Source organism: Tenacibaculum sp. (genome assembly GCF_050290165.1).
GTDB lineage: Bacteria > Bacteroidota > Bacteroidia > Flavobacteriales > Flavobacteriaceae > Polaribacter.
Window position 1 is genome coordinate 1 of the sequence record NZ_JBNKHD010000006.1, and the last position, 57671, is coordinate 57671.

General features: G+C 32.5%; 59 protein-coding genes and 1 tRNA gene (1 of these 60 running past the window's edge). 32 read left to right on the forward strand and 28 right to left on the reverse strand.

Annotated elements, in window-relative coordinates:
- The 3 genes from tssD to ACQY6M_RS06825 form a co-directional block, all read right to left on the reverse strand.
- A partial coding sequence (gene tssD, locus ACQY6M_RS06815; RefSeq protein WP_428742642.1) for a type VI secretion system tube protein TssD occupies nucleotides 1-104 on the reverse strand: 104 nt, incomplete at its 3' end.
- A 292-nt stretch (nucleotides 105-396) separates the two neighbouring features.
- Complete coding sequence (locus ACQY6M_RS06820) at nucleotides 397-942, reverse strand: hypothetical protein (RefSeq protein ID WP_428742548.1); 546 nt, start codon at nucleotides 940-942, stop codon at nucleotides 397-399.
- Between the two features lie 108 nt (nucleotides 943-1050).
- Nucleotides 1051-1123: transfer RNA gene (locus ACQY6M_RS06825), tRNA-Met, on the reverse strand.
- A 141-nt stretch (nucleotides 1124-1264) separates the two neighbouring features.
- Between ACQY6M_RS06825 and era the strand changes: the two genes are divergently transcribed.
- Entirely contained in the window at nucleotides 1265-2146 is an 882-nt protein-coding gene (gene era / locus ACQY6M_RS06830) for a GTPase Era (RefSeq protein ID WP_428742549.1), read from the forward strand.
- On the opposite strand, the gene ACQY6M_RS06835 is transcribed toward era, so the two are convergent.
- Nucleotides 2143-2655: a GTP-binding protein gene (locus tag ACQY6M_RS06835; RefSeq protein WP_428742550.1), complete on the reverse strand. Its 513-nt coding sequence runs from the start codon at nucleotides 2653-2655 to the stop codon at nucleotides 2143-2145. The genes era and ACQY6M_RS06835 overlap by 4 nt on opposite strands.
- Before the next feature lie 106 nt (nucleotides 2656-2761).
- On the opposite strand from ACQY6M_RS06835, the gene der reads away from it, so the two are divergent.
- Both der and ACQY6M_RS06845 read left to right on the forward strand, forming a co-directional pair.
- Nucleotides 2762-4069 carry a ribosome biogenesis GTPase Der gene (der, locus tag ACQY6M_RS06840; RefSeq protein ID WP_428742551.1) on the forward strand — a complete coding sequence of 436 codons (1308 nt, stop codon included), beginning with the start codon at nucleotides 2762-2764 and terminating at the stop codon, nucleotides 4067-4069.
- A gap of 132 nt (nucleotides 4070-4201) precedes the next feature.
- A complete protein-coding gene (locus ACQY6M_RS06845) occupies nucleotides 4202-6586 on the forward strand; it encodes a GAF domain-containing protein (protein WP_428742552.1) in 2385 nt (794 codons plus the stop codon).
- Between the two features lie 4 nt (nucleotides 6587-6590).
- On the opposite strand, the gene ACQY6M_RS06850 is transcribed toward ACQY6M_RS06845, so the two are convergent.
- The gene (locus tag ACQY6M_RS06850; RefSeq protein ID WP_428742553.1) at nucleotides 6591-7820 is read right to left on the reverse strand and encodes a Pycsar system effector family protein; all 1230 of its coding nucleotides are present in this window, start codon (nucleotides 7818-7820) and stop codon (nucleotides 6591-6593) included.
- Between the two features lie 98 nt (nucleotides 7821-7918).
- Here ACQY6M_RS06850 and ACQY6M_RS06855 point away from each other — a divergent pair, with 98 nt between their 5' ends.
- The 4 genes from ACQY6M_RS06855 to ACQY6M_RS06870 are packed head-to-tail and all read left to right on the forward strand — an operon-like array spanning nucleotide 7919 to nucleotide 13613.
- Complete coding sequence (locus ACQY6M_RS06855) at nucleotides 7919-8938, forward strand: XdhC family protein (protein ID WP_428742554.1); 1020 nt, start codon at nucleotides 7919-7921, stop codon at nucleotides 8936-8938.
- A 4-nt stretch (nucleotides 8939-8942) separates the two neighbouring features.
- Nucleotides 8943-9527 (forward strand): nucleotidyltransferase family protein, encoded by a 585-nt coding sequence (locus ACQY6M_RS06860; RefSeq protein ID WP_428742555.1) that lies wholly within the window; start codon nucleotides 8943-8945, stop codon nucleotides 9525-9527.
- 46 nt (nucleotides 9528-9573) lie between these two features.
- Nucleotides 9574-13233: a ShlB/FhaC/HecB family hemolysin secretion/activation protein gene (locus tag ACQY6M_RS06865; protein ID WP_428742556.1), complete on the forward strand. Its 3660-nt coding sequence runs from the start codon at nucleotides 9574-9576 to the stop codon at nucleotides 13231-13233.
- A gap of 11 nt (nucleotides 13234-13244) precedes the next feature.
- On the forward strand, nucleotides 13245-13613 hold the full coding sequence (locus ACQY6M_RS06870) for a DUF423 domain-containing protein (protein WP_428742557.1): 369 nt from the start codon (nucleotides 13245-13247) through the stop codon (nucleotides 13611-13613).
- 3 nt (nucleotides 13614-13616) lie between these two features.
- On the opposite strand, the gene ACQY6M_RS06875 is transcribed toward ACQY6M_RS06870, so the two are convergent.
- From ACQY6M_RS06875 to ACQY6M_RS06905, 7 genes are all read right to left on the reverse strand, one after another.
- A complete protein-coding gene (locus ACQY6M_RS06875) occupies nucleotides 13617-14468 on the reverse strand; it encodes a hypothetical protein (RefSeq protein WP_428742558.1) in 852 nt (283 codons plus the stop codon).
- Between the two features lie 102 nt (nucleotides 14469-14570).
- Nucleotides 14571-16274, reverse strand: coding sequence for an alkaline phosphatase D family protein (locus ACQY6M_RS06880; RefSeq protein WP_428742559.1), 1704 nt, complete (start codon nucleotides 16272-16274; stop codon nucleotides 14571-14573).
- 86 nt (nucleotides 16275-16360) lie between these two features.
- On the reverse strand, nucleotides 16361-17155 hold the full coding sequence (locus ACQY6M_RS06885) for a TPM domain-containing protein (protein ID WP_428744935.1): 795 nt from the start codon (nucleotides 17153-17155) through the stop codon (nucleotides 16361-16363).
- Nucleotide 17156: 1 nt separating this feature from the next.
- A complete protein-coding gene (locus ACQY6M_RS06890) occupies nucleotides 17157-17594 on the reverse strand; it encodes a TPM domain-containing protein (protein ID WP_428742561.1) in 438 nt (145 codons plus the stop codon).
- A gap of 6 nt (nucleotides 17595-17600) precedes the next feature.
- The gene (locus ACQY6M_RS06895; protein WP_428742562.1) at nucleotides 17601-18203 is read right to left on the reverse strand and encodes a LemA family protein; all 603 of its coding nucleotides are present in this window, start codon (nucleotides 18201-18203) and stop codon (nucleotides 17601-17603) included.
- Between the two features lie 18 nt (nucleotides 18204-18221).
- Nucleotides 18222-18551: a MerR family transcriptional regulator gene (locus ACQY6M_RS06900; RefSeq protein WP_428742563.1), complete on the reverse strand. Its 330-nt coding sequence runs from the start codon at nucleotides 18549-18551 to the stop codon at nucleotides 18222-18224.
- A 21-nt stretch (nucleotides 18552-18572) separates the two neighbouring features.
- Nucleotides 18573-19541 carry a M23 family metallopeptidase gene (locus tag ACQY6M_RS06905; RefSeq protein WP_428742564.1) on the reverse strand — a complete coding sequence of 323 codons (969 nt, stop codon included), beginning with the start codon at nucleotides 19539-19541 and terminating at the stop codon, nucleotides 18573-18575.
- 155 nt (nucleotides 19542-19696) lie between these two features.
- Here ACQY6M_RS06905 and alaS point away from each other — a divergent pair, with 155 nt between their 5' ends.
- Complete coding sequence (gene alaS / locus ACQY6M_RS06910) at nucleotides 19697-22312, forward strand: alanine--tRNA ligase (RefSeq protein WP_428742565.1); 2616 nt, start codon at nucleotides 19697-19699, stop codon at nucleotides 22310-22312.
- A gap of 37 nt (nucleotides 22313-22349) precedes the next feature.
- Here alaS and ACQY6M_RS06915 read toward each other — a convergent pair whose 3' ends face one another.
- The 13 genes from ACQY6M_RS06915 to ACQY6M_RS06975 all read right to left on the reverse strand — a co-directional run bounded on the left by ACQY6M_RS06915 (nucleotide 22350) and on the right by ACQY6M_RS06975 (nucleotide 33435).
- Nucleotides 22350-23633, reverse strand: coding sequence for a cryptochrome/photolyase family protein (locus ACQY6M_RS06915; protein ID WP_428742566.1), 1284 nt, complete (start codon nucleotides 23631-23633; stop codon nucleotides 22350-22352).
- On the reverse strand, nucleotides 23626-24111 hold the full coding sequence (locus ACQY6M_RS06920) for an SRPBCC family protein (protein WP_428742567.1): 486 nt from the start codon (nucleotides 24109-24111) through the stop codon (nucleotides 23626-23628). The genes ACQY6M_RS06915 and ACQY6M_RS06920 overlap by 8 nt, the downstream gene beginning before the upstream one ends.
- 5 nt (nucleotides 24112-24116) lie before the next feature.
- Entirely contained in the window at nucleotides 24117-24632 is a 516-nt protein-coding gene (locus tag ACQY6M_RS06925; protein ID WP_428742568.1) for a glutathione peroxidase, read from the reverse strand.
- A gap of 159 nt (nucleotides 24633-24791) precedes the next feature.
- Nucleotides 24792-25469 (reverse strand): SDR family NAD(P)-dependent oxidoreductase, encoded by a 678-nt coding sequence (locus ACQY6M_RS06930; RefSeq protein WP_428742569.1) that lies wholly within the window; start codon nucleotides 25467-25469, stop codon nucleotides 24792-24794.
- Nucleotides 25470-25471: 2 nt separating this feature from the next.
- On the reverse strand, nucleotides 25472-26890 hold the full coding sequence (locus ACQY6M_RS06935) for an SDR family oxidoreductase (protein ID WP_428742570.1): 1419 nt from the start codon (nucleotides 26888-26890) through the stop codon (nucleotides 25472-25474).
- A 42-nt stretch (nucleotides 26891-26932) separates the two neighbouring features.
- Nucleotides 26933-27406, reverse strand: coding sequence for a TspO/MBR family protein (locus ACQY6M_RS06940; protein WP_428742571.1), 474 nt, complete (start codon nucleotides 27404-27406; stop codon nucleotides 26933-26935).
- Nucleotides 27393-28094, reverse strand: coding sequence for a lycopene cyclase domain-containing protein (locus tag ACQY6M_RS06945; protein ID WP_428742572.1), 702 nt, complete (start codon nucleotides 28092-28094; stop codon nucleotides 27393-27395). Before ACQY6M_RS06945 ends, ACQY6M_RS06940 begins: the two co-directional genes overlap by 14 nt.
- A complete protein-coding gene (locus ACQY6M_RS06950) occupies nucleotides 28091-28546 on the reverse strand; it encodes a beta-carotene hydroxylase (RefSeq protein WP_428742573.1) in 456 nt (151 codons plus the stop codon). Before ACQY6M_RS06950 ends, ACQY6M_RS06945 begins: the two co-directional genes overlap by 4 nt.
- Nucleotides 28543-28983 (reverse strand): hypothetical protein, encoded by a 441-nt coding sequence (locus ACQY6M_RS06955; RefSeq protein ID WP_428742574.1) that lies wholly within the window; start codon nucleotides 28981-28983, stop codon nucleotides 28543-28545. The genes ACQY6M_RS06950 and ACQY6M_RS06955 overlap by 4 nt, the downstream gene beginning before the upstream one ends.
- The gene (locus ACQY6M_RS06960) at nucleotides 28983-29825 is read right to left on the reverse strand and encodes a phytoene/squalene synthase family protein (protein WP_428742575.1); all 843 of its coding nucleotides are present in this window, start codon (nucleotides 29823-29825) and stop codon (nucleotides 28983-28985) included. Before ACQY6M_RS06960 ends, ACQY6M_RS06955 begins: the two co-directional genes overlap by 1 nt.
- Nucleotides 29809-31290 carry a phytoene desaturase family protein gene (locus tag ACQY6M_RS06965; protein ID WP_428742576.1) on the reverse strand — a complete coding sequence of 494 codons (1482 nt, stop codon included), beginning with the start codon at nucleotides 31288-31290 and terminating at the stop codon, nucleotides 29809-29811. The genes ACQY6M_RS06960 and ACQY6M_RS06965 overlap by 17 nt, the downstream gene beginning before the upstream one ends.
- 78 nt (nucleotides 31291-31368) lie before the next feature.
- Entirely contained in the window at nucleotides 31369-32328 is a 960-nt protein-coding gene (locus tag ACQY6M_RS06970; protein WP_428742577.1) for a fasciclin domain-containing protein, read from the reverse strand.
- Between the two features lie 213 nt (nucleotides 32329-32541).
- Entirely contained in the window at nucleotides 32542-33435 is an 894-nt protein-coding gene (locus ACQY6M_RS06975; RefSeq protein WP_428742578.1) for a MerR family transcriptional regulator, read from the reverse strand.
- 113 nt (nucleotides 33436-33548) lie between these two features.
- Between ACQY6M_RS06975 and ACQY6M_RS06980 the strand changes: the two genes are divergently transcribed.
- The gene (locus tag ACQY6M_RS06980) at nucleotides 33549-34499 is read left to right on the forward strand and encodes a GSCFA domain-containing protein (RefSeq protein WP_428742579.1); all 951 of its coding nucleotides are present in this window, start codon (nucleotides 33549-33551) and stop codon (nucleotides 34497-34499) included.
- A gap of 9 nt (nucleotides 34500-34508) precedes the next feature.
- Here ACQY6M_RS06980 and ACQY6M_RS06985 read toward each other — a convergent pair whose 3' ends face one another.
- The gene (locus ACQY6M_RS06985) at nucleotides 34509-34790 is read right to left on the reverse strand and encodes a rhodanese-like domain-containing protein (RefSeq protein ID WP_133537952.1); all 282 of its coding nucleotides are present in this window, start codon (nucleotides 34788-34790) and stop codon (nucleotides 34509-34511) included.
- A 34-nt stretch (nucleotides 34791-34824) separates the two neighbouring features.
- Nucleotides 34825-36579 carry an aromatic amino acid hydroxylase gene (locus ACQY6M_RS06990; protein ID WP_428742580.1) on the reverse strand — a complete coding sequence of 585 codons (1755 nt, stop codon included), beginning with the start codon at nucleotides 36577-36579 and terminating at the stop codon, nucleotides 34825-34827.
- A 112-nt stretch (nucleotides 36580-36691) separates the two neighbouring features.
- Here ACQY6M_RS06990 and ACQY6M_RS06995 point away from each other — a divergent pair, with 112 nt between their 5' ends.
- The 17 genes from ACQY6M_RS06995 to ACQY6M_RS07075 all read left to right on the forward strand — a co-directional run bounded on the left by ACQY6M_RS06995 (nucleotide 36692) and on the right by ACQY6M_RS07075 (nucleotide 52109).
- Nucleotides 36692-37459 (forward strand): M48 family metalloprotease, encoded by a 768-nt coding sequence (locus ACQY6M_RS06995; protein WP_428742581.1) that lies wholly within the window; start codon nucleotides 36692-36694, stop codon nucleotides 37457-37459.
- Between the two features lie 67 nt (nucleotides 37460-37526).
- The gene (locus ACQY6M_RS07000) at nucleotides 37527-37796 is read left to right on the forward strand and encodes a hypothetical protein (RefSeq protein ID WP_428742582.1); all 270 of its coding nucleotides are present in this window, start codon (nucleotides 37527-37529) and stop codon (nucleotides 37794-37796) included.
- Between the two features lie 48 nt (nucleotides 37797-37844).
- Nucleotides 37845-39362: a 2,3-bisphosphoglycerate-independent phosphoglycerate mutase gene (gene gpmI / locus ACQY6M_RS07005; protein ID WP_428742583.1), complete on the forward strand. Its 1518-nt coding sequence runs from the start codon at nucleotides 37845-37847 to the stop codon at nucleotides 39360-39362.
- A 100-nt stretch (nucleotides 39363-39462) separates the two neighbouring features.
- Nucleotides 39463-39993, forward strand: a complete 531-nt coding sequence (locus ACQY6M_RS07010) for a thioredoxin family protein (protein ID WP_428742584.1) — start codon at nucleotides 39463-39465, stop codon at nucleotides 39991-39993.
- A 29-nt stretch (nucleotides 39994-40022) separates the two neighbouring features.
- Nucleotides 40023-40826, forward strand: coding sequence for a type I methionyl aminopeptidase (gene map / locus ACQY6M_RS07015; protein ID WP_428742585.1), 804 nt, complete (start codon nucleotides 40023-40025; stop codon nucleotides 40824-40826).
- A 41-nt stretch (nucleotides 40827-40867) separates the two neighbouring features.
- Entirely contained in the window at nucleotides 40868-42139 is a 1272-nt protein-coding gene (locus tag ACQY6M_RS07020; protein WP_428742586.1) for an AAA family ATPase, read from the forward strand.
- A complete protein-coding gene (locus tag ACQY6M_RS07025) occupies nucleotides 42129-42611 on the forward strand; it encodes a hypothetical protein (RefSeq protein ID WP_428742587.1) in 483 nt (160 codons plus the stop codon). The genes ACQY6M_RS07020 and ACQY6M_RS07025 overlap by 11 nt, the downstream gene beginning before the upstream one ends.
- A complete protein-coding gene (locus ACQY6M_RS07030; protein ID WP_428742588.1) occupies nucleotides 42608-43384 on the forward strand; it encodes a class I SAM-dependent methyltransferase in 777 nt (258 codons plus the stop codon). Before ACQY6M_RS07025 ends, ACQY6M_RS07030 begins: the two co-directional genes overlap by 4 nt.
- A 211-nt stretch (nucleotides 43385-43595) precedes the next feature.
- Nucleotides 43596-45206, forward strand: coding sequence for a phospholipase D-like domain-containing protein (locus ACQY6M_RS07035; RefSeq protein ID WP_428742589.1), 1611 nt, complete (start codon nucleotides 43596-43598; stop codon nucleotides 45204-45206).
- A gap of 39 nt (nucleotides 45207-45245) precedes the next feature.
- Entirely contained in the window at nucleotides 45246-45770 is a 525-nt protein-coding gene (locus tag ACQY6M_RS07040) for a hypothetical protein (protein WP_428742590.1), read from the forward strand.
- 5 nt (nucleotides 45771-45775) lie between these two features.
- Entirely contained in the window at nucleotides 45776-47416 is a 1641-nt protein-coding gene (locus ACQY6M_RS07045; protein WP_428742591.1) for a GMC oxidoreductase, read from the forward strand.
- Nucleotides 47391-48527 carry a ferritin-like domain-containing protein gene (locus ACQY6M_RS07050; protein WP_428742592.1) on the forward strand — a complete coding sequence of 379 codons (1137 nt, stop codon included), beginning with the start codon at nucleotides 47391-47393 and terminating at the stop codon, nucleotides 48525-48527. The genes ACQY6M_RS07045 and ACQY6M_RS07050 overlap by 26 nt, the downstream gene beginning before the upstream one ends.
- A 35-nt stretch (nucleotides 48528-48562) precedes the next feature.
- Nucleotides 48563-48964, forward strand: coding sequence for a hypothetical protein (locus ACQY6M_RS07055; protein WP_428742593.1), 402 nt, complete (start codon nucleotides 48563-48565; stop codon nucleotides 48962-48964).
- Between the two features lie 4 nt (nucleotides 48965-48968).
- Nucleotides 48969-50474, forward strand: a complete 1506-nt coding sequence (locus tag ACQY6M_RS07060) for a Dyp-type peroxidase (protein WP_428742594.1) — start codon at nucleotides 48969-48971, stop codon at nucleotides 50472-50474.
- On the forward strand, nucleotides 50471-50929 hold the full coding sequence (locus tag ACQY6M_RS07065; RefSeq protein ID WP_428742595.1) for an SRPBCC family protein: 459 nt from the start codon (nucleotides 50471-50473) through the stop codon (nucleotides 50927-50929). Before ACQY6M_RS07060 ends, ACQY6M_RS07065 begins: the two co-directional genes overlap by 4 nt.
- Nucleotides 50930-50940: 11 nt before the next feature.
- On the forward strand, nucleotides 50941-51387 hold the full coding sequence (locus ACQY6M_RS07070; protein WP_133537966.1) for a cupin domain-containing protein: 447 nt from the start codon (nucleotides 50941-50943) through the stop codon (nucleotides 51385-51387).
- A gap of 137 nt (nucleotides 51388-51524) precedes the next feature.
- Nucleotides 51525-52109, forward strand: coding sequence for a TMEM175 family protein (locus ACQY6M_RS07075; protein ID WP_428742596.1), 585 nt, complete (start codon nucleotides 51525-51527; stop codon nucleotides 52107-52109).
- Nucleotides 52110-52158: 49 nt separating this feature from the next.
- Here ACQY6M_RS07075 and ACQY6M_RS07080 read toward each other — a convergent pair whose 3' ends face one another.
- On the reverse strand, nucleotides 52159-53130 hold the full coding sequence (locus tag ACQY6M_RS07080) for an FAD:protein FMN transferase (protein WP_428742597.1): 972 nt from the start codon (nucleotides 53128-53130) through the stop codon (nucleotides 52159-52161).
- Nucleotides 53131-53256: 126 nt separating this feature from the next.
- On the opposite strand from ACQY6M_RS07080, the gene ACQY6M_RS07085 reads away from it, so the two are divergent.
- The 6 genes from ACQY6M_RS07085 to pyrH all read left to right on the forward strand — a co-directional run.
- Nucleotides 53257-54105 (forward strand): OmpA/MotB family protein, encoded by an 849-nt coding sequence (locus ACQY6M_RS07085; protein ID WP_428742598.1) that lies wholly within the window; start codon nucleotides 53257-53259, stop codon nucleotides 54103-54105.
- A 190-nt stretch (nucleotides 54106-54295) separates the two neighbouring features.
- Nucleotides 54296-54751 (forward strand): 50S ribosomal protein L13, encoded by a 456-nt coding sequence (gene rplM, locus ACQY6M_RS07090; protein ID WP_428742599.1) that lies wholly within the window; start codon nucleotides 54296-54298, stop codon nucleotides 54749-54751.
- A gap of 2 nt (nucleotides 54752-54753) precedes the next feature.
- Nucleotides 54754-55140, forward strand: coding sequence for a 30S ribosomal protein S9 (rpsI, locus tag ACQY6M_RS07095; RefSeq protein WP_047790000.1), 387 nt, complete (start codon nucleotides 54754-54756; stop codon nucleotides 55138-55140).
- Nucleotides 55141-55255: 115 nt separating this feature from the next.
- Nucleotides 55256-55999 (forward strand): 30S ribosomal protein S2, encoded by a 744-nt coding sequence (gene rpsB, locus ACQY6M_RS07100; RefSeq protein ID WP_428742600.1) that lies wholly within the window; start codon nucleotides 55256-55258, stop codon nucleotides 55997-55999.
- Between the two features lie 89 nt (nucleotides 56000-56088).
- Nucleotides 56089-57057 (forward strand): translation elongation factor Ts, encoded by a 969-nt coding sequence (tsf, locus tag ACQY6M_RS07105; protein ID WP_428742601.1) that lies wholly within the window; start codon nucleotides 56089-56091, stop codon nucleotides 57055-57057.
- Nucleotides 57058-57168: 111 nt separating this feature from the next.
- Nucleotides 57169-57671, forward strand: the 5' portion of a protein-coding gene (gene pyrH, locus ACQY6M_RS07110) for a UMP kinase (protein ID WP_428742602.1). 208 nt of this gene lie beyond the right edge of the window; only the first 503 of its 711 coding nucleotides appear in the window; the start codon lies at nucleotides 57169-57171; its stop codon lies off the right edge, out of view.

The following is a 57671-nucleotide window of genomic DNA, read 5'->3' on the forward strand; positions in this document are numbered from 1 at the left end:
GAAGGCTTTCCTTTTGCATCAGTGTTTCTGTTTAAAATGTACTCTGTGTGTAATACGTCGAATTCTTTTCCTGCGAATTCAAAACTAGCTCTAAAAGATCCCATAACTTTCTTTTTTTTGGGTTAAATAATTAATTAAAAATACTTTTTTGAGCTTTCTCAATAAAAAAAGAGAAAGCTTTAAACAACATAAAACCTTCTCTTTTTTTATTTTTTGGCGCCATTCTATAATAAGAAAAAAGAAAACAAATATTGCCTATGTTACCGCGAATGTATAATTTATTTTATTTTCAAAAAAAACTTTTAGATGTTTTTTTTGAAAACAACTACCAACTTAACCACTCCAATTCCTCCTACAACTCTTGAAAACATTAGTGGTTTCTGTTGTGAAAAAAAATTATTTTTTTTCTGTATTATTCCTATTGTCTGAAAAATATTTAATCACAAAACCCATACTTTCATATAAAGAAAGTAATTCTTCTTTTGTTTTACAATATTCAATATCCTTCATTTTCCATGCAATCTTTTCTTTTGAAGTCTCATCTACAAACTCAAATAAATGCTTCATTGCTATCTCTAAAAAGCCATTACCTTCTTCTTTATGCTTGTCTTGTACAAAAACTTCTTTCTTCCTAGTTTTTGGCCAAAGTTTAGCCCATAAACCAGACTCTATATTAGACAACTCAACTGCACTTTTATCAATATCAAACACATTCACCTCACATTCATTTTCGTTTACAAGCACTAACACATTGCCTCCAATACTTGTTTTTTCTATCACACATTTTGTGCCCGAGGAGCTTTTAGTATCCAGTAAATACTTAACTATACCTAGTCGTTGTTGTTCTATTTTCAACCTCTTATCAAGTTCTTCCTTTTCACGCACCAACTCCTTATCTACTATTCTTCTTATTTTTTTCTTAAAAAACATCTTAAAAATCATAACATCTATTTTTTTTATGAAAGTAGTGTTTTATACTCAAAAACTAATCCCTTTTAAAAATCATGAATATAAAAAAAAGAGCAACCATTTCTGATTGCTCTTGCTTAGTAGCGGGAGCAGGACTCGAACCTGCGACCTTCGGGTTATGAGCCCGACGAGCTGCCTACTGCTCTATCCCGCGATTTGCGGTTGCAAAGATACGCCCTTTTCTTTGTTTTATCCAAATAAAAAAGCATTTATTTTTAATTTATTTTTTAACCCACTCAATAACAGACTTATAAAAATAAACATTTCTTACCTAAAAACAGCTTATCTTTGCCCTATGACACATAAAGCAGGATTTGTAAATATTATAGGGAACCCAAATGTGGGAAAATCAACATTGATGAATGCATTGGTGGGTGAAAAGTTATCTATTATTACTTCTAAAGCACAAACAACCAGACATCGTATTTTAGGTATTGTAAATAATGAGGATTATCAAATTGTTTTTTCTGATACTCCTGGAATTATAAAACCCGCTTATGAGTTACAAGAATCTATGATGGATTTTGTAAAATCGGCTTTTGAAGATGCTGATGTACTTATTTACATGGTAGAAGTTGGTGAAAAGGAATTGAAAAACGAAGCTTTCTTCAACAAAATCATTAACAGTAAAATCCCTGTGATTTTATTGTTGAATAAAGTTGATAAATCTACTCAAGAAGAGGTTGAAACTAAAATTGAATACTGGAAAAAGAAAGTTCCTAATTCTTTTGTATATGTAATTTCTGCTCTTGAAAACTTTAATGTGGATAGCGTATTTTACAAAATTATTGAGCTTTTACCTGAATCTCCACCTTTTTACCCAAAAGATCAATTAACCGATAAACCTGAGCGCTTTTTTGTAAATGAAAAAATCCGTGAAAAGATTCTTCAACATTATAAAAAAGAAATACCATATTCGGTAGAAGTAGAAACTGAAAGCTTTGTAGAAGAAGATAATATCATAAAAATCCGTTCTGTTATCATGGTAGAACGTGAAACTCAAAAAGGAATCATCATTGGACACAAAGGAAGTGCTATTAAACGTGTAGGAACTGAAGCACGCAAAGATCTTCAGCAGTTTTTTGACAAGAAAGTATTTTTAGATTTACATGTTAAAATCAATAAAAACTGGCGTTCTAATGAACGTCAACTAAAACGATTTGGATACAAAGATTAAATACTTTTAATCTCTTGTAACATTTTTTTGGTGTACTCTTTTAATTCATCCATTTGCCCTTTTCCTGTTGCCTTTCCTAAACGGCCAACAAGATAAAGTAGTCCCCATACAATAGGTATAACAATCAACATTGTTACAGGAAAGAACATGCTTTTATGTAACGCCCAGTTACTATAAGCAATACCAACAAAAGTTAAAAAAATGGTTATGACAATAAAATGAGAAATTATAAAAAAAGTCCAAACCTGAGGTTTTGGTCCAAACAATCCTTTTATAAGCGATAAGTTTTCAGAAATCTCTTCTATTTCAAGATGTAATTGAGGCGACCACAAATGTGATTCTTTCTCAGGCACATCAAGAACAACATGATTATCTACAACCTTCATTTTATACTTAGAAACATCGCTCAACCGTTTTTTAATTTCTTCTAACAAAACCTCAGAATTCATTTCATATTCTAATCGAAATCGCGGTTTTAAAAAAATCTGATTGTATAATTTATCATCCATTATATTAAAATATTAAACCCCAACAATATAACAAAAACTACATACTCTTTAAAATTCATCATAAATCATACAGTATATTGTATCTTTGCACAAATTTTTTTACAAAATGAGTATTATTGCGATTGTTGGGAGACCAAACGTAGGTAAATCTACCTTATTTAATCGACTTGTAAAACGTCGTGAAGCTATTGTTGATTCTGTTAGTGGAGTAACAAGAGACCGACATTATGGAAAATCTGAATGGAACGGAAAAGAATTTTCTGTAATTGACACTGGTGGATATGTAATTGGTTCTGATGATATTTTTGAAGGAGAAATACGTAAACAAGTTCAGCTAGCTATAGATGAAGCTGATATTATTGTTTTTGTAGTTGATGTTGAGCAAGGAATTACTCCTATGGATGATGAAGTTGCTAAAATTTTACGTCAAGTAGAAAAACCTTTATTTATGGCTGTAAATAAGGTTGACAATGCCATGCGTGATGCTGATGCAGTAGAGTTTTACAATCTTGGTTTGGGTGAATACTACACCATTTCTTCAATTAACGGAAGTGGAACTGGTGAATTACTAGACGCCATTGTTGAAGAAATTCCTGAACCTCTTGATGATGAGTTAAAAGAAGATGAGCTACCTCGTTTTGCAGTAGTAGGACGTCCTAATGCTGGAAAATCTTCATTTATCAATGCTTTAATTGGTGAAGACAGAAATATTGTAACCAATATTGCAGGAACTACTCGTGATTCTATTGACACTAAATACAACCGTTTTGGGTTTGAATTCAACCTAGTTGATACGGCTGGAATCAGAAAGAAATCAAAAGTAAAAGAAGATTTAGAATTCTATTCGGTAATGCGTGCAGTACGTGCAGTTGAACACTGTGATGTAGCTATATTGGTTATTGATGCAACTAGAGGATTTGAAGGACAAGATGAAAAGATATTTTGGTTAGCAGAGAAAAACCGAAAAGGAATTGTAATTCTGGTTAACAAATGGGATTTAGTAGAAAAAGAAACCAATACCATGCGTGATTTTGAAGCTAAAATCCGCCAAACTATTGCTCCTTTTACTGATGTGCCTATTATTTTTATTTCTGCATTAACTAAACAACGTATTTTCAAAGCTATTGAAACTGCTGTTGATGTTTTTGAAAATAGAAAACGTCGCGTTCAAACTAGTAAATTGAACGAAACGATGTTGGAGATTATGGAACACAACCCACCTCCAGCTACTAAAGGTAAATTCATCAAAATAAAATACTGTATGCAACTACCTACACATACACCACAATTTGCATTTTTTGCCAATTTACCTCAATATATTAAAGATCCTTATAAGCGTTATGTTGAAAACCAATTACGCGAACACTATAATTTCAATGGTGTACCTATAAGTATCTATTTTAGACAGAAATAAGTTTAACAACAATATAAAAAAGCCACTAGTAATTACTAGTGGCTTTTTTAATTCTCTTTTTTGAAAGCTGAAGCTACAAAAATCGACTACCTGTTTACAATTTTGTAAATTTGTATTTATAGATAGAGAACTATGAAAATTAGACAAACGAAAGATATTCATACTATTGAGCTTCCCTTCAAACTCAAAATAAGTTTTGAAAAGATTTTCAATCTGCTTCAAAAATATGCTGATGAAGAATACAAAGAGCATCCTTATCATGAACCATCAAAAAAAATGATTGAGGAAGTAAAAAGTATTCCTGAATTAATTGATGGGTTTTCTGACGAGTCTCTCTTAGAAAAACATAAAGAAACTATCGAGCTACTATTAGACCCTTTATTTCCTGAATTACTTTTAGAAAATGAAATTAAAGCGGTTAGTATCCCTTTTTCTTTCACTACTTTTAAATTTACTTCTCGATTTGAAAAAATTTTACAAAATGCTGGAGAAGATTACGAATTAAAAGTTCGAAATTTTGAAAGTGATGTAATGTATATTTATGCGTGTAGTCTAATTTTAGAAAGCGTTTATAACTACCCTATAGATATAAAACGTCCTTTCTTCTTTGACATTCCAGATAAAACAACAAATAGTACAAAAAAATATCGGGCTGCTTTTAATGCTGATTTTATGGATATTTTCCCTTCAGAAACAGCTCCAAAACTTACCGATGATGATATAAAATTACTACTTGATAATTTTGACAACATTGATGTTTGGAAAGAAAAATTCCCTCCTAAATCTTATATTTTTAAGGGGTTTGGAATAATGAATTTATTCGACGTAACTACTGATGAAATTATCTCAGAAATAAGAACTAACCTTCTAAAAAGGGATGAAAATCTAGTTAACACTTTACAAACAAGTTTTCGTAAGTTTTTTGGAATAAATGACTTAAAGTTAGGTTTTTCTGTTTTTGAAATTGACGCTAACAACTTAGCCTACTCTCGTATTAAAAAAGAAGAAAGTTTAGTTTTAAATTACGTAAAAGACATTTCTTGCGATGGAGTTTTTTGTAACTATGTATTAGAAAAGCTTTTCTTAAACAAAGAAACACTCGCAATTTCTGATGTAGAAAAATACGGAGAACAAACCAATGAAAACAATTTCTATCAGAGATTAAAAAGCATGAACATTGGTAGTATTATTTTAGTTCCTATACAAGCCTCAGTAAAAGGAGACTTATCTATTATAGAAATAGCTTCTCCAAGACCTTTCGAACTGAATTCTATCAATCAAAATAAATTACAAGACTTAATTCCTTTATTTAAAATCGCTGTCGATCGTTTTTCAGAAGAACATCAAAACGTATTAGAGGCTACTATTCAAGAAAACTACACCTCTATTCACCCTACAGTAAAATGGCGTTTTTATGAAGCTGCTGAAAAATTCCACAGGGAAAATTTTGAAAAAAAGGAAAAAACTAAAGTAGAAGACATTATTTTTTCTGATGTATATCCTTTATATGGTCAATCAGACATTAAAGGTTCCTCTATTGCTAGAAATCAAGCCATCAAAGAGGATTTAACAACTCAATTATCTTTGGCTATTTCTGTGTTATTAGAAGCTTGTAAATCAGAAAGGCTTCCAATCTATAAAGAATTACGATTTAGAGTTGATGAATACCTTTCTGAGGTAAAAAAAGGTTTAAAAGCAGGAGATGAAATAGGTATTTTAGATTTTCTAAAACGCGAAATTTATCCTGTTTTTAATCATATCAAAGAAATTAACAACGAACTAAAAGATTTAGTTGACACTTATATTAATCGCTTAGACCCTAATTTACATGTAGTATACGAAAAACGTAAAGCGTATGAAGACAGTGTTACTCTAATAAACGATCAGTTAGCATCATTTATCGATACAAAACAAGAAGAAGCACAGCAAATGTTTCCTCATTATTTTGAGCGTTATAAAACAGACGGTGTTGAATATAACATGTACATAGGGCAATCGTTAACTAGAGATAAGAAATTTGACAATCTCTATTTATACAACCTTCGGTTATGGCAACTGCAAATTATGTGCGAAATGGAAAATGTTGCGTTAAAAGCGACAGAAAAAATGGACCAAAAACTTCGTGTAGCATCTTTAATCCTAGTTCATAGTAATCCTTTAGCTATAAAGTTTAGAATGGACGAGAAACAGTTTGATGTTGACGGTGCCTATAATATTCGTTATGAAATTATCAAAAAACGCATAGATAAAGCCCATATAAAAGATACCGAAGAACGATTAACAGTACCTGGCAAAATTGCCATAGTATATTCTCAAGATAAAGACGCTCAAGAATATTACAAATACATAAAATACTTACAATCTAAAAACTTATTAGGTAAAGTTGAAAAACTAGAAATTGAAGATTTACAAGGAGTTTCTGGATTAAAAGCATTGCGCGTAGAAGTTGTATATCAAAAAGATTTTGACATACAAAAAACCATAACTATTGACGAGTTAATTCAAGAGTTTAAATAATCACTTACAAAAGCATTGAAACCGCTTCACCTACTTTTGAAGCGTTTTCTTGCATTTGAAATGCAATAGAAAAAACAATTACACTTACCAAAATACCTATCATAAATACTGTATAGGTAATTCTTAGTAATTTATATTTTCTATTTAAAACCAGTCCTAAGAAGTATAAATCTTTAGTTAACGAACCGTATAAATAATCACGGTCTTTCATCATTTCATTCATTGCCCATTCAAAATCTGGCAACTTCATTTTATGAAAATTTCCAAAAAACAATAAGTTAACCTTTTTATTTGCAACATCTTCTTTGGTGAATTTTCCTTCGGTAACATTAGGACGAGTAGCCATCACCGATAAAACTATAGATACCACAGTAAAAAGCACAAAAACAATTGTTGGTATGATTAAATAGTGGTTTGACGGATTATCAAGCTTTGGTATTAACGTCGATAATGTCATTGAAATAATAATAGCATTTACCGATAACAAAATATTTGCTTTGGTGTCAGCAATATCACTCAAGGTAATATGATTACGAAGTGCTACACGAAACATTGTTTCTATACCTCTTTCAGGCAGCTCTATTTTGGTCTTTTTTAATTTTAATTCTTCCTTCTTCTGTCTCTTTTTGAAATTTTCTTCCGAAAGCTTTTTTTGCCTTTTTAAAAGCTGAGCAACATTTTTACTTTTTTGTTTTTCCCATAACCTTGCTGCTCCATTTGAATAAAAACGATGCTTAGTTAAAAAATCTAAATTAGTGCTATCCCATTCAATATCGCTATAGGTTTCATTTTTAACGAGTTCCCATTCTCTACGCAATAATTCGTTAAAATCAGAGTAATTTTTACTTCCTACATGCGAACAATCGGCATCTTTTAATAACTTTTCCAGAATGTTCGTAGGTTTTTCTCCCATTTTGGTTGAAATAATCAATGAAGTAACCTCTTCAATTACATCCTTTTCTACTTTTTGTTTAATTAAGAAGTCTGTTGCTATTCTTACACTCTCCTCTTCATGGTTATCAGCATTCACAGTATACCCTGTATCATGAAACCATGCCGCCAAAGTTAATGTTTGTTGTTCCTTTTCTGAAAGATTTTCTTGTGCAGACAACTCAAGTACTTTTTCAAGAACTCGTTGTGTATGCGCTATGTTATGGTACACAAAATTTGTGTCTAAATTTTCATTTAATAAATCAATTACATATTTCTCTACTTCTCGTAATAAACTTTCCATAAAAAAGGTTTTTGCTAAAATAATAAATTATTCCCCAGCATTATTTTTAATAGCATGAGAAAAAAAACGTACTTTTAAAAGAGTTTTTTCAGCATAAAATGACACACGAGTTTACAAAAATTATACAACAAACAATTTTAAACCAACAAAAAGGAATACAAAATGTATTGGCAACAGTAGTACATTTAGACGGTTCTTCTTACAGAAAACCAGGTGTACGAATGTTACTATCTTCGGATGAAAAAATAGTTGGTGCCATTAGTGGTGGATGTGTTGAAAAAGAAATACAACGAAGAGCTCAATCTGTTTTTAACGACAATAAACCTAAAGTAATAACTTACGACGGACGTTATCGCTTAGGTTGTGAAGGAATATTATACGTTTTATTAGAACCTTTTTCTATTTCCTTAGAATTTATAAACGCTTTTACTAATAACAACACATTAAGAAGTTCATATACCATTACTTCTTTCTTCGAAAAAGAAGATGAAATATATGGTAACTTTGGATCTGTAATTCAATTTGAGAATCAACAAAAATTTTCTTTTAACAGAGAATTTATTTATGAAAAGATCAATGACTTGGCTGTTTTTAAACAAATCTTGCAACCCTTATTTCGTTTATTAATTATTGGAGGAGAACACGACGCTGTTAAGCTTTGCTCACAAGCAACTCAATTAGGATGGGAAGTTGATGTAATTACCTCTGTAAAAGACCCAAAAGAATTATCTGACTTTCCTAATGCAAAATCAGTAATTGCACAGACACCTGAAATGATTGAACTTTCGGGTATTAATAAAAATACAGCTGTTGTAATTATGAATCATAATTTCACATACGATTTACGCTGGTTGATTAAACTGCAAGAGCAAAATCCAGTATATATCGGAATCTTAGGAGCCGCTAAGCGTCGTGAAAAATTATTTAATGAGCTGTTTGAGTTTGCCCCAGAAGTTTCAGATGAGTTTTTAGAAAAAATTCACACCCCCGCTGGATTAAATATTGGTGCTGAAACACCTGAAGAAATTGCCTTATCTATTTTAGCTGAAATACTTTCTGTAATTCGTAATAAAGAAGTTTTTTCTCTGAAGAAAATCACTGGAAGAATACACAATTAACCTAATGAAAAAAACAGCGATTCTTATATTGGCTGCTGGCAGTTCTTCTCGAATGGGAACTATAAAACAATTGCTTCCTTATAAGAATACTACTTTATTAGAGTGGGCAATTGAACAGGCTCAAAAATCAAATACAAAAAATGTGTTTTGTGTGTTAGGAGCTAACAGAGAAATTATAGAAAAACACATTTCAAAAAAAACTACAGAGCTCATTTACAACCCCGATTATCAAGAAGGATTAAGCACCAGTATTGTAAATGGAATTAAATATTTGCAAACAAAAGAATTTGAATCTGTCTTAATTATGTTGGCAGACCAACCTCATCTAACTTTTGAATACCTAAACAGTTTAATTAAAATTTCAGAAGAAAACCCTTCAAAAATCATAGCTTCAAATTACCAAGATAAAATAGGTGTTCCTGCTATTTTCTCTGAGAAATACTTTAGTGAGTTATTGAGTTTAAAAGGTGACAAAGGAGCTAAAGCTTTTTTACAAAACCATCGTGATATTATCATAGAAGCAAATACTCCCCAAAATCTAATTGATATAGATACCCCTGATGACTATCAGCACTTGCTTAAGCAATAATTTCTAGTTTAAAACCCTTATTTTTACATAACCAAAATTCAACCTAATGAACTTTAGCAAGTTTTGCACGTATCTAACTATTATTGTAATAGTTAGCAGTTGCGCATCCTATAAAGCCAAATACACAGATAAAGGTTTTGCAAAAGCAATTCAAACAGAAAAAGAGTTGATCCACTCTTTTTATTTAATTGGAGATGCGGGTAATGCCAAAATGGGAAAAACAATTCCTTCTTTAACTTACTTTCAAAAAGAATTAGCAAATGCTCCTAAAAACTCAACAACTATTTTCTTAGGAGACAACATATATCCTTACGGAATGCCGGGTAAAGAAGGTTCAGAAAGAGCTTTAGCTGAGCATCGTCTACAAACTCAAATTGACGCTGTAAAAGACTTTAAGGGGAAAACTATTTTTATTCCAGGAAATCATGATTGGTACAATGGTGTTAAAGGTTTAAAGCGTCAAGAAAAAATGGTTGAAAAAGCTTTGGGAGGTGATTCTTTTTTACCAGAAAATGGTTGTGGTTTAAAAAAAGTAGACATTAATGATGATATCACTTTAATTATTATTGATAGCCGTTGGTTTATTGCCGATTGGGACAAACACCCTACTATTAATGAAGATTGTGACATCAAAACTCGTGAGCATTTTATTGAAGAGGTTTCTAGTTTGTTCAAAAAAAACAGATACAAAAATGTTGTGGTCGCTGTTCATCATCCATTGTATAGCAATGGTCCTCATGGAGGTAGCTTCTCGGTAAAAGACCACATGAAACCACTGCCTGTTTTAGGAACTTTTAAAAACGCCTTGCGTTCACATGCAGGAATTCAAACTGATATCTTTAACAAAAACTATTCTGACTTTGTATCAAGAATACAAACCATTGCAGATGATTTTAGCAATAATATTGTTTTCGTTTCAGGACATGAACACAACTTACAGTATATAGAAGAAAATGGATTTAAGCAAGTTATTAGTGGATCAGGATCAAAAGAATCTGCCGCTTTAATAGGTTATGGAGCACAGTTTACTTACGGAAATCATGGATACGCAAAACTAAACTACTACAATGATGGTTCGGCTATTATTGAATATTATTCAGCAAACACAAAAGATGGAAACAAGTTATTGTTTAACAAACAAATTATAGCTCCAAGAGCAGCTAAAAATTTTACTAATTTCCCTGAATACGATGAGCATAAAGAATTTGTAGAAACTTCCATTTATCCTCCAGAAGCTACCAAAGTTGGTGGTTTCTATAAGTTTATGTGGGGAGATTTGCATAGAGAAAAATATGGTAAAACGATAAAAGTCCCAGTTTTAGAACTCGAAAAGGTTTTTGGCGGTTTACAACCTATTAGACGTGGTGGTGGAAACCAAACCAACTCATTACGATTAGAAAATTCTGAAGGAAAACAATTTGTGTTACGCTCGATGGTTAAAGACGGTAGTCGTATTATGGGAGGTATTTTAAAAGGTACCTTTTTAATTGATGTGGTACAAGATATTTTCACCATGTCGCACCCTTATGCTGCTTTTGTTATTCCTGATATGGCAGAAGCCGTAAATATTTACCATACCAACCCAAGATTGTATTACCTCCCTAAACAGCCTGCATTAGGGCAATACAATGATATTTTTGGAGGTGGTTTGTATTTATTGGAAGAGCGTCCTGCTGGTGATAGAAGTGAGTTAGACAATTTTGGAAACTCTGAAGACATTATCAGCACCTTTGATGTACTTGAAAAAATCAGAAAAAACGGGAAACACAGTGTAGATCAAGAATGGGCTATACGTTCGCGCTTGTTTGATATGGTGATTGGTGATTGGGATCGTCACGAAGACCAATGGCGTTGGGCCTCTTTTAAAACAGAAGATGGAAAAACATATTACAGACCAATTCCAAGAGACAGAGATCAGCCTTTTTCAAAATTCGATGGGGTAATGATTCCTTTATTTCAACAATTTGCTCCTCTCGTAAAAAATATGCAAACTTTTGATTATGACATCAAAAACATGAAATGGTATAATAACTACCCTCGTTTTTTTGATGCTGAATTTTTAAACGAACTCACTTTAGAGGATTGGTATACACAAGCTGAATATATTCAACAACATTTAACCGATGAGGTAATTGAAAAGTCTATTCAGCAATTACCAAAAGCCATTTATGATATTGATGGAAAAGAAACCATTGCTAAAATAAAAGCACGAAGAGACAAACTAAAAGACATTGCTAAACGCTACTATACAAAGCAAGCAAAAACAGTACAAGTTATTGGTACTGACAAAGACGATCAGTTTATCATTAAAAGATTGGATGACGATGAAACCAATGTAACGGTTTATAGAAAAGATGGTGAAATTTACAATCGTACTTTTAAAACAAAAGAAACAAAAGAAATTCAACTTTACGGATTAAACGGAGATGATGAGTTTTTAATTTCTGGGGATGTAAACGATGGAATTTTACTAAGGATTATTGGAGGGCAAGACCATGATGTTTATACTGATAAATCATCCGTTTCTGGCTGGAGCAAAAAGACCAAAATTTACGATTACAAATCCAAAAAGAACACTGTAAACAAAAGTAAAGAAACTGCCGATTTACGCTCTGATAGTTATTTTAAAAACACCTACAACCATAGAGACATTAACAATAATACTACGGTAGTTTTTCCTAGCCTAGGAAGCAACCCAGATGATGGCTTTTTCTTTGGTGCTTCTCTCACTTACACACAACAAGGCTTTAAAAAAACTCCGTTTGCAAATCAACATACAATTACTGCAAATTACTACTCATCAACAAGTGGTTATGACATAGAATACAATGGTGAATTTACAGAACTTATTGGTTCATGGAGTTTACACTTACATGCCAAAGCTACAAGTGATAATTACTCTTTTAACTTCTTTGGATGGGGTAACGAAAGTGTTTATGATCAAGATTTCGATTTAGATTATTACCGTGTTAAAAAAGAAGAACGTAGTTTTTCTCCTTCTTTATTAAAAAGGTTACGAGGCGGTAGCATTTTTAAAATTTCTGGAATTATTGAATCTATCGAAATTGAAGATACTCCTAATCGATTTATCAATAATTTTGACAATCAGCCAACAGCTATTTTTGACATCAACTATTTTTGGGGTGGTGAGCTAAACTTTAACCATAAACGAGTAGATAATGTAAGTTTCCCAACTAAAGGAATGAACTTTGATTTAGCTGTAGGGGCTAAAGCAAATGCTGATGATTTCGACCGTCGATTTGGTTATATTAAAAGCTCTTTAGCCATGTATCAAAATTTAGTATACAACCGTTCATTGGTATTTGCTTCAGAAATAGGTACACAAGTAAACATAGGAAATCGTTTTGAAATTTACCAAGCTGCAACCATAGGTGGTGATCGTAATTTACGTGGATTTAATAGAGAGCGCTTTTCAGGAACCGAAAGCTTTTACCATAGCAATGACCTACGTTTACGTTTCGGACGCATTAAAACTGGTGTTATCCCTATGAAAATAGGCGTTACCGGTGGTTTTGATTACGGGCGCGTTTGGTCTCCTTATTCGCCAGATTCAAAAAAATGGCATACCAGTTACGGAGGTTCTGTATGGTTAAGTGGTGTTGATTTATTTACTGCAAACGTTTCTTATTTTAAAGGAAACTCATCAGAAGACAGAGTTGCCTTTACTATTGGTTTTTCATTTTAATTACAACAATAATGGCACAACAAATTATATTAGTTTTTGGGGCCGCTTTTGGATTACTAGCGGTAGTTTTTGGTGCTTTTGGTGCACATGCTTTAAAGAAAGTATTAACCGAAGAGCAATTAAAATCATTTGAAACGGGTGTAAAATACCAAATGTACCACGCACTCATCTTATTGTTTACAGGAAGTTATTTTAGCTCCTCAGCTCCATTAATAGGTTGGTGCTTTATTATTGGAGTTATTTTATTCTCTTTTAGCATTTACGGTCTGGTATTATCGGATGCTAGAGGTAAAAAAATGAAATTCTTAGGACCTGTTACCCCTTTAGGTGGTTTATTCTTAATTATTGGATGGGCTATGTTATTGATTGAGTTTTTATAATCCTTATTTCTTTAATGAGAATTCATACAATCTAGCACTCATCATTTTTGAAGCTTCATCGGTAATGTATAAAGTTGAATTGTCTTTAAAAGTGATTCCTTCTTTTTGAGAAATATGGTCAAAAGAATAATTTTCCATATCTCCACTAAGGAAATCATCTTCTTGAAAATTGGTAAACACTAATACAGATTGGTGTGTTAACAAGGCTATTTTTTTTCTATCAGGAGAAATCGTTGCATCTGTTATTGAACAATTCACATCACTACAGTGTTCCATTTCGGATATATATTCAGCAGTATAATTACCTTTTGAAGAAGGTATTCTATACAATACTGTTTTTCCATAGTTATTATGTACTCTGCTTTTGGTAAAAACATATAAAAATCCGTCTTTATAAAGCAAAGACTCTGCATCAAAAAATCGCTCTTTTTTTTTAGGCGGATATTTAGTTTGGTTAGGATATGAAAACTTTATTTTCTCTACTTCAATTGCATCTTCCTCCAATAATTCTTGCTTCTTTATTTTAAGAATCACTAAGTTTTTACGCTTGTTATTATTATTTCCGAAATCAGCTATATATAAATTTCCTTCTTCATCAGAAGTTACAGCCTCCCAATCGTGATTTTTAGCTTGTACAGCTAGTATATTTTGAATCTCTCCTTTTAAAGACACCTCATATAACTCAGGTTCATTTCCACTATCGTTTATCATCCACAGCCCATTCGAATCTGGGATTACTTGTACTCCTGAAACCTCTCTTAAGTTATTAGGTAAATAAGACAGTAACTTTAACTTGCCATAATGAGTACAATTAAGAAAGCCTCCTATTAGTAGTAATAAAAATAGTTTTCGCATAAAGAATAATTTTCTGTGCTATGTAAAAATAGTGAATTATGATAACGAAAAAAGCTACCGAATATTCAGTAGCTTTTTATTTTTACTCAATAGAAATTACTTTTATAAGGTAACTGTTTTTCCTATGTTATTTATATACTCTTTACTTGTTACCGTATCTACAAAATTCCAATCTGTTTTTATTGAATCTGAGGTAACTGTCAATTCCATAAATCCTCTTTGAGAAAGGTTTCCATATTGCAAATCATCTATTAACAACTTTAGTGCTTCTTCTAATTCTACTGCTGAAGCCCCTAAGTATTTTTCTAAACCAGGAGAAGACACTGAACTTGTAGCTACTTCTACTCCAACCTTTTCACCAGAGTTATTCGTTAAATTACTATACCATGCATTATGAGTATCGCCAGCCAATACTACTACATTTTTATTTTTAAAACTTTCTAAAACCCGCTCTCTTTCCATAAAATATCCGTCCCAAGCATCTAAATTATAAGGTAAAACTGTTTTTACTCTAGTTAGTTCTTCTTCAGTTAAAGTCGGATCATTTTGCAGCATTCTTGCCTTAATTGTTACTAATTCTGTTATAGAAGTTTTAAATAAAAGATACGTTTCTTCACTTGCAGACCCTGTACTTGACACTTCTGCTAATAGTTTTGCTAAAAGTGTTAATAGTTCAGCAGGTATTAACATTTTCCCCATTAAAACTTGCTGCCCTATAATTTGCCATTTACCGTTACTTGCAGCCAACTCACTTTCTAACCATCCTAACTGTGTAGCTCCTAAAAGTGTACGTTGTGGATTTAACCATGCTTGTTGAAAAGCTTCTGAATCAAACTCCCCTCTTGTATTATAAAACTCTGAATACTCTAATTGTTTGTCTCTTCCTATAATACGAGTATCTAACATAATTAAGTCTGCTAAATTCCCAATTTTTAAATTTCTATAGATAATAGAATTATCAACAAGATTGGTCATATTAGGTAAATACTCGCTATATGCTTTTAATGCACCTTGCTTTCTAGCAGTAAAACTTCCTTCACCCTCTTGATGGTTTTCAGCACCATCTTTATAGGTGTCATTTGCAACTTCATGATCGTCCCAAACACTAATAAAAGGTTTAGTTCTGTGCAACTCCTTTAATTGTTCATCTGAACGGTATTGACGATAACGGGTACGATAATCTTCTAATGAAATGATTTCACCTTTTGGTTCAGGTGTTCTAAACGAACCATAAGAGTTTTCACCATATTCATAGATATAATCTCCTAGATGAATAACAACATCCGCATCTGACTTTTTAATTTCTTCATACACGTTAAAATACCCATATGCAAAATTTGCACAAGACGCTACTGCTAATTTTACTTCGCTAATTGACTCGTTAAACGTTAATGTTTCTCCTACTGGTGATGTTGCTTTGTCTTTAACATTTACAAAACGGTAGTATAGTTTTTGCCCTGCTTCTAAATCTTTAATTTCAACAGCTACTGTAAAATCTCTTGAAGCATCTGTAGCTACTTCTGCTTGACGAATAACATCTTTGAAGTTTTTGTCTTTGGCTATTTGCCAAACTAAGGTTGCAGAAGTATTGTTTGTAGTATAACGTGTCCAAATGATAACTTGTGAATTAGTTGGATCAAAACTAGCAACTCCTTGCACAAAGTTTTTCTCTACTAAGTTTTCTGGGATAGGTAATTCATCGATATCATCATCTTTACAACTGATAAAATTAGGTACTAAAAGTATACCTCCAGTTGCTAATAATGAGTTTCTTAAAAAGTTTCTTCTTTTAATATTAGTTTTCATTAGTAAGGGTAATTTATTTTTCAGCATAAGTACTATTTCAACTTTGCTTTAACGTTAACTAACCTTTACCAAATAAATGAAGGTGTTTACCAACTACCTCCAGCTCCACCTCCGCTGAAACCGCCACCGCCACCAAAACCACCGAAGCCTCCTGACGATCCACCACCAAAGCTTCCTCCACCAAAACCACCTCTTCCTGCGTTGCTTAAAATAATGGTGTCAATTATGTCTCTTACAGCATCAGTTTTTCTATACCTTCTTCCTCCTCCTCGGTTACCTCTATTTCCACTAGAAATAATAATGAAAAACACAATTAAAATTATGATAAAGATAATAAATCCAAAGTTTGTTTTTTTTGTTTCTTTTCGGGTGCCTTTATATTCTCCTTTTAAAATTTGAAAAATAGCATCTGTCCCCTTATCTAAACCTGAATAATAATCTCCTCTTTTAAACTCAGGAATTATAATATTCCTGGTCAATTCCCCAACAATTCCGGCTGTTAGCTTATGCTCAACACCATACCCTGGTGCTATCCATATTTTACGGTCATCCTTAGCTAATAAAATAAAAACTCCATTATCTTCTTTTTCTTGACCAATTCCCCATTTATGAGCCCAACGAGGTGCTAGTATACCTATACTTTCACCTTTTGTTGAAGAGACAATTGCTACAGCTATTTCTGTTGAAGTAGAATCACTATAAGTCCTTAACTTATTATATAGTTTTTCGTATTGATTTTTCCCTAACAATTGAATACTATCAATTACGGGAGGAATAAATTCAGGTTTTTCAGCAATGACAAACTGACTATAGCCTAATTCTACTACAAATAAGATTGTGAATAGAATCATTTTTCTTAAACAACGTACAGTCCTTCTCATCTTATCCTTTTGAAATTTCGTTACTCAACTCATCTTCATTATCAATAGTCCAAGGAAAATGAGACCTTAACTCCTCTCCTGCTTTTAAGATACCTTTGATAATACCTTCTTTAAAATTTCTCTGCTGGAATTGTTCTTGTATAATATCCTTGGTTGTTTCCCAAAAGTTTGTAGGAACAACTTTATTAATACCTTCATCTCCATAAATTACAAACTTATGGTCATCAACTGCAATGTAAAGCAAAACGCCATTTCGCTGCTGGGTATTAAACATTTTAAGCATTTGAAATACTTCTAGTGCTCTATCATAATGAGAAATGGCAGTGGTTTTCTCAATATGTACACGAATTTCACCAGAAGTATTTCGTTCTGCTTGTCTAATAGCTAGAACGATTTCCTCTTCTTCTTTACGCGTAAGAAAATCATCTACGTTAGACATCTATTATTAGTTTTTGAAATCAAAATTTACATCTGGCTTTTTATCTGCTCCTTCTTCAGCTTGGAAATATGGTTTTCCTTCAAAACCAAACCACCCAGCAAGAATAGAGTTTGGAAACACTTTTACATGTTTATTATATGGCTTTGTTGCTTCATTAAAACGGGTTCTAGCAGTAAGAATTTGATTTTCTGTACTTGCTAACTCATCTTGCAACTTTAAAAAATTCTGATTTGCCTTCAAATCAGGGTAACGTTCTACAGTCACTAATAAACTTTTTAATGCTCCGCTTAAACCTCCTTGAACTTTGTTAAACTCAGCTAATTGCTCTGGAGTTACTTTAGTTGGATCTATATTTATAGAAGTTGCTTTTGCTCTCGCATTTATTACCTCTGTTAAAGTACTTTTTTCAAAATCAGCAGCACCTTGCACGGTCTTTACTAAATTACCAATTAAGTCACTTCTTCTTTGATATGCTGTTTCTACATTACCCCAAGCTTCAGAAATATTTTCATTTAAACTAACAGCAGTATTATTAAACCCAACAGCCCATCTATAAATTCCAAATACTAGAACTCCTATGACAATTAAAGGCACTAACCATTTTTTCATAATTTTTGTTTTTTGTGATTATAATTGATTTTTAATTTTTATTAATTCAGCTTTCACTGCTTCTAATCTACTAATAATTTCTTGGTTGTTTACGACTTTTTCTGGGTTTTTCTTTAGCCTCTGCTTTGCTCCTTCCAAAGTAAAACCTCTTTCTTTTACTAGGTTATAAATAATTTTAAAATTATTTACATCCTCTTTTGTAAACAAACGGTCTCCTTTTGCATTCTTTTTAGGATTGATGATTTCAAACTCTTTATCCCAAAATCGAATTAGAGAACTGTTAACCCCAAAAGCTTTGGCTACTTCTCCTATCTTATAGTATCGTTTATCAGGTAAGTCTATATGCATTTTTTCATAGCGCTATAAAATCTAATCATACGATTGACCTTTTTGTTGTGAAGCTTTTTGCATAGCTATAAATTCTTCAGGAGTTAAGTCTCCATAATAATAGTAAATAGGATTTACTGGTCTACCATTTTTGTGCACCTCATAATGTAAGTGCGGTGCTGCAGAACGCCCGGTATTCCCTACATACCCTAATAAATCACCTCTCTTTACTTTTTGCCCTCTTTTAGCAAGTATTTTACTCATGTGTGCATAAATAGTTTCATAGCCATAACCATGATCTACATATACTACATTACCAAAGGTAGAACTACGATGTGCTTTTTTTATAATTCCATTTCCTGAAGCAAAAATTGGTGTACCTGTTGGTGAGGTAAAGTCCATTCCGTTATGCATTCTCCAAGATTTTAAAATAGGGTGTAAACGCATACCATAACCAGAAGCCATTCTTTTTAAGTCCTCATTTTTCACAGGTTGAATAGCTGGTATTGAAGCTAACATTTTTTCTTTAGCCTTTGCTAACTCTACTATTTCGTCTAACGATTTAGATTGTACCACCATTTGTTTTGATAAAATATCTAACTCTTTAGTTACATTTTTTATCATCCCACTGTTATCAAAACCATCTAAATGCTTATATCTATTTACCCCTCCAAAACCAGCTTTTCGTTGTTCTTCTGGTATAGGGCTAGCTTCAAAATAAGTTCTGTAAATATTATTATCTCTTTCCTGTAACTCTGCTAAGATTTCAGAGCTCTCTTCCATCTTTTTAGAAAGTAATTCGTAATGAAGTTTTAAATTTTCTAGTTCTCTTTTTTGAGTTCGCTCTTTAGGAGACATCAAAAATTGACTAAACCCTATAAAACCAAAAAAGGCAATTAATAAAACACTTAATAGCCCCAAAAAAGTTTTCTTATACTTTTCACCTCTTTTTGCTTCTATCTTTCGATAGGATAAAGTCTCTGGGTCGTAATAATATTTTACTTTTGCCATAATGCTAAATGTACTATTTTTGTGCTTTTTAAATTCAACATCCTTAAGGGGATGTACAATTTGGAAACTCACAAATTTACAAAATCTTTTAAAACTTCTTTTTGCAAGTAGTTTTTTAAACATATTTTAACAAAAAACCAGATACCTAGAGTTGTATGAAATCTCAAGATATTAGAGCTAAATTTTTAGATTTTTTTAAATCAAAACAACATGATATTGTTCCGTCTGCACCAATGGTGTTAAAGAACGACCCTACTTTAATGTTTACCAACTCTGGTATGGCACCTTTTAAAGAGTATTTTTTAGGGAATGCTACCCCAAAAAATAACCGAATAGCCGACTCTCAAAAATGTTTACGTGTTTCAGGTAAACACAACGACTTGGAAGAAGTTGGTTACGATACCTACCACCATACCATGTTTGAAATGCTAGGTAACTGGAGTTTTGGTGATTACTTTAAGAAAGAAGCTATTGCTTGGGCTTGGGAATTATTGACCGAAGTTTATAAAATAGATAAAGATATTTTATATGTAACCGTTTTTGAAGGAGATGAGAAAGACGGTACAAAAATGGATCAAGAAGCATATGATATTTGGAAACAATACATTTCTGAAGATCGTATCTTAATGGGGAATAAAAAAGATAATTTCTGGGAAATGGGAGAGCAAGGTCCTTGTGGTCCATGTTCAGAAATCCATGTAGATATTCGTTCAGCAGAAGAAAAAGCAAAAATTGATGGTAAATCGTTAGTAAATGAAGATCATCCTCAAGTTGTTGAAATCTGGAACTTGGTTTTCATGCAGTTCAACCGTAAGGCTGATGGATCTTTAGTAGAACTTCCTGCGAAACATATCGATACAGGAATGGGATTTGAGCGTTTGTGTATGGTATTACAAGGAGTTCAATCTAACTACGATACCGATGTTTTTACTCCATTAATTAGAGAAATTGAAACAATTACTGGTGCTGAATACGGTAAAGACGAAAAAGTTGATATTGCTATTCGTGTAATTGCCGACCACGTTCGTGCGGTTGCTTTCGCTATTGCCGACGGACAATTACCAAGTAATAACAGTGCTGGATATGTAATCCGTAGAATTTTACGTCGTGCTATTCGCTATGCTTTTACTTTCTTAGATAAGAAAGAGCCTTTTATCTACAAATTAGCAGAAACCTTAGCACATCAAATGGGGAATGCTTTTCCTGAAATTAGAAAACAAGACAGCCTAGTTCACAATGTAATTAAAGAAGAAGAAGCTTCTTTCTTACGTACGTTAGATCAAGGTTTATTATTATTAGATAAAGTTATTGAAGAGACTTCAGGTAAAACAGTCTCAGGTGCTAAAGCTTTTGAACTGTATGACACTTATGGTTTCCCATTAGACTTAACACAGTTAATTGCTCGCGAAAAAGGATACGAAATTAACGAAGAGGAGTTCAACCTTGGAATGAAAGCTCAAAAAGACCGTTCGCGTGCAGCATCTGCAAGTGAAACCTCTGATTGGGTTATTTTATTAGAAGATGAGGTTGAAGAATTTGTTGGATACGACACTTTAAGTGTTGATGTTCGATTAACGAGATATAGAAAAGTTACCACTAAGAAAGATGGTGATCAATACCAATTGGTATTCAACATGACTCCTTTCTATCCAGAAGGAGGTGGACAAGTTGGTGATCAAGGATATATAGAAACTCCTAATGGAGATGTGATCTATGTAATTGATACCAAAAAAGAGAATAATGTAATTATTCACTTCACAAAAAATTTACCAAAAAACTTAAACGACACGTTTAAAGCTGTTGTAAATGATGAGTACAGACGTTTATCTGCTAGTAACCACTCTGCTACTCACTTATTACACCAAGCATTACGAACTATATTAGGTGAACATGTAGAACAAAAAGGTTCTTTAGTAAGTCCTGATTATTTGCGTTTTGACTTCTCTCATTTTTCAAAAGTTGACAAAGACCAACTACAAGAAATAGAAGAGTTTGTAAACGCTCGTATTAGAGAGAATCTTCCTTTAGAAGAAAAACGTAACATTCCAATGCAGCAAGCTATCGACGAAGGTGCTATTGCTTTATTTGGTGAAAAATACGGAGACAGTGTTCGTGCCATTCGTTTTGGACAATCTATGGAATTATGTGGGGGAACTCACGTACCTCAAACGGGAGATATTTGGTATTTTAAAATTAAATCTGAAGGAGCTGTTGCCGCAGGTATTCGTCGTATTGAAGCAATTACCAATGTTGCTGTTGGAGAGTACTTTGAAGATGTTGAACGCAATTACGATGCTGTAAATCAGTTATTAAAGAATCCTAAAGATTTAGCAAAATCTGTTAGTAGCTTACAAGATGAAAATGTAGCTTTAAAAAAGCAGATTGAGCAATTACTAAAAGATAAGGCTAAAAACATGAAAGGTGATCTGAAAAACCAGTTACAAGAGGTAAATGGAGTTCAGTTTTTAGCAACAAAAGTAGATTTAGACCCAAATAGCATTAAAGACTTAATGTTTGAGTTAGGAGGAGAAATTAACAACTTATTCTTGTTATTTGCTACTGCTCCTTCCACAGACAAAGCTATGCTAACTTGTTACATTTCTAAAGATTTAGCCAACGAAAAAGGTTACGATGCTGGAAAAGTAGTTAGAGAGTTAGGAAAATTAATCCATGGTGGTGGTGGTGGACAAAACTTCTTTGCTACCGCTGGTGGTAAAAACCCTGGAGGAATTCCGAAAGCATTAGAAAGAGCAAAAGATTATATCGCTTAATACATACTAAAAAGGTTCAGAGTTTTCTGAACCTTTTTTATTGTAATGCTTTTTTATAAGTATCTATCGCACGTTCTCTAGCAAACTTATGCTCTACCATGGGTTGTGGATAGGTTAATTCATCAAAATCTTTCACCCATTTTTTCACATACCGTAAGTCTTTATCAAACTTTTTGAGTTGTTCTGTTGGATTAAACACTCTAAAATACGGAGCAGCATCGCAACCTGTACCGGCTGCCCACTGCCAATTTCCATTATTTGCTGACAAATCATAATCCAATAATTTTTCGGCAAAATAGGCTTCACCCCAGCGCCAATCAATCAATAAATGCTTGCATAAAAAGCCTGCTGTTATCATTCTTACTCTGTTATGCATATATCCTGTTTCGTTCAATTCACGCATTCCAGCATCTACCATTGGATATCCTGTTTTTCCTTCACACCATTTTTGAAATTCCTCTTCGTTATTTCTCCAAGGTACAGCATCATATTTTTGCTTGAAGTTCTGAGTAACTACCTTAGGAAAATGATATAAAATTTGCATAAAAAACTCGCGCCAAATCAATTCACTTAAAAAAGTTTTATTAGTTTTTAGAGCATAACGAACCATTTTTCGAGCACTCACCAACCCAAATCGTAAATAAGGAGACAGATACGATGTTTTATCTTGAGAAGGAAAATCTCTCACCTCATCATACACTTCTAAATTAGACAAGTTGTAAGGTTTCACTCTAATAGCACTCTTTTCAAAACCTATGGAAGTTAATAAAGGAAATTCCGTAGAAAATGGATAAAAACTATCAAAGTTTATTGCAAACTCTTGCGTATCTTTTTCTTTTGAAAAATTTTGCAACCATTTATTTTTATACGGTGTAAAAACGGTATACGGACTGTTATCAGCTTTTAATACTTCGTTTTCCTCAAAAATTACTTGATCTTTAAAAGCTTTAAATAGTATCCCTTTTGAATTAAAAAAACTTGCAACTTCTCTATCCCTTTTAATTGCATAAGGTTCATAATCTTTATTCGTATAAACAGCCTCGACAGCATATTCTTCTACAAGCTTTTTCCAAACCTCAAGTGGCTTTCCTTTTTTAACAAGTAAAGAAGATGAAGCTTTTTTTAAAGCTTCATCCAATTCTCTTAAGGTTTGATATATAAAAGTTACCCTAGCATCATTTTTAGGTAATTTATCTAAAATTTCTTCATCAAAAATAAAAACTGGAATTACTTTATTACCTGATTGTAGCGCTTCAAATAAACCTTTATTGTCCTCCAACCGCAAATCACGACGAAACCAAAAAAATGTAACTTTAGACATTATTGAATAACTTTTCTAGTGTTTGATAACGATACTCAAATATTGTTTTCAATTGTTTCTTTATAAAAAGTGTTTGTGCTAAATGACCTAAAACACCGAAAGGTATTTTGTATGAAATTTTATCTTTCATCAATGTTTTACCATCAGGCAATTCATCAAACCAATGTTCGTGATGCCACATTTTATAAGGACCAAAACGTTGTTCATCTATAAAAAACTCTTTGTTTTTTACTTGAGTAATTTCTGTTACCCAGTTTGATTTAACTCCCAGAAGAACTCCTACTTTATACGTTATAATTTGCCCTGCATATGCTTTCTTGTCAACTTTTGAAGTGATTTGAAATCCCATATGAGGAGGAGTTATTTTTTGTAAGTTTTCAGGAGAACTAAAAAAATCCCACGCTTGTTTTAACGGAATACCAAGTACTTGTTCCGTTTCGAGTGTATAGATTCCTGAATGCTCATAAAAATGAATCATCTACACTATAATACTTTGGTAATTTTCTTACTCGTAGGTTTTGTAATCGAATAAAACACATCGATTAACCTCCCTTCTTCATCAACCAAATATTTTTGGAAATTCCATTTTACTGTAGAATCCATTTTCCCATTTTTCTCTTTTTTAGTTAACCATTGGTATATCGGATGTTGCCCTTCTCCTTTTACTTCAATCTTCTCAGTCATTGGAAAATCCACCCCATAATTTAAACTACAAAACGATTGTATTTCTTTTAATGTACCTGGTTCTTGTGCTCCAAATTGATTACACGGCAACCCTATTATAACCAACTTGTCTTTGTGCTTTGAGTACAATTCTTGTAATCCTTCGTATTGATTTGTAAATCCGCATTTCGAGGCTACATTTACGAATAATATTTTTTTCCCTTTAAATTGGTGAAGATCTAAATTTTCTCCATCAATCCCATTTATTGAAATTTCATACAACGACTCTTTTGGAGTAACTGTTTGTGCTTTTCCTGAAAAACTAAATAATGCCATTATCAAAAATATTTTAAGTGTTCTCATTAATATTACTATTGTTTATTTATTAGATATATGTATAAAAGTATGCATTTAATTTCATAATCCCCATCATCTTCACAGACTAAAATCACTAGATTTTGCTGTGCTCTACCATAAAAACATTGTTCTTTTAATTTAGATTTTCACGCTTACAATTCCTGCATCCATAGGAATTATTTGCCCCGTAATTGCTGATGCTTCTTTAGATAGTAAATAACTAGCTAAACTTGCTACTTCTTCTGCTTTTAAATATTTTTTTAACGGATGTCTGTTTTGCATACTTTCTTGTTGTTTTTCATTTCGTAACAAACGAACTGCCAAAGGTGTATCAGTTACAGTAGGAGCAATCGCATTAAATCGAATTTTAGTTGCATACTCAGCTGCTAGAGATTTTACAAGCCCCTCAATTGCCGATTTACTTGTTGCTATACTTGCATGAAATGGCATCCCTAAAAACGAAGCTACCGTACTAAACAATACAACACTTCCATTATTTTTTGCTAATGAGTTTTCGTAAGCTTTTAAAGTTTTAATCGCTCCTAGAACATTGACATCAAAGTCAGCTTGAAAAGCTTCTATATTTAATCTTGTAAAAGATTTAAGATTAATGCTTCCTGGACAATACACCAAACCATGGATTTCACCCAATTCTGGAAGTTGTTCTTTGGTAACATCACATGCATAATGCCTTATTCCAATAAGATTTTCAGGTTCAGTTCTACTGATATTTATAACATTATGTGAGTTTTTTAATTTATCGACAATTGCTTTACCAATACCACTACTCCCCCCTATCACAACTATTGTTTTCATAATTACTCTTTTATTAGATGGTTAATCATTCCTTTAAATACAAATGCATGAAAAGGTAAAACAGCATACCAATACATTCTTCCCCAAATTCCTTTTGGTCTAAAAACCGCTCTTTGATACAACTTGTCTTTTTCTATTGCAAACTCTAACCATGCTTCTCCTGGAAGCTTCATTTCTGCAAATAAAATCAAACGTTTGTTCTTTTTATCTGCTAATAACACCCTCCAAAAATCCAAAGGGTCACCTGGTTCTAATTCCGTTGGATGCCTACGTCCTCTTCTTAAACCAACTCCTCCGAAAACTTTATCTATATATCCCCTAATTTTCCATAAAGAATTGAACTTATACCACCCATTTTTCCCTCCTATACTCCAAATTTTATTTAAAGTATAGTCCTCATTCTGTACAGTTTTTACTCTTATATCTTTAAAACATCCATATTGTGGAATTTGAATATGTTTAGCTAACTGATCGTGAAACACTCCACTACTCATTGCATCTTTCCAGCTAGAAATCACTTCATTTTGCTCTATTTTTTGAAAAGCCAATGCCACAGCCTCTTTATAAGATATTGGTTGAACATTTAACAATTGATTTACATCACTCTGTTTTGCGATTACTTCAACCTTCATACTATCTACTAGGGCTTGCGCCAAGTTAAAAGAAGTTGATGTTACAAAATACAACCAATAGGAAGACAGCTTTGGTGTTAAAACAGGAAGTGTGTAAATATATCTTTTAAAACCTCTTACCTCAGCAAACTGCAATAACATTTCTTTATAGGTTAATATTTCAGGACCACAGATATCAAAAGAATTATTGTGAGTTTCTTTAACCTTTAAACTATTTTCTAAAAAAGCTAATACGTCTCTAACCGCAATAGGTTGTGTTTTTGTTTTTAGCCATTTAGGAGTTACCATTACTGGAAGCTTTTCTACAATGTCTCTTATAATTTCAAAAGAAGCACTTCCGCTACCCACTATAATTCCTGCTCTAAATGTAGTTAAAGCATATACTTTTGATTGTAATCTTTTTTCTACCTCATATCTTGATTTAAGATGTTTTGACAATGAATTATCATTGACAATTCCACTTAAATAAACAACTTGTTTACAGAAAGTAGCTTCTATTAGGCTTTTAAAGTTTTGCGCACACTTAACTTCTAAATTTTCAAAATCTTCAGATGTGGTAGACATTGAATGAATTAAGTAGTATGCTACATCGATATCTTTTGGAAAGCTAGTATTTTCTATATCTAAAAAATCTATTTTTATAAAAGTGACATTAGAATTGTTTTCAAATTCATCAGGAATTCTATCTAAATCACGAACACAACAAACTAACTGGTGATTACTTTCTAGTAACCTAACAATTAATCGTTTTCCAATATAACCTGTGGTACCTGTAACTAAGATTTTCATTCTTTAAGCTTTTGATATTCTGAACGCTTATAATTTATTTTATCAATTACTAAACACGATATAAGCATTTAAACTCACTGCAATAGTCATCCAGATTAAGTAAGGAAGAATAAATAAGGTATACCCTTTTATTTTCCTTATATGCTCAAAAGTAAAGTAACCTATTAGCAACCATAATAAAGTAATGACCACTAATCCAAGTTTTGTTAAATGTTGATTGAAAAAAATATAATTCCAACTCACATTTAAAATCCACTGGTCTATATACAAAATGAGTAATTTCTTATTTAAAAATTCATATTGAAAGCTCACTTTGGTCATGTACACAGAAAACAAAACCATGATGGTTGTCCACGCCACTCCAAAAACCCAACCTGCTGGTGTCCATGGAGCTTTATTTAAAGACAAATACCAATCTGTTCTAGGTCCATCATCCATCAACCAGACTCCAATAGCTAAAGCTGAAAAATTAACAATTAGGAATACTAAAAATCGTATGTATTTATTTTCTTTCAAGTTGTTTTCTTTTTAAATGATTAAAAATTAACTGTATTGAAAACAGCATGGTAAACGCATAAAAAATATCTTCAAACGGAATGGTAAATATTCTAAAATCTAAATTTTCAGCATTGTTATACCAAACTACTGGCTCATTTATCATACTTCCTGTCAAAACCCCATTTACTATTAAAAAAGGGATTAAAATCACTAAAAAACTCAGATAATACTCTTGTAGAGTTTCCAAATGATATCTAACGCCATACAATAACACCATTAAAAAACAACTAAAGTTTACAGAGGTATACCATTTTCCGAAGTTAAAAACCAATAGCAAAACAGCTAATACAATTAGTAAAAAACTGAGAAGGATCGTTACTGATTTTGACAACTTAAATTTCGGAAACAAATACCTTAATACTTCATGTGTAAAAAGACATGCATAGGGGATACAGAAAAAAAACAGCCATTCTTCTATAGGCATTTTAAAAATTTTCAACCCTACATAATAGTCTGAATTAAATCCCCAAACTCCATTAACAGTGAAAATCCCATCCCAAATTAAAAAAGGAATGGCTACCAGAGTTATACTCAAAATAGCTATTTTGAAATACTGAATAAAATGAAGTTTTTTTTCAAAAATGCTATACAATAAAGGAATACTCAAACTTCCTAAATTTAGTATTAAGTACAGGTATTGACTCATTGTATTTTTTTAAAATATTTGAATGGCACGAACAACATCCCAAAACATTCACCGTCTGGTTTATCTAAATGCTTATGATGTATTTTATGTGCTTTTCGCAAGCCTTTTAAATACCTACTCTTTGTATTTCTAAACCATTTAAACCTCCTATGGATTAATACATCATGTACTAAAAAGTAAGCTATCCCATAGAATAGAATACCTAACCCTATAAAAAACAAAAAGTTTAACTCTGGTCGAATTCCGAAGTAGAATAACAGAATACTAGGAATTGCAAAGACCACGAAAAAAGCATCATTTTTTTCAAATGCATGTGGATATCCAGGTTGATGGTGATCTTCGTGTAAATACCAACCAAAACCATGCATTATGTATTTATGTGTACACCATGTAACTCCTTCCATTATTGTAAAGGTCATCAAAGTGATTATTATATATAAAACTATACTCATAATGATGTGTTTTCTATTATAAACGAGTGTAAATAACTTATACTATCTTTTTTTTGAAGCACTTTTTTTAAAAACCGTTTATCTTCTTTAATAGAAGATTTATAACCTAAAAAACTTGGTGTATTTTCTTGAATTACCAATCGAACGTATCGTAAATGCACATTATCAGGGTGTATTAAAATCAACTCTTCCAATTGTTTTTTACCAGTATTAAACACTTTTAATTTACTCCATGGCATCAACTTATATTTAGCCTGTTTCATTTTTAAAGAAACTACATAGGCTTGTACATTAACATCATTGTTTTGTCCATATCTCTGAATATACTCTTGTTCTTCTTTTTTTTCAGACAATTCATGGTATTCTTCAACAAATTTTGGAGTATTAATAAAACCAAAAGACAAACATATTACAATATGCAGTAAGAGATATTTCATTAAATTAAATTCAGCTTGTATTTTATATAACTCCTTGCTAATAAATTAATTTTCATTGGATTAGAAATCCTAACTCTAGTGTTGATAATTTTTGTTGAAGGTGTATCTTTCAGTTTTTTTAATAACTTTTTATAGTATCTATATGCCATATACACTCCAAATTTTGCTTCAACTGGCAGTTTTAAAATCCCATTTTGATAAGCATAATCAAAATCAGCTTCTATATCTTTTATAATTGCTTCTTTCGATACCGCATCTAACTTTTTGAGATTCACATTTGGAAAATAAGAACGATTCAACATTTCATAATCATCTTTTAAATCTCTTAAAAAATTTACTTTTTGAAATGCTGATCCTAATCGCATCGCAGCCTCTTTTAATTCATCGTATTTTTGTTGATTTCCCTTTACAAAAACCTTCAAACACATCAACCCTACAACATCTGCAGATCCATAAATATAAGCATTATACTCCTCCTTTGTTTGATATTCTGTCTTATATAAATCAGCTTTCATACTTTTTAAAAACGCTTGCACTAAATCATCAGAAATACCATACTTATTTACTGTGTGTACGAACGCGTTCAAAATAGGGTTCAAACTGATTCCTTTTTCTTTGGAATTGTAATATTCCTTTTCAAACATTAATAATAACTCCTCTTTATCGTACTCGTGAAAAGAATCCACTATTTCATCTGCAAAGCGTACAAATCCATAAATATTATAAATATCAGCACGTATTTTTGGTGATAACATTTTCGTTGCTAAAGAAAATGATGTACTATATTTTTGGGTTACCAACTTACTACACGCGTAAGAAACCTCATCAAATAATTGTTTCATTTTTGTACGTTTTTAAAATTAAATCCGAAGTTATTTTTCCTGAAATTAATGACGGAGGAACTCCTGGCCCTGGTACCGTTAATTGCCCAGTGAAGAATAAATTCTTTACTTTTTGACTTTTTATTTTTGGCCTTAAAAAAGCTGTTTGTGTTAAGATGTTTGCCAAACCATAAGCATTGCCCTTATATGAATTATACTCTTTTATAAAATCGTTTACGCAAAAACTTTCTTTAAATAGTACGTGTTCTTTTACTGATTGATTTGTTAAAGTCTCTAACCTTTTTAGTATCATATCAAAATAACGTTCCCTCAACTCTGGTGTATCTTCTATACCTGGAGCTAATGGAATTAAAAAAGTGGCTGCTTCTTTTCCATTTGGTGCAAAAGCTTCATCTGTTATTGAAGGAAAACTTGCATAAAACAACGGTTCTTTTGGCCAACTAGGAACATCATATATTGTTTTAGCATGCACATCAAAATCTGTATCAAAAAACAGTGTATGATGGCATACATTTTTTAACTTCTTATCAAACCCCACATAAAAAAGTAAGGATGATGGCGCAAATATTTTTTTAGACCAGTATTTTTCTGAGTACTGTCTGAGATATTCCGGAAGCAACGTTTCTGTATGATGATAATCTGCCCCACTTAATACAACATCAGACTCCAGCAGATTTCCATTAACTCCAACGCCAATTGCTTCACCCTTATCATTAACAACCACTTCATCAACAGTTACATTTGTTTGAAATTCAACCCCTAAACTTATTGCTAAATCAATCATTGCTTCAATAACTTTATACATTCCTCCTTTGGGATGCCATGTACCCAAACCAAAATCAGCATAATTCATAAAATTGTAAAAAGCTGGGGTGTTACTCGGTTTTGCTCCTAAGAACAATACAGGAAACTCTAATATTTGAATCAGCTTTTTACTCTTAATTTTCTTCCTTACCTCATGTCTTATGGTAGAAAAAAACTGAAATATTTTACCCATGGTAATTGGAGTTACCAACTCTAAAGGAGAAATCCCAGGCTTATAGACCAAGTCATTTATAGAAACATCATAATTGTATTTTGCTGATTTCAAAAAGGACTGCAAGTGTTTCGAACTTCCTTTTTCTTCTTTTTCAAAAACCTCATAAATTTCTTCTAAGGTTCCCGGAATTATAATTGAATCTTTTTCTCCAAAGTACACTTCATAAGCAGGACTTAATCTTTCTAACTTGTAGTAATCTGATGGCTTCTTATCAAAGTCTGCAAAAAACTTTTCAAAAACATCGGGCATCCAATACCATGTGGGGCCAATATCAAAAGTAAAACCGCCTCTTAATAATTGTCTTGCTCTCCCTCCAATTGTTGCGTTTTTTTCTAAAACCACCACTTTATACCCCGCTTTAGCTAGATAGCAAGAAGCCGATAAAGATGAAAAACCCGAACCTATTATGTATACTTTTTTTTTCAATTTCTTTCTTATAAATATAATTTAAAAATTACAAGTGAGAAATTAATCTCACTTATAATCAAACACTTTACTCAAAAATCAAGGTAACAAAACACTATTTACTACGTGAATTACCCCATTTGTACCTTGTACATCTGTTAAAGAGATTACAACTGATTGACTCGAAGTTGTATTTAGTTTAGCTCCACTAGATAGATCAACTGTTACTATATTTCCATCAAACATTGTTATTTCCTGATTGTCACTCAACTCATCTGACTGCACATTTCCTCCAGCAAATACATGATACTTCAATACCGCTTCCAATGTTGCAATAGGAATATCACTTATTGAATTCCACGAAGCATTACTATCCAACAAGACTTGAAAAGCATCGTTAGTAGGGGCAAAAACCGTATAAGGTCCATTTTGACTTAATAGTGAAACAAAATCTGTTGTATGACGAGTATCTGTTAATGCAGCTACCAAAGAAGTAAAACCAGCATTATTTAATGATAGCGTTACAATATTAGCTGGCAACATTACTTTGTCAATAACATGAACAACCCCATTTGAAGCCATAATATCAGTGCTTACTGGTTTAGAATCTCCATTAAACTCAACACCTCCAGTTACCTCAACTTGTAATGACAACATCTCATCATTAGGCCCTGTTGACAAAGTATTCACATAAGTATCTGTTAAATCAGCTGCTTTAACTTGACCACTAATAACATGAAATAACAACACTGACTTCAATGTTTCTACAGGAATATCATCGAGAGAATTCCATGAAGCATTACTATCTAATAATGCTTGGAAAGCTTCGTTTGTTGGAGCAAATACCGTAAAAGGTCCTTCAGCCTGTAAAGCAGAGACTAAGTCAACCTTTTGTAAAGCAGACACCAAAACACTTAGACTAGAATTTTCAGTCGCTAAATCAACAATAGTTTTAGGTTGCTCTATAATAGGATCATCATCGTCACTGCATGATGTAAATAGACCAAGACTTAAAAACACACTTAAAAAAAACACCAAAGTTAAATTCTTAGCTTTCATAATTATATACTCTTTAGTTAATGCTTACTCTTATTTTTTTATAGTCTACTTTTCAGCTTCGATAGACTTTGTTTATCTTTTTAACACAATTGTTAAACAAAATAAATCTCCTTAAAAAAATATGCTTTGAAAATCAAAACATTAGTCAAATTTACATTTTTTGTTTAACAAAAACAAAAATATATTAAACAAAATAAAATTACATAAAAAAATTTAAAGCTTATTCAAAAACACTTTTAGAGATGAATAGACCTTAATATCTGCTTTAAAATTAACATCTTCAACTTCCATCGCTTTTCTTCCAAAAGCTATTAATTCATGACCTGTACCTTCAAGTTCTTCTTCAATTTTAGAAAAGTATTCTATTATCTTATCCTCAAAAGGTTGGACAGTCATAGAAGTAATAAAACAAGTCTTTGATTTACTTTTAAAAAAATACTCCAAATTATCAAGAGGCAAACTTTGTCCCAAATAAATTGTCTCATATCCTCTTAAAATAAGTTCATAATTTAAATACAATAATCCTAATTCATGAATCTCATTTTCAGGCAAAAACAACACATAAGTAACATTCGAATTACTAACCAAATGCTCAAGTTTTTCAATATTGATTTGTATTTTCTGCACTATTAAATTTGATATAAAATGCTCATGTGCTGGCAACAAAGTGTCTGTTTGCCATAACAAACCTACATGATCAAGAAAAGGAACAAAAACATCTTGAAACACCTCTCTAAAACTTTTTCTTTGCATCAACCTATTATAGGTCTTATTAAACAATGTTTTATCAAACTGAAACATTGCCAGCTTAAGAGAATTTACAGCCTCATCATTAACTGCCATCTTAAAAGCCAACTCTCTTGCTTTTAGAATAATTGTATCATCAGACATTTCAGCTATTTTAGAGATTTTGATGTTATTATTATTTAATAAAACAACATTTAATAGCTTTTGAAGATTTTCTGAAGAATAGTATCGAATATTGGTATCAGTTCTTTCAGGTGACAACAAATTATAACGTTTCTCCCAAATACGAATCGTATGTGCTTTTATTCCTGAAATATTTTCAAGGTCTTTTATTGTAAAAATAGACTTTATATTGTTCAATACTTTTTAATTATAATTAAACAAATATACAAAATCCATGAAAATTAAGCTTCATATCCATACTTCCAGTATTTTTATCGTTATTTTTGATTTGAATTTACCACAACTCACCTATGATTTTTCAAACACAAATACCATTAAAAAAACAACCTCATCATCAAATTGATTATCATTCAAATTTGCTATTGTTAGGATCTTGTTTTTCGGAAAACATAGGCAATCAATTATCGTATTACAAATTTCAATCGAAGCAAAATCCTTTTGGAATACTGTTTCATCCAAAAGCTATTGAACTGTTAATTACCAACAGTATTAATCAAAAAGAATATACAGAAGATGCTATTTTTTTCCACAATGAACGCTGGCATTGCTTCGAAGCTCATTCTGCACTTAGCTCACCTTCCAAAGAAGAATTACTTAGCAATTTAAACAACAATGTTAACTCAACTTTTAAGCAACTTAAAGATGCTTCGCATGTAATTATTACTTTAGGAACGGCTTGGGTGTATCGTGAAATTGCAACAGACACTTTGGTTGCGAATTGCCATAAAATTCCGCAGAAAAAATTCTTAAAAGAACTGTTAAGTATCGATGAAATTTTAGAAAGTTTAGAAGCTATCAACTCTTTAGTTCAATCATTAAACAAAGATATTTCTATAATTTACACCGTTTCTCCAGTACGTCATATCAAAGATGGCTTTATTGAAAATCAACGTAGTAAAGCACATTTACTTTCAGCTATTCATCAAGTGGTTGAACCTCGCAAAAAAGTATATTATTTCCCTTCTTATGAAATCATGATGGACGAATTGCGTGATTATCGTTTTTATGCTGAAGATATGATTCACCCAAACCAAACAGCTATTAATTATATATGGGAAAAGTTTTCTGAAACATGGTTTACCGAAGACACTCTTAAGGTCATGAAAGAAGTTGAAACCATTCAAAAAGGATTAACTCATAAACCATTTAATCCAAATTCTGAGGCACACCTACTTTTTTTAGAAAAATTGCAACAAAAAAAGGAAATACTTTTGCAAGCATTTCCTTTTATGAATTTTTAGTTTTTATTATTATTTAACTAAATACTGATCTACATTTTGCCATGGACCACCATTAATTACATCGATACCATGGTTTTGTAAAAATTGAGTTGCTTGACCGCTTCTACCTCCACTTTTACAAACCGCGATTACAGGTTTATTCCATGATTTGATTTCATCTACATTCAAAGGAATCGTTGTTAACACGATATGTTTTGCTCCTTCACTATGTCCTTCATTCCATTCTGCTAAAGTTCTCACATCTAATACTACCGCTCCTTTAGCTAAATATTCTTGTATTTCGTTACTCATATTTTTTCTTCTAAATAAATTAAATAATCCCATGTTACATCGAATGTTCTGGCAACAAATGTAAGCCGTTTTCTATTAACGTAGTGTAACTCTTGTTACCTTTTAAAATTTCTAAGTGTGATTTTATAGCATCTTTAACAGAATAGTCGTGCTCTACAGCTAATTCTAACAACTCTAAAGGCAGTAACCAATCGTTTTTAAATTTTGACTGCAACAATTCGAAAATTTCTTGAATTTTCTCTTCAGAAGACGTTCCTTCTTCTCTCATCACTCTCACCTTCGCATATAAACCATATAATTCTTTATCCGTATCAGAATAAGCAATTTTATGTGTTTTTGTTTCCGATACTTTTCCTACATCACCAAAAGAAGTTACATCTGCAGCACCTGCAAATGCTGATACTACTTCAACACCAACCGCCATATCATACACACCCCAATCAGGATGGAACAATACAGTATCTCCATGAGTCACCGTACAATTTTTAAAAGATATCAATAAAATTCTACCTCTTAAATCTCTTGTCCCAGTAATTACTTCTCCTTCTACTCTTACCCCTCCTTCAAATTCAAGAACTACTTGTTCTCCTTCATAAATTCCATACGCTTTTAAGTCTCGTGGACTCATATTTTCAATAGGAATATTAATTCCTTTTAACTTTCCTATTGGACTTCCAAAACCTTCTGCATGGTAACTGATTCCGTGCCCTATTAGTTCTTTATCTCTACTTGCTAAAGCAGTAGAACCAGTAGTTTGCACATAAATAGGTCTATTTTTTTCATCAGAAATCACATTGGTAAATACTCCTGATATCTGAATTCCTGTACTTAACTCTATAGTACCTAAGTTTTTAGAGTCAATTAATTTTTCTACTCCTTTCAACCCTCCAGAACGAATTGCCATTGTATTCGCAAATTCTTCCAACACCATACTCAAGTGAGCAAAATCTGGTGTTACAAATAGCTGCGGTTGTGGTTTGGTGATATCAAAACTTACATTCGCTGCATCAATAGTATAAGGCACTTTTGTAACCTCCTCTTTCATACACCATTTACTTTCCCCTATTGAAGACAACAATCCTGCCCCATAAATTTTAGGATTTTCGAGTGAACCTATCAAACCATATTCAACCGTCCACCAATGTAAATTTCTTATCTGAGCCATCTCTGAAAGCTCTCCCATATTATCTTGTAACCACTCTACTTTTTCTTGAGCTTCGTCAATTTCTTTTTGACTTGAATTAGGATCCTCTTTTAAAATAGACAACAAACGAATTGCTTCATACATCTCATAATCTTTAGCCGAAGAAATTGCCTTAGCTCCTATTTCACCAAAACGACGTAAATATTCTGCATATTCAGGATTTGCAATAATTGGTGCATGACCAGCTGCTTCGTGAATAATATCTGGTGCAGGAGTGTATTCTATATGATCTATCGTGCGCATATCAGAAGCAATTACCAATACATTGTATGCTTGAAACTCCATGAATGCATTTGGTGGTATAAATCCATCTACCGAAACTGCCGCCCAACCAATTTCTTTTAAAATTCGATTCATTCCCTGCATATGAGGAATGCTTTCTATTGAAATTCCTGTTTTCTTCAATCCATCTATATACGAAGAGTGTGCTACCTTACCTAAATAATCAACATTCATTCGCATCACATAACGCCATACTGCTTGATTTTGTGCTGTATATTCATCATATGGTTGCTTCACTACAAATTTATGTAGATGCTTGGGTAACTTTTTTGTGACTTCGTTTAACTCAAAATGAGGTTCCATAGTGTTGTTTGTTTTACTGTGTAAATTTAAGTTTTTTATAGTTTACAAAAAATTGATATTCGTTAAATTATATATTTTTGTACATTTACTTTTGCCTTTAAAACAGCAGAAAATGAGGACAAAAGGAGGTTTTAAAACTCGCCTATTAATTGGCTTAGCAATTGTTGCTTTTGCTTACCTAAGAAAATGTAGCCAACAAGAAGTAAATCCATATACAGGAAAAACACAAGCCGTTAGCTTGTCTCCTCAACAAGAAATCGCTATCGGACTACAACAAGCCCCCATAATGGCTCAACAACATGGTGGTTTATATCCTAATGAGAATGCACAAACTTTGGTAGACAATGTTGGTAATAAATTAGTTAATAATACTGTAGCCAAACAATCGGGATATCAATTTGATTTTCACTTATTAAAAGATGACAAAACCATCAATGCTTTTGCCTTACCTGGTGGGCAAGTTTTTATAACATACGCTTTATTTTCTCAATTGAAAAATGAAGATCAGTTAGCAGGAGTTTTAGGACATGAGATAGGACATGTTTTAGGAAAACATTCCAACGAAAGAATTACCGATGCTAATTTTTGGCAGTTACTAACCATGGGAGCATCGGTTGGTGCTGATTTAGGGGAGTTAGCCAATAGTATTGGTCAACAAACTTTATTAAAAAATGGCCGAGGTGATGAATTGGAAAGTGACGAATTAGGAGTAAAATTAATGATTGATGCTGGCTATAATCCAAAAAACTTGATAGGTGTAATGGAAATATTAAAAGCTGCTGCTGGTCCCAATAGAATTCCTGAATTTCAAAGCACACACCCTGACCCTGAAAACAGAATTCAAAAAATTAAAGAAGCGATTCGTAAATATCAAAAATAACCAAGAACTTTATGTAACATACAACCAATTAAAGCTACTTATAACAAAACCCTAAAATTAATTTGCTATGAGTTTTGGAGGAGCGGTATCCGCAATGGTTACCAGTTTAAAAAACAATAAAAGGAAAAGAGTTAGTGCTTTTGAAAAACTAGAACGATTTCAAAAAGAAAATGACGATAAATTACATTTCAAAAAGTCTGCAAGTAAAAAAGAGTTAATACAGATTAAAATAAGACTTCAAAAGGAAAACAAAATCCGATTTATCAGAAAGAGCATTCTGTACTTTTTATTTTTTAGCGGATTATTTTACATCGTATTTGTTTTTATGAATTCTTAAAATAATCCCCAAAAATCTTTCTTATTTTTGCAGTGTAACACACAACAAATGAACAAGAAAGTAATTTTAATGATTTTGGACGGTTGGGGAATTACTCAAGACCCAAAAGTATCGGCTATATATAATGCGAAAACTCCTTTTATAAATTCTTTATACGATAAATTTCCGCATGCACAATTAAGAACCGATGGTGAACATGTTGGTTTACCAAAGGGACAAATGGGAAATTCTGAAGTGGGACACATGAACTTAGGGGCTGGTAGAATTGTATACCAAAACTTGGCTAAAATAAACAAAGCGGTAAAGGAAGGGACTCTTGCCAAAGAAATCGAATTAGTAAACGCTTTTGAATACGCAAAAGCAAACAACAAAAATATTCATTTTTTAGGGTTAGTTTCTAATGGAGGAATCCACTCACATATAGATCATTTAAAAGGCTTGTTAGCAGCAGCTAACAATTTTGGTTTGGATAATGTGTTTTTACATGCATTTACTGACGGTCGTGATTGCGACCCAAAATCAGGAAAATATTTTATTAACGACATCCAAGAATACATGCAAGAAACTACGGGCGAATTGGCAACAATTACTGGTCGTTACTATGCTATGGATCGTGATAATCGTTGGGAACGCGTACAGCTTGCTTACGACGCTTTAGTACATGGAAAAGGTTCACTTTCTTCAGATGCCATAACAAGTATTCAACAAAGTTATGAGACTAATGTTACTGATGAATTCATCAAACCAATTATTATGGTTAATGAGAACAATCAACCTAAAACAACCATTAAAGAAGACGACGTTGTTATTTTCTTCAATTTCAGAACTGACAGAGGTCGTCAATTAACCGAAGCCTTAAGTCAGAAAGATTTCCCTGAATTCAACATGAAAAAATTACCATTATATTTTGTTACTCTAACAAACTATGATGATACGTTTAATAACATTCATGTTGTTTACGACGGAAAAAACATTGAAAACACCTTAGGAGAAGTATTAGAATCAGCAGGAAAGAGTCAAATTAGAATTGCTGAAACAGAAAAATATCCGCACGTAACTTTCTTTTTCTCTGGCGGGAGAGAAGAAGAGTTTAAAGATGAAAAACGTTTACTATGCCCATCCCCAAAAGTAGCGACTTACGATTTACAACCAGAAATGAGTGCTTATGATATTCGTAACGCCATTGTTCCAGAGTTACAAAAAGGCGATGTGGATTTTGTTTGCTTAAATTTCGCAAATGGGGATATGGTAGGTCATACTGGTGTTTTTGAAGCTGCTGTAAAGGCTTGCGAAGCTGTTGACGAATGTGTAAAAGATGTGGTAACTACAGCATTAGATAACGATTATACTACTATTCTAATCGCCGATCACGGAAATTGTGAAACGATGATCAATCCAGATGGAACACCACATACAGCTCACACCACCAATCCTGTTCCTGTAATTTTAATTGACAAAGAGTTAAAATCAATAAAAAGTGGTATTTTAGGCGATGTTGCTCCAACCATTTTACAACTTATGGGAGTAGCACAACCTAAAGAAATGACACAACATTCACTTATTTAAAATATATCTTATGAAATGAGCCATAACAAGAAGTTGACACCAACCGAAAAGATTATTGGCGAATTACATCTGACCTATAAAAACAATAAAAATTAAACAGATGAAAAAAATCGTGTATTTGCTTATTACCGCTTTAGTAGTTTCGTGTGCTTCAGCACCTAAAAATCTTGCAACCAAAAACGAAAACGGAAATTTGGTAGGTATAGCTACCAAAAAAGACCTTCAGCAAGAACCTTACGGAAGTGAGTGGTTTAACGATTTTTATTCATATTACGAAACCAACAAAAATACAGTTGAACAACTAAAGCCATACTTGAAAGACATAAAAATTAAAGGTTTTATGGGAACTTGGTGTGGAGATAGCCAAAGAGATGTACCAAATTTTTACAAAATTTTAGACGAAGCTCAATTTGACTACAAAAACCTCGAATTAGTTACTGTTAATCGCCAAAAAAAAGCTAACGGATTAGAAGAAGGATTTGATATTACTCATGTCCCAACATTTATATTTTATAAAGATGGGAAAGAAATTGGTCGTTTTGTAGAACATGCTTTAGATGACAGTACTGTGGAAGAAGATTTCTTAAAAATAGTTTCTGGTCAAGAATACAAGCATCCATATCAAAAATAACCGTAAATTTGCGCCTCAATATTTTTAACATGATTATTCAAAAAACCAGAGAAGAAATTGAATTAATGCGCGAAAGTGCTTTAGTAGTATCAAGAACCTTAGGAATGCTTGCCAAAGAAGTGAAACCTGGAGTTACTACATTGTATCTTGACAAACTTGCCGAAGAATTTATTCGCGAGCAAGGTGCTATCCCTGGTTTTTTAGGTTTATACGATTTCCCGAACACACTTTGTATGAGTCCTAACTCTCAAGTAGTACACGGAATTCCGAACAATACACCATTACAAGAAGGCGATATTATTTCTATTGATTGTGGTGCTATCAAAAATGATTTTTACGGAGATCATGCTTACACATTTGCTGTAGGTGAAATCGCTCCTGAAACACAAAAATTATTAGACGTTACCAAAGAAAGTTTATATGTAGGTATTCGTGAGCTTAAAGTAGGAAATCGTGTTGGTGATGTCGGATTCGCAATTCAAAACTTTACCGAAAAACATGGGTATGGAGTTGTTCGCGAATTAGTAGGACACGGATTAGGACGTAAAATGCACGAAGACCCTGAAATGCCTAACTACGGAAAAAGAGGTCGTGGCAAGAAATTTATTGAAGGTATGGTTGTCGCTATAGAACCTATGACAAACATGGGTACTCAAAAAATCATTCAGCACCGTGACGGATGGACAATTACTACCTTAGACGGAAAACCATCTGCTCATTTTGAACACGATGTTGCTATTATTGATGGTAAACCTGAATTATTATCTACCTTTAAGTATATATATGAAGCTTTAGGTATTGAAAGTAACGAAGAGGACGAGTTTAGACAATAAATAGTATATTTACAAAAAAGCTAAATTAGCAATTAAGCAACATGAGGTTAAAACTTCAAAATATTGGAATAGTTTCTTCAGCAGATATCAATATAGATGGTATTACTCTCATAACAGGAGAAAATGATTCTGGGAAAAGTACCATTGGTAAGACTTTATATTCAATCATAAGGTCTTTTAACAGTGTTGAAGAAAGCTTTAATGATTCAAAACTGAGTTTTATCTCAAAAAAAATTGATGAAATTTCTTCTATACTTGTAAGAGGTAAAGTTCGTAGTGAAGCTGATTCAAAAATTTTAAACAAAGCTATTTCACAAAATTTAGACTTATTTATTGGAAAAAAAAATGATACTGACACTACTATTCAAAACTTAAGAAAATTATACAATTCATTAAAGACTTATTCTAACAATACTCTAAAAGAGAATATTCTTAAGACAATCAATGAAATAGAAGAGAGAGAAGGTATTAGTATAGACTCAACTCAGTTTATGAGTTTTGAACTTTCGGAGTACTTCAACCTTGAATTTGGCAATCACACTTCTAATTATTTTAATAAAAAAAAATCTTTAATTGAATTAAAAACCAGCATAGATAATATCGTAATTAATATTAGAGAGAATATGATTTCTCTTGAAAAAATGCCTATAAATTTCCCCTATAAAGATGTAATATTTATAGAGTCTCCTTTGTTTTTAGATAAAAAAAGGAAGTCTTTTAATTTTACCGATTTGAGAAATAAAAACAACTATTTAAATTATAAAATAAATCAAGAACCTTTCTCAAAAGATATTTTTTCAAGTAACATAAAAGACATCAAGATTTTAAACAACATAATAAAAGAAATTATTGGAGGTAATTTTAGTTATAATGATAAAAATGAAATAATTTTTAATAAAAAAGGCAAAAGCTTCTCATTAAACAATGTTGCTACTGGTCTAAAAACTTTTGGTGCAATACAGTTACTAATAGATAATAACAATTTAAATGTGGACACCTTATTAGTTATTGATGAACCTGAGGTGCACCTCCACCCAACATGGCAGGTTAAATTTGCTGAAATTTTGATTCTCCTATCTAAAGAGTTTGCTATTCCAATGGTTTTAACCTCTCATAGCCCTTACTTTATAGAAGCTCTAGAAGCATACTCAGCCAAACACAACTATCGAGACTCAACTGATTTTTATTTTGCTCAAAAAGACAAGAAAGGAGAAAGCTCAAGAATAATCAACGTCAATAATGATTTAAATGTTGTTTTAGATTCAATATCTGAAGCATATTACACTTTGCAGGATATTAGAAATGATTTATAGTGATATTGAAAAATATTTTTCTGAAAATGTTCCTCAAAAAAACTATTCAGAATTATCTATTGACAAAGAGTCAGAAAATTCCCTAATAAACTCCAGTAAAGAATCTTTTGATTTTGACGAATTAAACACTAAGATTAAAACTTCTGATACAATTATATTTAACACGGAAAAAATATCTCTTGTTGAATTTAAGAATGGAGACAAAATAAAAGAAGTCGACATAAGACTTAAATGTTCTGAATCTATAATGAGTTTCTTAAACTTTATATTAGAAGAAAAAGTTGTTGAAACTATTTATTTTCCTAGTCAATTTTTTCAATTCTACTTGGTTTTTAATAGAAAGAAAATAAATGCCTCTCAAGTTAATCATTTCGGAAACATTCAAAGAAAACTACAAAAAGAATACTCAAATTTTTACTCAAAAATAGTCATATTAAATCAAGATCAATTTAAGAAAGTTTTTAGAATATGACACTTTTCAAAACAATACTAAATACAATTCCGAGACCCCTTTTAATCAAAGCTAGTTATTTGGCTAGACCTATAATTGCTTGGTGGTTAAAAGGTGATAATTTTACTGATCCTATTGACGGAAAGTCTTTCAAGAAGTTTTTGCCCTATGGATATGGAAAACAACGAGAAAATGCGCTTTCACCTTCTACTTTATCGCTAGAAAGGCATCGTTTACTATGGCTATTTTTACAAGATGAAACTAACTTTTTTACTTCAGATAAAAAGTTAAAAGTATTACATATCGCTCCAGAGCAATGTTTTTTAGATCTTTTTAGAAAACAACAAAACTTAGACTACACCACTTCCGATTTGGAATCACCTATTGCAGATGTAAAAGCAGATATTTGTGATTTACCTTTTGAAGACAACTCTTTTGATGTGGTGTTTTGCAATCACGTACTAGAGCATATTACGGACGATACTAAGGCAATGCAAGAATTGTATCGTGTGATGAAAACTGGTGGATTTGGCATTTTCCAAATTCCACAAGATTTAAATAGAGAAATCTCTTTCGAAGACGATTCTATTACCGACCCTAAAGAGCGTGCAAAAATATTTGGTCAATACGACCATGTGCGTGTTTATGGACGTGATTATTTTGATAAATTACGTTCTATAGGATTTAAAGTTGACGAGATAGACTACACAAAAAAAATCGCTCCAGAAGAACTAAATCGATTTGCCTTAATGAAAGGTGAAATTTTACCTGTTTGCTACAAACTTGAACATTAATTTTTCATTAAGATTTTCATCTTAAATTTACCTTTTAAAAATAAAAAAGGGCTCTATTTTTCCTAATAAAATAGGTACTTTAACGAAGTTATACTATTTTATCACCTACATATCTTCTACCGTCTCTCATCTACTTAAAGGAAAATTTTTTATAGAAAATCAAAAATATTTTCTTAATTTTATGTTAACTACTAACTAACCAAACATAAAAATGCGAGTAAGAAATCACAAAAATGGGATTTCTTTACACGTTATAGCTGGAACCCATGTGGTATTACTTTGTCTAGATGCAGAATCTGAGGCAAGGGATGGATTATTGGGCTTTAAGCTAAAACGTAAAGAAATTGCTTCTGGAAAGATATTTCCATTAAAAGGATTTAAACAATTTAAAAACAGCGAAAGAAAAGAAGAGGACCACAGTCTTATTCAATCTTTTTTATGGGCAGACTACTCAGCAAACCCCAATACGCAATACGAATATTTTGTAACTCCTGTATATGGAACTCCAGAAACCCAAGAAAACAAAGACGAAATTAGCGTTAAAGTAACCACCGAAAACCCTGAAGATGGCACCCATGGTGTTTTCTTCAATAGAGGTACGGTTGGACAAGCCTACGCTAGAAAATTCAACAATCAGAACCCAGACAAAGTCCCTAATAAAGAAGCCTATAAATGGTTATCAAGAGGACTTGAAGAAGCTATTTTATCATTTATTTCACAGGCTAAAGGGAAAGACTATGCTCTTAGAGTAGCTGCTTACGAGTTTGATTATGTTCCAGTAATCCAAGCATTGTATGACGCTTCTCAGAGAGGCGCAGATGTTAAAATATTGTATGATAGATCTAAAACTGGACCATGGAAAAATACCGATAATGCCATAGCTCAGGTTCCTGGTATTGAAAAACTTATGATTCCAAGATCATCAAACTCTTCAATAAAACATAACAAATACATCATACTACTCCACAAAGGAAAACCTATTCAAGTATGGACGGGATCTACCAACTTTACCAAAGGAGGTATTTTCGGACAATCAAATGTAGGTCACGTTGTTAGAGATAGTAATGTTGCTGAAGAGTATATGGAATATTGGAATCGGCTCTCAAAAAATCCTGATTTAAAAGAATTACGCCCTAAAAATGATGAGCACTCACCTACTCCAAATGGACAACTTCATAAAGACATAACTCCTATATTTAGTCCTAGAGAAGATTTAAGTGTTTTAGATTGGTATGGTGAACAAATCCAAAAAGCAAAGCAATCTATAGGTTTTACAGCGGCTTTTGGTGTTAATGAAGAGTTTGCAGAAATAATGAGTAAAGAAGATGATAGCCTTCGTTACATACTCTTAGAGCATGAAGGTAAAACATTTGACACTTTTAAAGACACTCCTAATAATAGAATTGCTTTGGGCGCTACCTTAAACGGTGATGAAATTAAAAAAGAAGGACTTAAAGAATGGGAAGCAGAACATTTAACAGGGTTAAATGATCATGTAAAGTACCTGCATACCAAATATCTTTTTGTAGACCCATTAACAGACAATCCAACTCTTATTACAGGATCAGCAAACTTTTCGAAAGCCTCTACTCAAAACAATGATGAAAATATGGTTATTATAAAAGGTGATACTGGAGTAGTAGATATTTATCTTACCGAATTTATGCGCTTATTCGATCATTATAAATTTAGAGATGAAGAAGCACATATTGGACTTGATCAAGCCCATTTTAGCCACTACTTAGTGACTGATTCTACATGGACGAATATCTATTTTGAGGAAGGTACGCAATACAATAAACAACGCGAACTTTTCCGATAATAACAACTAAACTAACTAAACACATTAAAATCTAATATCATGATAGGAGGCCCCGTTTGCAATGAGGTGCTTTCTGCTGAACTAATTTTTGCAGAAGGCCAACACTTGACATATCAAAACAAAGAAACTTTATGGGAAATATTTGAAGCCATAGGAAAAAATTGGTCAAACACCAACTATGATTCAAACAACCAAAGAAGTTCTTGGTATGAAATGATTAAAGCGAAAACTGAAAACGCTCCAAACTATACTGGAGAGTATGTAAATGCCATATATGTTTTGAATGAGTTAAAAATAATGTATGGCGAAGACGAAGCTTTTAAAAAACTCTTTTTTAAAAGTGGTGTTGATAATAGCCAACCCCCAACTACACGCTTAGCACACTGTAAAATATATGTTGTAAATGAATTTATAAGGATGCAAATTGTAGCAGGAGGCTTTAAAAGCTGGGGTACAAAATATGGTGGTGAAGAAGCTAAAAACTATCACGGGTTCCTTGCGGGTACACGCTATAACAGAACTCCTAAAGTTCGTAGCTACACACCTGAAACCCCTCAAAGCTAAGAAATATGAAAAAACAATTTGACTATGTTATTGTAGGTGCAGGAGTAGCAGCCGCTACTGTTGCCAAAGGCTTACTTGAGCATAAGAATGACACTTCAATTTTAATTTTAGAGGCTGGTCCTGAAGTTATAGCAAAAGACAGAAGATTCTGGTGGGATTACATAACCAAAGGAGAAAGACCTTATACATACACCTATGACCAAAAATGGGAAGCCGACTCTACTGGAAACATTGATTACCAAACAGACGGTGTTCGTGTTAAAGCCTATGGAGGATCTACTATGCATTGGGGTGCTTGGTCTTTAAGATTCAGACCTGAAGACTTCAATCTTTTCACTAATACTGGTGAAGGTGCTGATTGGCCAATTAATTACGAAGATCTAGAAGAATACTATAACCAAGCTGAAGAATATCTTTCTGTTTGTGGCGATAGTAACGCGAACTGGGTTCCTAGATCAAAACCCTACCCTGTTCCGCCATTTGAATGGACCGCAGCAGATGGAGAAATGATTAAAGCTTGGGAACAGTTAGATGTTGTTTACCAAGATGGAGACATAGAACCAGGAACAAAAAAGAAGATAAAATCAGGTAAAATGCCTATTGCTAGGTATAGAAAATGTATGACTACTGGAACCTGCAAATACTGCCCTATTGGTGGTAGGTTCAACGCTCAGTATGTACTTGATGATCTAAAAAATGATTCACGATTTATCAACTTAGAAATACGAATAAATTCTCCAGTACACAAAGTAAATGTTAGCAATAAAGCTATTGCTGAATCTGTAAGTTATAGAGATAATTTATCTGGGCAAGAACACACAGTTTATGGAAATACTATCATTTTGGCTTCAGGAGCCTACAATGTTCCTAAACTATTAAGAGCATCGAAAAGTGAATTCTGGAAAGAAGGTATTGGAAATGATTATGACCTTGTTGGTCGCTTTGTTGTATCTCACTCTATGCTTAATGTGGTTGGTAAAGCAAAATCTAACCCTAATGGATGGTTTCAAGAATATGACTTTCCTACTCTAATGTCACATAGTTATAACACAAAAGAGCATCAAAAGAAAGGAAAGATCTTCATGTTTAAAAACAGGACTACTCCAAATACTGATATCGCTCAACTCATGATTGAAGGAAAAACCAGAGAGGAAATTGACGATATAGTTTACGGAGAGATGACAGTAAATCTACAAGCCTTCCTTGAAGAAAAAGGAAAATATAGCAATCGTCTTGAAGCCAAACCTGGAACCGACCGTTTTGGGCTTCCGCAAACTACAGTTCACTTTAGCAGAACTGACGAAGAAATGAAAAATGCCAACGATCGTTTGAAACTTCTAGAGCAGGTCTTAGAAAAAATGGGGCTAGAAGTAATTTCTTCTAGAGTTGACAAACCAGGAGGGCATCATACAACTGGAACAGCTAGAATGGGAACCAGTCCTGAAAACAGTGTTACCGATAAATTTATGAAAGTTCATAACACTGATAATCTATATATATGTTCAAATGCAGCTTTCCCTACAGGAAGTGCTGTTAACCCAACGCTTACATTAACCGCTCTTGCCTTTAGACTCGTAGAACATTTAACTCAAAAAAACGCAACAAAAATAAAACACAAAAATGCCTACAACACAGCTGAAATTTAAAAATGCTTTCCAAGAAAAAGCCTCAAAACTAACCAATACCAAGGAGCTCATTCAACACTCAAGACTTGTTGAAGACGATAACGAAGATAAATTGCATGTACTAAAGGAGCTATTAAATAATGCTGTAATTCTTGAATTTGCTACCATACCTATCTATCTACAAACAATGTGGAGTATAAAAGATAACAACTGTGAGGTTGCAAAATCTATTCGTAATGTTTTCCAAGAAGAAATGTTACACATGGCTATGGTTTGTAATATGATTGCTGGAATTGGAGGTGAACCAAAAATATACAATTCAAAAAATGGTTTAAAATTCCCTTCAGGACTTCCAGGAGGAGTTCATCCAGATCTTTATCTATACCTAGAAGGTCTTAGTGATTGCTCTCTAAGAAACTTTATGGAAATAGAGTTACCTGAAAAAATTGCAGATATATATGATTATGACACCAAAGAGTTAGTGAAAATTGGTGGTCTCTGCAATACAGATGGTAAATTTTCTGCTAACCACATTCAAAACTACGAACACAATACAACCATTGGAGAATTGTATGATCGTATTAATGAACTTTTTCAAGACCTTCAACCAAAAATGAATGTTGAGCGACAACTAGCTGGACCTTTATCTTGGTGGGTAATGGCAGATGCTGATAGTGTTTCAAAAGCCATTGCTATGATTAAAGAGCAAGGAGAAGGATCTGAAAATGTTTCACCAGCTAGTACTGGAATGGACAATTTGGCCCACTTCTATAGATTTTGGGAGGTCTTTTACCAGAAAAAAATAGCTCAGGAAGGAGACAAATACTATTTCAAAGACCCTATGCCTCGACCAGAAATTTACAATATAGCTAGAATACCAGAGGGTGGCTATCAAGAATCTGAAGTTACTCCTGAAGTATGGTATTTATTGTCTGAATTTGACAAATCGTACACCAATGTTGTACAATTACTGGAGGACACCTGGGCTATTAACGGTAGAGGGCAAGCAGCTCTGGTAAATGCAATTGAAGCCATGTTTAAACTCGAAAAATATGCAATTCCTTTAATGAATACACCTATACCAAACAACGAACAAGGATTGCATTATGGACCTTGTTTTAGAATGATTTAAAAACAAAACAACTTTAACCAAACAATTAAAAAAATATGGGAAGTTTTATAGAAATAAACGACACATTAGAACTTACTGAAGAACAAGGATTCCCGGTTGATGTTTTCAACATAGAAAAACACAAAAAAAATCCAGTAACACTTAAAGATGTTGAAGGAAAAATATTTGAATTTAAAAACAAACCAAGCCCTAGAATTTTTCAGCTAGATCCTGTAAGAGTTTTTTATGCTCATAATATAGATGGAAAATGGTTATTCTGGGGACGTGTATTAATACAAACTCAAAAAATTGAAAAACAATTCAATACCGATGGAACTTGGGATGGTAAATCATGGATTACTTCAGGAACCTATACAATACTAAATGTTTATGATCCGGAATACCAATATACATTTACCTTAAACGAAGCCCCTGACGACAGAAATTACTTCAAATAAGAACATGACTAGTCCCCCAACTACAAATAAACCTTCGATTAAGTTAAGTCAAAAACATTTAGACATTAATGACCCAAACTTAAAAATTGTTCTAGATGACATTCAAGGCAATATTTTAAAAAGTCATGGGCGTTCACATTCACGCCACATCTTTTTACAGTTTAATGGGCATGCACAAGAGAATCGTTTGTGGCTAAATCAGTTTGCTTTAAAATTAACATCAGCATACGAACAGCATCAAACCTCGTTAGACTTTAAAAATTCTGGCACTGAACATTTATTTACGGGGCTACTACTAAGCTATTCTGGATACCAAGCATTGGATATAGATAGCTATCAAATTCCTGATGATAAAGCTTTCCGTGCCAGCATGAAAGATATCACCTTTCAATATGATACGGGACCTAGTGGAGTTCATGAAAGAACTATTAATCCATTAAATGATACTCCAGAAAATTGGCAAACTCCATTTGACCAAAGAATAGATGCCTTATTAATTCTAGCTTACGGAGGAGACAAAACCGACGACGAGATATGCAATAGCTATTTAGATAATGAAATTGCTAAAATCAAAAGTAACTTAAACAATATAGCTACCATACTGTCTATTGAAAAAGGATATGCCTTAAGAAATAAAAACAATGATGTTATTGAACATTTTGGTTTTGTAGATGGACTAAGCAATCCCGTGTTTTTTAAATCTGATTTTGACTATTGGCAAAATAAAGAAGGAATTAAAAGTTATGACCCTACTGCTCCTTTTGACTTAGTGGCTGTTAACGATCCTGGTGGCATTGATGAAGATCTAAGTTTTGGAACCTATTTTGTGTATAGAAAAATGCAACAAAACATTAAAGGTTTCAACAAACAAACCCAACAATTAGCTTCTTTAATCTCAAAAAAAACAGGTGATAAAGTTGACTCAGAATACGCTGAGGCTCTGGCTTTCGGTCGATACAAGGATGGTACCCCTCTGACGACCAATTCAAAAAAAGCTACCTTAAATAACTTTGATTATCAAGAAGACATGGAGGGACTTACATGTCCATTTCACTCTCATATTCGAAAAACAAATCCAAGAGGCGATACAAACAGAATTAACAACACTCCTATTGGAAATGAAAGGAGCCATAGAATTGTTAGAAGAGGAATTAGTTATGGCTCAAAAAATTTAAACCCAGATTCTGAATGGACCGATGCTGGACTTCTCTTTTTATCATGTCAAAGTGATATTGAACAACAGTTTTTAGTCATGCAATGTGGATGGTCAGACAATCCAAATTTTCCTTTAAAAGATTCTGGCCACGATCCTATTACTGGTGAACAAAATGCTAAACTAAGTAACAATATCAAGGAGTGGCAACACCAAATGAATGGCAAAACCATCACACTTGATTTTAGATATAAAAATCTAGTTAAAGTATTAGGCGGAGAATATTTTTTTGCCCCTAGTATTTCATTCTTTAAAAATTTAATTAATAATCAACCCAAAAAACCAAATTTATTATGAACGAACAAGGTTACAAAGACTGGAGAGTTGTACAATCTGTAGAACTAGGAGCTTCAGCTGAACAAGTATGGGAAGTTATTGGTGGTTTTTATACCATCCATAAATGGCATCCAGACATTACTGAATTGGATGTTATAAGCGACCAAACTGATACACGACAATTAAGACGTTTATTAACATTTCCAGGACAACCAAAAGCTATTGAAGAACTGGTAATGATGGATAACGAAAACCACCACTATCGTTATAAATGGCATTGGGGTGAATGGGGACAAGAAATCCACAAGTACTACTCTGATTTACGCGTATTTGATGTAAAAGGAGGCACTTGTATTGTACAATGGGTAGCAACTTTCTATTATAAAGAAGATGCTATTTCTGACTTTTATCAAAGAGGCTTTGATGAGTTACTAAAATTATTCCCAATGGTAAAAGAATCTGCTAACGCAATATAAAAACACTAATTATGGTAGAAACAGTTTTATTACAACCAACAGAAGGAGAAAAAACAAAAATTACTGGTTTTGATGCTGTGTATAGAACAGATATCAAAACCACTGGAAATTTATTAGACTATTTTGAATTAAAGGTTCCATCAGGAAAAGGAGCTCCACTACACATTCATCATAAAAATGACGAAAGTCTTCATGTGATTGAAGGTGAGTTTACCTTTCAAATCGGTGACGAAGTACACAAAGCCCCAAAGGGAACTTTCTTATTTCTTCCAAGAGGTGTAGCTCATAAGTTTACCAATGTGGGAACCACTGAAGGTCATTTAATAGGTACATTCACTCCATCTGGAACTTTTGATTTCTTTGATAAACTAACTAAGTTAGCTCCTGATGATTTTGAAGAGATTCAAGCATATTCAAAAAAATATGGTCATGAAGTTCTTGAAGAAGGGTCTTATTAAGCTTCTAACAAAAGAACATCAATAAACAACAGATTCTAAAATTTATCAACATTTATATACCGCTCACATCGAGCGGTATATTTCATTCTTTCATTTTGATTTATTTAAGAAAAAAATAATTTAATACTATTCAAAAAATGACGTCAGAAAGGCTAGAAGCATTTAGCGATGGAATTCTTGCTATAATAATAACAATAATGGTTCTTCAATTAGAAGCACCTAAAGAAACAACCTTCAAATGTTTATACAAAATGACTCCAATATTTTTAAGTTATGTAGTAAGTTTTCTATATATCAGTATCTATTGGAATCATCATCATCAATTGTTTAAAATTGCTAAAAAAATTAATGGTAAAATACTTTGGGCTAACTTAAACTTACTTTTTTGGTTATCACTAATTCCTTTTACCACTTCTTGGATTGGCAAAAATCATATAGAAAATGTTCCTGTTATTTTATATGGAGTTGTGTTTATTATGAGTGAAATTTCTTTTCTGTTTTTAAAATACAACATCATACAACTACATGGAAAAGATTCAAGTGTTGGAAAAGACCTTAGAATAAATAAAAGTAATCTACTCTTTTTTGGTATTCAAATTATAGGTCTACTACTAATGGGAATTAATGACTACATTCCACTATCTTGCTTTTTAATTGCTGGTATTGTAAAAGTAGTAGAACTAAAAAAAGTATATGATTATATGCTTGTCAAACTCCAATAAAAAAACCTACATATGTAGGTTTTTTTTATTCTATTATTGAGCTGTAAATTTAATTCACAAACTCTTGCATTGTATTATTTTCATCATTGTAAAGCAGTACAACTTTCAACTCTGGATGTTTTTGTAAAAACACTTTTGTTTTTTCTAAGCCCATTGCTAAAAAAGCAGTTGCATATGCATCTACATCAGCGCAATCTCCTTTTAAACTTACAGACACACTTAACAGGTTACTTTCTTCTGCCAATCCTGTTTTAGCATTTACTGTATGCACTATCTTTTTACCTTCAGCATTTACTTTATACTTTCTGTAATTCCCAGAAGTTGCCATAGATTCATTATCCAATTCAATATATTTTTGAACAGATCGCGTTCCATCAATATTCGGTTTTTCAATAGCTACTTTCCATAGCTTTCCATGTTTTGTTCCTCTTGCTCTAATCTCTCCTCCTATTTCTACTATGTAATCATGAATGTTTTTCGACTCAAAAAATCGTCCAATAACATCCACTCCATACCCTTTAGCAAAAGCATTTACATTAAACTCAATATTTTCACTTTCTCTGTATACTTTTCTATCCTTTAATACAACTTTATCAAACCCTACGTGTTCCATCAAAGCTGTAATTTCTTCTGGAGTCAGATCTTTCTTTTCCTTCCCTGAACCAAATCCATAAGCATCAATCAACCTTCCTATTGTCGGATCAAAATACCCATCAGTTTCATTATAAATTCTTTTAGCTTTTTCAAATACCTCTACAAACATATCATCAACAACAACAGTTGTATCTCCTTGATTGATTTTAGATATATCAGATGTTGGCATATAAGTAGATAGCGACTTATTAACCAAATGAAACAAACTATCTATTGACTTTTGATAATTTATTTCACTTACATACGTTATATGGTAGGTAGTTCCAAATACACCACCCTGTAATTTAGTTTCATTTAATTTTGTTTCTTGCTTACAGGCAGTAAGTAACACCAGTAAAATTCCAGTTAGGAATATATTTTTAATCATCATAAAAAGTTTAATCACAAAAATAATGGTTTACCACTTCATAAAAGATTGTTAATTCTCTTTTTTGTGTTCCCATTTTTATAAATTTGCTCAACTATTAATAATTTTCTAAAAAATCAGAATAAAATGAGAAAAGTATTTTTATTCCTTACCGCTTCTATCTTATTAGCCTCTTGTGCTTCTACTAAAGAATTAGACGCTTTAAAAACAAAACATGAACAAACCAAAGAAGAGTTATTGGCTGTAAAAGCTAATTTAACAAAATGTTTGGTTGAAAAAGATAAATACCAAGATCAAGCTTTTTCTCTAGAATCTAGAGTGACTGAGTTAAAAAAGGATAAGGAAAACACTTTACAACAAGTTGAAAACTTAACTGTATTAACTAAAGGAGCTAATGACAACATTAAAGAAACCTTAACTCAGTTAAGTAAAAAAGATAAGTACATCAACAAAATTAGAGAAGCTGCTTCTAAGAAGGACTCATTAAACTTAGTTGTTGCTTTCCATTTAAAAAAGGAATTACAGGAAGGTATTGATGACGAAGACATTGAAGTAAATGTTGAAAAAACAGTAGTATTTATTTCAATTTCTGATAAATTATTATTCAAAAGCGGAAGCTATACTATTAACGACAAAGCATCTAAAGTATTAGAAAAAGTTGCTACAGTAGTTAACGGACAACCACAAATGGATGTTATGGTAGAAGGACATACAGATAACACTCCTGTTGCTGAAGGATCTGCTTTAAAAGACAACTGGGGATTAAGTGTATTACGTTCTACAGCTATTGTTCGTGAATTACAAGGAAAATACAGTGTAGCTCCTGAAAGATTAATTGCTGCCGGTAGAAGTAGTTATGTTCCTTTAGTTGCAAACGATTCTCCAGCTAACAAAGCTAAAAACAGACGTACTAAAATTATTATCTTACCTAGATTAAATCAATTCTTTGATTTATTAGATCAAAAGGTAGAATAGTTTTAAAAACATATTTATAAAAAAAACGTGCATTAAGCACGTTTTTTTATTGGCAAAAAGTATCTAAATTTTAAAAAGAAAAAAATTAAACTAACACGCTATTTGTCAATCAAATAATAAATCGTACATTTGCAGACCTTTTTAAAGGACAAAAAATTATTAATTATAAACAAAAACTAATCGTGTAATTATGAACACATTAAGTTACAAAACAGTATCGGCTAACAAGAACACTGTAAACAAAGAGTGGGTTGTTGTTGATGCGGACGGGCAATCATTAGGTCGTCTAGCTTCTAAAGTTGCAAAACTTATTAGAGGTAAGTACAAGCCAAATTATACTCCTCACGTAGATTGTGGAGACAACGTTGTAATCATCAACGCTGAAAAAATCAACTTAACTGGTAACAAGTGGGCTGACAAAACTTATATCCGTCACACAGGCTACCCAGGAGGACAAAGATCATTAACTGCTACTGAGATGTTTGCTAAAGATCCAGCAAGACTTATCGAAAAAGCAGTAAAAGGTATGTTACCTAAAAACCGTTTAGGTAGCGCGTTATTCAAAAATTTATATGTTTACGCTGGTACAGAGCACGGTCAAGAGGCTCAAAAACCTAAAGCTATTAACCTTAACGATCTTAAATAATTATGGAAACTGTACACAAAATAGGTAGAAGAAAAACAGCTGTTGCTCGTGTTTATGTTTCTCAAGGAAGTGGAAACATCACTATCAACAAAAGAGAGTTTAAAAACTATTTCACTACACCAACTTTACAATACAAGGTTCAACAACCTTTAATGTTAACTGAAAACTTAGAGGCTTACGATGTAAAAGTAAACGTTTACGGTGGTGGTGTTACTGGTCAAGCTGAAGCTATTCGTTTAGCAATTACTAGAGCATTAGTAGCTATTAACGAAGAAAATAAAGCGGTATTAAAGCCAGAAGGATTATTAACTCGTGATCCAAGAATGGTTGAACGTAAGAAATTCGGTCAAAAGAAAGCACGTAAGAAATTCCAGTTCTCTAAACGTTAATCGTTTATTGGAACTGTTATTTATAAATCAATTTTTAACAGTTTAGTATCTAAATACTTCAGACTTAATAACTACTGGAGTATTGCGAAAACAGAACGTAAACACATTTATTAAAATGGCAAACATTCAAGAATTATTAGAAAGTGGTGTTCACTTTGGACACTTAACTAGAAAATGGAACCCAAACATGGCTCCATACATCTATACAGAACGTAATGGTGTACACATCATCGATTTGTATAAAACTTCAGCTAAAATTGACGAGGCTTCTGCTGCGTTACAAAAAATAGCTAACTCAGGACGTAAAATCTTATTCGTTGCTACTAAGAAGCAAGCTAAAGATATCGTTGCTGAAAAAGCTAAAGCTGTAAACATGCCTTACATCACTGAAAGATGGCCAGGTGGTATGTTAACAAACTTTGTTACTATCCGTAAAGCTGTAAAGAAAATGGCTTCTATTGATAGAATGAAGACTGATGGTTCTTTCGACGCTTTATCAAAAAGAGAAAAATTACAAATCAACCGTCAACGTGAAAAATTAGAAAAGAACTTAGGTTCAATTTCTGATATGACTCGTTTACCAGGAGCTTTATTTGTAATTGACGTGAAGAAAGAGCACATTGCTGTTGCTGAAGCACAAAAATTAAACATTCCAATCTTTGCAATGGTTGATACAAACTCTGATCCAAGACCGATTGATTTTGTAATTCCTGCAAACGATGACGCTTCAAAATCTATAGATAGAGTATTATCTTATGTAACTGATGCGATTGCTGAAGGCTTAACTGAAAGAAAAGCTGACAAAGAGAAAGCTAAAGCTGAAAAAACAGCTGACGCTCCTGCATCTGAAGAAGCATAATAATTTTAATTTAAAGGTTTCATTACATTGAGACCTTTAAATTTTTATACCTTACAACAATTAATTACAATTAAAAAATAACGATAGAAATGTCAGTAAAAATTAGCGCTGCAGACGTAAAAAAATTAAGAGAAACTACCGGAGCTGGTATGATGGATTGTAAAAAAGCATTAGTAGAGGCTGAAGGTGATTTTGATAAAGCTATTGAAATTTTACGTAAAAAAGGACAAAAGATTGCTGCTAAAAGAGCAGATCGTGAGTCTACTGAAGGTGTAGCTATTACAAAAATTAGCGATGACAATACTTATGGTGTTGCTATCGTATTAGCATGTGAAACAGATTTCGTATCTAAAAATGATTCTTTCAAAGAATTAGCGCAAGAGTTTGTTAACATCGCTTTTAACTATAACACAAAAGAGGAGTTCTTAGCTGCTGATTTTGGAGGAATGACTGTTGCTGAAAAATTAATCGAGCAAACTGGAGTTATCGGTGAAAAAATCGATATCACTTCTTTCGAAAAAATCGAAGCACCATACGTAGGAGCTTACACTCACGTTGGTAAAATTGCTGCTATGGTAGGTTTAACTGCTGCTGTAGACAACGCTGCTGAGTTAACTAAAGACCTAGCTATGCAAGCTGCTTCAATGGGAGCTGTTTCATTATCTTACAAAGATTTTGATCCTGCTTATGTAGCTTCTGAAACTGAAGCTAGAATCGCTGCAATTATTAAAGATAACGAAGAGTTAGCTCGTTTAGGTAAAACTTTAAAGAACGTACCTCAATTCGTATCTAGATTACAGTTAACTGATGAAGCTATGGCTGAAGCTGAAAAAGAAGCTAAAGAGCAATTAAAAGCTGAAGGTAAACCAGAGCAAATCTGGGACAAAATCTTACCAGGTAAAATTGAAAGATTTATCTCTGACAACACAACTTTAGATCAAGAACAATGTTTATTAGATCAGAAGTTCATCAAAGATGAAAAGAAAACTGTTGCAGAATATGTTTCTTCTTACGGTGACGTTGAAGTTAAAAACTTCGTAAGAGTTACTTTAGGATAATTCTCAACAATCATATTATAGAAAACCATCCATTTTTTGGATGGTTTTTTTTATGCTGTAAAAATTAGAATAAAAAAAATACGTAGCTTTGCACAACTTTCAACAAAACAAATGCAATACAAAAGAATCCTTTTAAAATTAAGTGGTGAGGCATTAATGGGAGAGCGCCAATACGGTATCGACCCAAACAGACTTAAAGAGTATGCCCAAGAGATAAAACAAGTTGTAGATAAAGGTGTAGAAGTTGCCATAGTAATTGGTGGTGGAAATATTTTTAGAGGGGTTGCTGGTGCTAGCCAAGGTATGGATCGTGTGCAAGGTGACCACATGGGAATGTTAGCTACCTGTATTAACGGATTAGCTTTACAAAGTGCCTTAGAAGATGAAGGAATTCACACACGTTTACAAACCGCTATCGAGATTAAAGAAATTGCAGAGCCTTATATTAAACGTCGTGCAAACAGACATTTAGAAAAAGGGCGAGTAGTAATTTTTGGTGGAGGAACAGGAAATCCGTACTTTACTACCGACACAGCAGCTGTTTTAAGAGCTATAGAAATTAATGCTGATGCTATTTTAAAAGGAACTCGAGTTGACGGTATTTACAATTCAGA

Excerpts from the sequence above, each read along its gene's own strand:
- ACQY6M_RS06820 (WP_428742548.1), bottom strand. The coding sequence starts at position 942 with ATGATTTTTAAGATGTTTTTTAAGAAAAAAATAAGAAGAATAGTAGAT.
- era (WP_428742549.1), top strand. The coding sequence starts at position 1,265 with ATGACACATAAAGCAGGATTTGTAAATATTATAGGGAACCCAAATGTG.
- ACQY6M_RS06835 (WP_428742550.1), bottom strand. The coding sequence starts at position 2,655 with ATGGATGATAAATTATACAATCAGATTTTTTTAAAACCGCGATTTCGA.
- der (WP_428742551.1), top strand. The coding sequence starts at position 2,762 with ATGAGTATTATTGCGATTGTTGGGAGACCAAACGTAGGTAAATCTACC.
- ACQY6M_RS06845 (WP_428742552.1), top strand. The coding sequence starts at position 4,202 with ATGAAAATTAGACAAACGAAAGATATTCATACTATTGAGCTTCCCTTC.
- ACQY6M_RS06850 (WP_428742553.1), bottom strand. The coding sequence starts at position 7,820 with ATGGAAAGTTTATTACGAGAAGTAGAGAAATATGTAATTGATTTATTA.
- ACQY6M_RS06855 (WP_428742554.1), top strand. The coding sequence starts at position 7,919 with ATGACACACGAGTTTACAAAAATTATACAACAAACAATTTTAAACCAA.
- ACQY6M_RS06860 (WP_428742555.1), top strand. The coding sequence starts at position 8,943 with ATGAAAAAAACAGCGATTCTTATATTGGCTGCTGGCAGTTCTTCTCGA.
- ACQY6M_RS06865 (WP_428742556.1), top strand. The coding sequence starts at position 9,574 with ATGAACTTTAGCAAGTTTTGCACGTATCTAACTATTATTGTAATAGTT.
- ACQY6M_RS06870 (WP_428742557.1), top strand. The coding sequence starts at position 13,245 with ATGGCACAACAAATTATATTAGTTTTTGGGGCCGCTTTTGGATTACTA.
- ACQY6M_RS06875 (WP_428742558.1), bottom strand. The coding sequence starts at position 14,468 with ATGCGAAAACTATTTTTATTACTACTAATAGGAGGCTTTCTTAATTGT.
- ACQY6M_RS06880 (WP_428742559.1), bottom strand. The coding sequence starts at position 16,274 with ATGAAAACTAATATTAAAAGAAGAAACTTTTTAAGAAACTCATTATTA.
- ACQY6M_RS06885 (WP_428744935.1), bottom strand. The coding sequence starts at position 17,155 with ATGAGAAGGACTGTACGTTGTTTAAGAAAAATGATTCTATTCACAATC.
- ACQY6M_RS06890 (WP_428742561.1), bottom strand. The coding sequence starts at position 17,594 with ATGTCTAACGTAGATGATTTTCTTACGCGTAAAGAAGAAGAGGAAATC.
- ACQY6M_RS06895 (WP_428742562.1), bottom strand. The coding sequence starts at position 18,203 with ATGAAAAAATGGTTAGTGCCTTTAATTGTCATAGGAGTTCTAGTATTT.
- ACQY6M_RS06900 (WP_428742563.1), bottom strand. The coding sequence starts at position 18,551 with ATGCATATAGACTTACCTGATAAACGATACTATAAGATAGGAGAAGTA.
- ACQY6M_RS06905 (WP_428742564.1), bottom strand. The coding sequence starts at position 19,541 with ATGGCAAAAGTAAAATATTATTACGACCCAGAGACTTTATCCTATCGA.
- alaS (WP_428742565.1), top strand. The coding sequence starts at position 19,697 with ATGAAATCTCAAGATATTAGAGCTAAATTTTTAGATTTTTTTAAATCA.
- ACQY6M_RS06915 (WP_428742566.1), bottom strand. The coding sequence starts at position 23,633 with ATGTCTAAAGTTACATTTTTTTGGTTTCGTCGTGATTTGCGGTTGGAG.
- ACQY6M_RS06920 (WP_428742567.1), bottom strand. The coding sequence starts at position 24,111 with ATGATTCATTTTTATGAGCATTCAGGAATCTATACACTCGAAACGGAA.
- ACQY6M_RS06925 (WP_428742568.1), bottom strand. The coding sequence starts at position 24,632 with ATGGCATTATTTAGTTTTTCAGGAAAAGCACAAACAGTTACTCCAAAA.
- ACQY6M_RS06930 (WP_428742569.1), bottom strand. The coding sequence starts at position 25,469 with ATGAAAACAATAGTTGTGATAGGGGGGAGTAGTGGTATTGGTAAAGCA.
- ACQY6M_RS06935 (WP_428742570.1), bottom strand. The coding sequence starts at position 26,890 with ATGAAAATCTTAGTTACAGGTACCACAGGTTATATTGGAAAACGATTA.
- ACQY6M_RS06945 (WP_428742572.1), bottom strand. The coding sequence starts at position 28,094 with ATGAGTCAATACCTGTACTTAATACTAAATTTAGGAAGTTTGAGTATT.
- ACQY6M_RS06950 (WP_428742573.1), bottom strand. The coding sequence starts at position 28,546 with ATGAGTATAGTTTTATATATAATAATCACTTTGATGACCTTTACAATA.
- ACQY6M_RS06955 (WP_428742574.1), bottom strand. The coding sequence starts at position 28,983 with ATGAAATATCTCTTACTGCATATTGTAATATGTTTGTCTTTTGGTTTT.
- ACQY6M_RS06960 (WP_428742575.1), bottom strand. The coding sequence starts at position 29,825 with ATGAAACAATTATTTGATGAGGTTTCTTACGCGTGTAGTAAGTTGGTA.
- ACQY6M_RS06970 (WP_428742577.1), bottom strand. The coding sequence starts at position 32,328 with ATGAAAGCTAAGAATTTAACTTTGGTGTTTTTTTTAAGTGTGTTTTTA.
- ACQY6M_RS06980 (WP_428742579.1), top strand. The coding sequence starts at position 33,549 with ATGATTTTTCAAACACAAATACCATTAAAAAAACAACCTCATCATCAA.
- ACQY6M_RS06985 (WP_133537952.1), bottom strand. The coding sequence starts at position 34,790 with ATGAGTAACGAAATACAAGAATATTTAGCTAAAGGAGCGGTAGTATTA.
- ACQY6M_RS06990 (WP_428742580.1), bottom strand. The coding sequence starts at position 36,579 with ATGGAACCTCATTTTGAGTTAAACGAAGTCACAAAAAAGTTACCCAAG.
- ACQY6M_RS06995 (WP_428742581.1), top strand. The coding sequence starts at position 36,692 with ATGAGGACAAAAGGAGGTTTTAAAACTCGCCTATTAATTGGCTTAGCA.
- ACQY6M_RS07000 (WP_428742582.1), top strand. The coding sequence starts at position 37,527 with ATGAGTTTTGGAGGAGCGGTATCCGCAATGGTTACCAGTTTAAAAAAC.
- gpmI (WP_428742583.1), top strand. The coding sequence starts at position 37,845 with ATGAACAAGAAAGTAATTTTAATGATTTTGGACGGTTGGGGAATTACT.
- ACQY6M_RS07010 (WP_428742584.1), top strand. The coding sequence starts at position 39,463 with ATGAAAAAAATCGTGTATTTGCTTATTACCGCTTTAGTAGTTTCGTGT.
- map (WP_428742585.1), top strand. The coding sequence starts at position 40,023 with ATGATTATTCAAAAAACCAGAGAAGAAATTGAATTAATGCGCGAAAGT.
- ACQY6M_RS07020 (WP_428742586.1), top strand. The coding sequence starts at position 40,868 with ATGAGGTTAAAACTTCAAAATATTGGAATAGTTTCTTCAGCAGATATC.
- ACQY6M_RS07025 (WP_428742587.1), top strand. The coding sequence starts at position 42,129 with ATGATTTATAGTGATATTGAAAAATATTTTTCTGAAAATGTTCCTCAA.
- ACQY6M_RS07030 (WP_428742588.1), top strand. The coding sequence starts at position 42,608 with ATGACACTTTTCAAAACAATACTAAATACAATTCCGAGACCCCTTTTA.
- ACQY6M_RS07035 (WP_428742589.1), top strand. The coding sequence starts at position 43,596 with ATGCGAGTAAGAAATCACAAAAATGGGATTTCTTTACACGTTATAGCT.
- ACQY6M_RS07040 (WP_428742590.1), top strand. The coding sequence starts at position 45,246 with ATGATAGGAGGCCCCGTTTGCAATGAGGTGCTTTCTGCTGAACTAATT.
- ACQY6M_RS07045 (WP_428742591.1), top strand. The coding sequence starts at position 45,776 with ATGAAAAAACAATTTGACTATGTTATTGTAGGTGCAGGAGTAGCAGCC.
- ACQY6M_RS07050 (WP_428742592.1), top strand. The coding sequence starts at position 47,391 with ATGCCTACAACACAGCTGAAATTTAAAAATGCTTTCCAAGAAAAAGCC.
- ACQY6M_RS07055 (WP_428742593.1), top strand. The coding sequence starts at position 48,563 with ATGGGAAGTTTTATAGAAATAAACGACACATTAGAACTTACTGAAGAA.
- ACQY6M_RS07060 (WP_428742594.1), top strand. The coding sequence starts at position 48,969 with ATGACTAGTCCCCCAACTACAAATAAACCTTCGATTAAGTTAAGTCAA.
- ACQY6M_RS07065 (WP_428742595.1), top strand. The coding sequence starts at position 50,471 with ATGAACGAACAAGGTTACAAAGACTGGAGAGTTGTACAATCTGTAGAA.
- ACQY6M_RS07070 (WP_133537966.1), top strand. The coding sequence starts at position 50,941 with ATGGTAGAAACAGTTTTATTACAACCAACAGAAGGAGAAAAAACAAAA.
- ACQY6M_RS07075 (WP_428742596.1), top strand. The coding sequence starts at position 51,525 with ATGACGTCAGAAAGGCTAGAAGCATTTAGCGATGGAATTCTTGCTATA.
- ACQY6M_RS07080 (WP_428742597.1), bottom strand. The coding sequence starts at position 53,130 with ATGATTAAAAATATATTCCTAACTGGAATTTTACTGGTGTTACTTACT.
- ACQY6M_RS07085 (WP_428742598.1), top strand. The coding sequence starts at position 53,257 with ATGAGAAAAGTATTTTTATTCCTTACCGCTTCTATCTTATTAGCCTCT.
- rplM (WP_428742599.1), top strand. The coding sequence starts at position 54,296 with ATGAACACATTAAGTTACAAAACAGTATCGGCTAACAAGAACACTGTA.
- rpsI (WP_047790000.1), top strand. The coding sequence starts at position 54,754 with ATGGAAACTGTACACAAAATAGGTAGAAGAAAAACAGCTGTTGCTCGT.
- rpsB (WP_428742600.1), top strand. The coding sequence starts at position 55,256 with ATGGCAAACATTCAAGAATTATTAGAAAGTGGTGTTCACTTTGGACAC.
- tsf (WP_428742601.1), top strand. The coding sequence starts at position 56,089 with ATGTCAGTAAAAATTAGCGCTGCAGACGTAAAAAAATTAAGAGAAACT.